49 protein-coding genes and 2 pseudogenes (2 of these 51 only partly in view) are annotated in these 57,671 nt (G+C 66.3%); 23 read left to right on the top strand and 28 right to left on the bottom strand.

Going from position 1 to position 57,671, the window contains the following annotated elements; genetic code table 11:
* The 3 genes from mqo to dbpA all read left to right on the top strand — a co-directional run.
* Positions 1 to 716: the end of a malate dehydrogenase (quinone) gene (gene mqo, locus HWX03_RS20990; RefSeq protein WP_175872538.1), read on the top strand. Its footprint begins 946 nt before the window's first position; the window shows 716 of its 1,662 coding nt (coding positions 947-1,662); its start codon lies beyond the left edge, outside the window; its stop codon occupies positions 714 to 716.
* A gap of 285 nt (positions 717 to 1,001) precedes the next feature.
* Positions 1,002 to 1,199 (top strand): hypothetical protein, encoded by a 198-nt coding sequence (locus HWX03_RS20985; protein WP_006483193.1) that lies wholly within the window; start codon positions 1,002 to 1,004, stop codon positions 1,197 to 1,199.
* Positions 1,196 to 2,596 carry an ATP-dependent RNA helicase DbpA gene (gene dbpA, locus HWX03_RS20980; RefSeq protein ID WP_175872537.1) on the top strand — a complete coding sequence of 467 codons (1,401 nt, stop codon included), beginning with the start codon at positions 1,196 to 1,198 and terminating at the stop codon, positions 2,594 to 2,596. The genes HWX03_RS20985 and dbpA overlap by 4 nt, the downstream gene beginning before the upstream one ends.
* Positions 2,597 to 2,646: 50 nt before the next feature.
* Here the strand turns inward: dbpA and HWX03_RS20975 are convergent, their stop codons facing one another.
* On the bottom strand, positions 2,647 to 3,471 hold the full coding sequence (locus HWX03_RS20975) for a PhnD/SsuA/transferrin family substrate-binding protein (RefSeq protein ID WP_175872536.1): 825 nt from the start codon (positions 3,469 to 3,471) through the stop codon (positions 2,647 to 2,649).
* Positions 3,472 to 3,714: 243 nt separating this feature from the next.
* Between HWX03_RS20975 and HWX03_RS20970 the strand changes: the two genes are divergently transcribed.
* Positions 3,715 to 4,740, top strand: coding sequence for a fatty acid desaturase (locus HWX03_RS20970; protein ID WP_175872535.1), 1,026 nt, complete (start codon positions 3,715 to 3,717; stop codon positions 4,738 to 4,740).
* A gap of 172 nt (positions 4,741 to 4,912) precedes the next feature.
* Entirely contained in the window at positions 4,913 to 6,118 is a 1,206-nt protein-coding gene (locus tag HWX03_RS20965; protein WP_175872534.1) for a benzoate/H(+) symporter BenE family transporter, read from the top strand.
* 154 nt (positions 6,119 to 6,272) lie between these two features.
* On the opposite strand, the gene tssJ is transcribed toward HWX03_RS20965, so the two are convergent.
* From tssJ to tssB, 7 genes and pseudogenes are all read right to left on the bottom strand, one after another.
* Positions 6,273 to 6,800, bottom strand: a complete 528-nt coding sequence (tssJ, locus tag HWX03_RS20960) for a type VI secretion system lipoprotein TssJ (protein ID WP_175872533.1) — start codon at positions 6,798 to 6,800, stop codon at positions 6,273 to 6,275.
* A 143-nt stretch (positions 6,801 to 6,943) separates the two neighbouring features.
* Positions 6,944 to 8,054: pseudogene (gene tssG, locus HWX03_RS20955) on the bottom strand (type VI secretion system baseplate subunit TssG).
* Positions 8,051 to 9,865, bottom strand: a complete 1,815-nt coding sequence (gene tssF, locus HWX03_RS20950; RefSeq protein ID WP_175872532.1) for a type VI secretion system baseplate subunit TssF — start codon at positions 9,863 to 9,865, stop codon at positions 8,051 to 8,053. The pseudogene tssG and the gene tssF overlap by 4 nt, the downstream one beginning before the upstream one ends.
* A gap of 9 nt (positions 9,866 to 9,874) precedes the next feature.
* The gene (gene tssA / locus HWX03_RS20945; RefSeq protein WP_175872531.1) at positions 9,875 to 11,455 is read right to left on the bottom strand and encodes a type VI secretion system protein TssA; all 1,581 of its coding nucleotides are present in this window, start codon (positions 11,453 to 11,455) and stop codon (positions 9,875 to 9,877) included.
* A gap of 8 nt (positions 11,456 to 11,463) precedes the next feature.
* Complete coding sequence (locus tag HWX03_RS20940) at positions 11,464 to 13,068, bottom strand: type VI secretion IcmF C-terminal domain-containing protein (RefSeq protein WP_244132710.1); 1,605 nt, start codon at positions 13,066 to 13,068, stop codon at positions 11,464 to 11,466.
* A pseudogene (locus HWX03_RS36980) lies at positions 13,067 to 13,294 on the bottom strand (type VI secretion system contractile sheath large subunit); the annotation flags it as partial. The gene HWX03_RS20940 and the pseudogene HWX03_RS36980, both read right to left, overlap by 2 nt.
* Before the next feature lie 73 nt (positions 13,295 to 13,367).
* A complete protein-coding gene (gene tssB / locus HWX03_RS20935; RefSeq protein WP_175872530.1) occupies positions 13,368 to 13,880 on the bottom strand; it encodes a type VI secretion system contractile sheath small subunit in 513 nt (170 codons plus the stop codon).
* A 599-nt stretch (positions 13,881 to 14,479) separates the two neighbouring features.
* Here tssB and tssK point away from each other — a divergent pair.
* The 6 genes from tssK to tssE all read left to right on the top strand — a co-directional run bounded on the left by tssK (position 14,480) and on the right by tssE (position 22,173).
* Positions 14,480 to 15,832, top strand: a complete 1,353-nt coding sequence (gene tssK / locus HWX03_RS20930) for a type VI secretion system baseplate subunit TssK (protein ID WP_175872529.1) — start codon at positions 14,480 to 14,482, stop codon at positions 15,830 to 15,832.
* A complete protein-coding gene (locus tag HWX03_RS20925; RefSeq protein ID WP_175872528.1) occupies positions 15,829 to 16,560 on the top strand; it encodes a DotU family type IV/VI secretion system protein in 732 nt (243 codons plus the stop codon). The genes tssK and HWX03_RS20925 overlap by 4 nt, the downstream gene beginning before the upstream one ends.
* On the top strand, positions 16,557 to 18,278 hold the full coding sequence (locus HWX03_RS20920; protein ID WP_244132709.1) for an OmpA family protein: 1,722 nt from the start codon (positions 16,557 to 16,559) through the stop codon (positions 18,276 to 18,278). Before HWX03_RS20925 ends, HWX03_RS20920 begins: the two co-directional genes overlap by 4 nt.
* A 108-nt stretch (positions 18,279 to 18,386) precedes the next feature.
* Complete coding sequence (locus HWX03_RS20915) at positions 18,387 to 18,872, top strand: Hcp family type VI secretion system effector (RefSeq protein ID WP_006494514.1); 486 nt, start codon at positions 18,387 to 18,389, stop codon at positions 18,870 to 18,872.
* Between the two features lie 136 nt (positions 18,873 to 19,008).
* A complete protein-coding gene (gene tssH / locus HWX03_RS20910) occupies positions 19,009 to 21,732 on the top strand; it encodes a type VI secretion system ATPase TssH (RefSeq protein WP_175872526.1) in 2,724 nt (907 codons plus the stop codon).
* A gap of 15 nt (positions 21,733 to 21,747) precedes the next feature.
* On the top strand, positions 21,748 to 22,173 hold the full coding sequence (gene tssE / locus HWX03_RS20905) for a type VI secretion system baseplate subunit TssE (protein ID WP_175872525.1): 426 nt from the start codon (positions 21,748 to 21,750) through the stop codon (positions 22,171 to 22,173).
* 92 nt (positions 22,174 to 22,265) lie between these two features.
* Here the strand turns inward: tssE and HWX03_RS20900 are convergent, their stop codons facing one another.
* Both HWX03_RS20900 and HWX03_RS20895 read right to left on the bottom strand, forming a co-directional pair.
* Positions 22,266 to 23,159: an NAD(P)H-binding protein gene (locus HWX03_RS20900; RefSeq protein ID WP_175872524.1), complete on the bottom strand. Its 894-nt coding sequence runs from the start codon at positions 23,157 to 23,159 to the stop codon at positions 22,266 to 22,268.
* A gap of 134 nt (positions 23,160 to 23,293) precedes the next feature.
* On the bottom strand, positions 23,294 to 24,217 hold the full coding sequence (locus HWX03_RS20895) for an AraC family transcriptional regulator (RefSeq protein WP_175822811.1): 924 nt from the start codon (positions 24,215 to 24,217) through the stop codon (positions 23,294 to 23,296).
* A gap of 192 nt (positions 24,218 to 24,409) precedes the next feature.
* Here HWX03_RS20895 and HWX03_RS20890 point away from each other — a divergent pair, with 192 nt between their 5' ends.
* A complete protein-coding gene (locus HWX03_RS20890) occupies positions 24,410 to 24,604 on the top strand; it encodes a hypothetical protein (RefSeq protein ID WP_175872523.1) in 195 nt (64 codons plus the stop codon).
* Between the two features lie 20 nt (positions 24,605 to 24,624).
* On the opposite strand, the gene HWX03_RS20885 is transcribed toward HWX03_RS20890, so the two are convergent.
* Entirely contained in the window at positions 24,625 to 25,578 is a 954-nt protein-coding gene (locus tag HWX03_RS20885) for a LysR family transcriptional regulator (RefSeq protein WP_174385523.1), read from the bottom strand.
* Between the two features lie 101 nt (positions 25,579 to 25,679).
* On the opposite strand from HWX03_RS20885, the gene HWX03_RS20880 reads away from it, so the two are divergent.
* From HWX03_RS20880 to HWX03_RS20870, 3 genes are all read left to right on the top strand, one after another.
* Positions 25,680 to 27,038, top strand: coding sequence for an NAD(P)/FAD-dependent oxidoreductase (locus HWX03_RS20880; RefSeq protein ID WP_175872522.1), 1,359 nt, complete (start codon positions 25,680 to 25,682; stop codon positions 27,036 to 27,038).
* A gap of 326 nt (positions 27,039 to 27,364) precedes the next feature.
* Positions 27,365 to 27,799, top strand: a complete 435-nt coding sequence (locus HWX03_RS20875; protein WP_175872521.1) for a phosphatase — start codon at positions 27,365 to 27,367, stop codon at positions 27,797 to 27,799.
* A 182-nt stretch (positions 27,800 to 27,981) separates the two neighbouring features.
* Complete coding sequence (locus tag HWX03_RS20870; RefSeq protein WP_175872520.1) at positions 27,982 to 29,607, top strand: histidine-type phosphatase; 1,626 nt, start codon at positions 27,982 to 27,984, stop codon at positions 29,605 to 29,607.
* A 90-nt stretch (positions 29,608 to 29,697) separates the two neighbouring features.
* Here the strand turns inward: HWX03_RS20870 and HWX03_RS20865 are convergent, their stop codons facing one another.
* Complete coding sequence (locus tag HWX03_RS20865) at positions 29,698 to 30,228, bottom strand: YcxB family protein (protein WP_175872519.1); 531 nt, start codon at positions 30,226 to 30,228, stop codon at positions 29,698 to 29,700.
* 330 nt (positions 30,229 to 30,558) lie between these two features.
* Between HWX03_RS20865 and HWX03_RS20860 the strand changes: the two genes are divergently transcribed.
* Positions 30,559 to 30,870: a hypothetical protein gene (locus HWX03_RS20860; protein ID WP_175872518.1), complete on the top strand. Its 312-nt coding sequence runs from the start codon at positions 30,559 to 30,561 to the stop codon at positions 30,868 to 30,870.
* 25 nt (positions 30,871 to 30,895) lie between these two features.
* On the opposite strand, the gene HWX03_RS20855 is transcribed toward HWX03_RS20860, so the two are convergent.
* On the bottom strand, positions 30,896 to 31,189 hold the full coding sequence (locus HWX03_RS20855; protein ID WP_175822819.1) for a hypothetical protein: 294 nt from the start codon (positions 31,187 to 31,189) through the stop codon (positions 30,896 to 30,898).
* A gap of 424 nt (positions 31,190 to 31,613) precedes the next feature.
* On the opposite strand from HWX03_RS20855, the gene HWX03_RS20850 reads away from it, so the two are divergent.
* Positions 31,614 to 33,218, top strand: a complete 1,605-nt coding sequence (locus HWX03_RS20850) for an EAL domain-containing protein (protein WP_175872517.1) — start codon at positions 31,614 to 31,616, stop codon at positions 33,216 to 33,218.
* A gap of 18 nt (positions 33,219 to 33,236) precedes the next feature.
* On the opposite strand, the gene HWX03_RS20845 is transcribed toward HWX03_RS20850, so the two are convergent.
* A complete protein-coding gene (locus HWX03_RS20845; RefSeq protein WP_244132733.1) occupies positions 33,237 to 33,596 on the bottom strand; it encodes a hypothetical protein in 360 nt (119 codons plus the stop codon).
* Positions 33,597 to 33,858: 262 nt separating this feature from the next.
* Here HWX03_RS20845 and kdgT point away from each other — a divergent pair, with 262 nt between their 5' ends.
* The 5 genes from kdgT to HWX03_RS20820 all read left to right on the top strand — a co-directional run bounded on the left by kdgT (position 33,859) and on the right by HWX03_RS20820 (position 39,483).
* Positions 33,859 to 34,878, top strand: coding sequence for a 2-keto-3-deoxygluconate transporter (kdgT, locus tag HWX03_RS20840; RefSeq protein ID WP_175872515.1), 1,020 nt, complete (start codon positions 33,859 to 33,861; stop codon positions 34,876 to 34,878).
* Between the two features lie 196 nt (positions 34,879 to 35,074).
* Entirely contained in the window at positions 35,075 to 35,314 is a 240-nt protein-coding gene (locus tag HWX03_RS20835; protein ID WP_244132707.1) for a hypothetical protein, read from the top strand.
* A gap of 79 nt (positions 35,315 to 35,393) precedes the next feature.
* Positions 35,394 to 37,778 carry a DNA polymerase II gene (locus HWX03_RS20830; RefSeq protein WP_175872513.1) on the top strand — a complete coding sequence of 795 codons (2,385 nt, stop codon included), beginning with the start codon at positions 35,394 to 35,396 and terminating at the stop codon, positions 37,776 to 37,778.
* Positions 37,779 to 37,929: 151 nt separating this feature from the next.
* Positions 37,930 to 38,253 (top strand): DUF4148 domain-containing protein, encoded by a 324-nt coding sequence (locus HWX03_RS20825; RefSeq protein WP_175872512.1) that lies wholly within the window; start codon positions 37,930 to 37,932, stop codon positions 38,251 to 38,253.
* 108 nt (positions 38,254 to 38,361) lie between these two features.
* Positions 38,362 to 39,483 (top strand): J domain-containing protein, encoded by a 1,122-nt coding sequence (locus HWX03_RS20820; RefSeq protein WP_175872511.1) that lies wholly within the window; start codon positions 38,362 to 38,364, stop codon positions 39,481 to 39,483.
* A gap of 55 nt (positions 39,484 to 39,538) precedes the next feature.
* On the opposite strand, the gene HWX03_RS37250 is transcribed toward HWX03_RS20820, so the two are convergent.
* From HWX03_RS37250 to HWX03_RS20780, 9 genes are all read right to left on the bottom strand, one after another.
* Complete coding sequence (locus HWX03_RS37250) at positions 39,539 to 39,661, bottom strand: hypothetical protein (RefSeq protein ID WP_279612237.1); 123 nt, start codon at positions 39,659 to 39,661, stop codon at positions 39,539 to 39,541.
* A gap of 21 nt (positions 39,662 to 39,682) precedes the next feature.
* Positions 39,683 to 45,172 carry an AAA domain-containing protein gene (locus HWX03_RS20815; RefSeq protein ID WP_175872510.1) on the bottom strand — a complete coding sequence of 1,830 codons (5,490 nt, stop codon included), beginning with the start codon at positions 45,170 to 45,172 and terminating at the stop codon, positions 39,683 to 39,685.
* Entirely contained in the window at positions 45,169 to 46,365 is a 1,197-nt protein-coding gene (locus tag HWX03_RS20810) for a M48 family metalloprotease (RefSeq protein WP_175872509.1), read from the bottom strand. The genes HWX03_RS20815 and HWX03_RS20810 overlap by 4 nt, the downstream gene beginning before the upstream one ends.
* A gap of 146 nt (positions 46,366 to 46,511) precedes the next feature.
* Positions 46,512 to 47,417 carry a LysR family transcriptional regulator gene (locus HWX03_RS20805; protein ID WP_175872508.1) on the bottom strand — a complete coding sequence of 302 codons (906 nt, stop codon included), beginning with the start codon at positions 47,415 to 47,417 and terminating at the stop codon, positions 46,512 to 46,514.
* Positions 47,418 to 47,496: 79 nt separating this feature from the next.
* Positions 47,497 to 48,741 (bottom strand): acyl-CoA dehydrogenase family protein, encoded by a 1,245-nt coding sequence (locus HWX03_RS20800; RefSeq protein ID WP_175872507.1) that lies wholly within the window; start codon positions 48,739 to 48,741, stop codon positions 47,497 to 47,499.
* A gap of 39 nt (positions 48,742 to 48,780) precedes the next feature.
* Complete coding sequence (locus HWX03_RS20795; protein WP_174385537.1) at positions 48,781 to 49,539, bottom strand: glucose 1-dehydrogenase; 759 nt, start codon at positions 49,537 to 49,539, stop codon at positions 48,781 to 48,783.
* Between the two features lie 7 nt (positions 49,540 to 49,546).
* On the bottom strand, positions 49,547 to 50,311 hold the full coding sequence (locus tag HWX03_RS20790; RefSeq protein ID WP_175872506.1) for an SDR family oxidoreductase: 765 nt from the start codon (positions 50,309 to 50,311) through the stop codon (positions 49,547 to 49,549).
* 69 nt (positions 50,312 to 50,380) lie between these two features.
* Positions 50,381 to 51,412, bottom strand: coding sequence for a phosphotransferase (locus HWX03_RS20785; RefSeq protein ID WP_175872505.1), 1,032 nt, complete (start codon positions 51,410 to 51,412; stop codon positions 50,381 to 50,383).
* Between the two features lie 19 nt (positions 51,413 to 51,431).
* Positions 51,432 to 52,106, bottom strand: a complete 675-nt coding sequence (locus tag HWX03_RS20780; RefSeq protein WP_175872504.1) for a histidine phosphatase family protein — start codon at positions 52,104 to 52,106, stop codon at positions 51,432 to 51,434.
* 195 nt (positions 52,107 to 52,301) lie between these two features.
* Here HWX03_RS20780 and HWX03_RS20775 point away from each other — a divergent pair, with 195 nt between their 5' ends.
* The gene (locus HWX03_RS20775) at positions 52,302 to 52,457 is read left to right on the top strand and encodes a DUF3309 family protein (protein WP_011881216.1); all 156 of its coding nucleotides are present in this window, start codon (positions 52,302 to 52,304) and stop codon (positions 52,455 to 52,457) included.
* A gap of 134 nt (positions 52,458 to 52,591) precedes the next feature.
* Here HWX03_RS20775 and HWX03_RS20770 read toward each other — a convergent pair whose 3' ends face one another.
* From HWX03_RS20770 to HWX03_RS20750, 5 genes are all read right to left on the bottom strand, one after another.
* Positions 52,592 to 53,881 (bottom strand): acyl-CoA dehydrogenase family protein, encoded by a 1,290-nt coding sequence (locus HWX03_RS20770; protein WP_175822834.1) that lies wholly within the window; start codon positions 53,879 to 53,881, stop codon positions 52,592 to 52,594.
* A 173-nt stretch (positions 53,882 to 54,054) separates the two neighbouring features.
* Positions 54,055 to 54,729, bottom strand: coding sequence for a TetR/AcrR family transcriptional regulator (locus HWX03_RS20765; RefSeq protein ID WP_244132706.1), 675 nt, complete (start codon positions 54,727 to 54,729; stop codon positions 54,055 to 54,057).
* Between the two features lie 166 nt (positions 54,730 to 54,895).
* Entirely contained in the window at positions 54,896 to 56,380 is a 1,485-nt protein-coding gene (locus tag HWX03_RS20760) for an FAD-dependent oxidoreductase (protein WP_175872502.1), read from the bottom strand.
* Between the two features lie 11 nt (positions 56,381 to 56,391).
* Positions 56,392 to 57,633, bottom strand: a complete 1,242-nt coding sequence (locus tag HWX03_RS20755) for a thiolase family protein (RefSeq protein ID WP_175872501.1) — start codon at positions 57,631 to 57,633, stop codon at positions 56,392 to 56,394.
* 25 nt (positions 57,634 to 57,658) lie between these two features.
* Positions 57,659 to 57,671, bottom strand: partial view of an AMP-binding protein gene (locus tag HWX03_RS20750; protein WP_175872500.1) — the 3' portion only. It continues 1,541 nt past the right edge of the window; only the last 13 of its 1,554 coding nucleotides appear in the window; the start codon falls outside the window, past its right edge; it ends in the stop codon at positions 57,659 to 57,661.

Below are 57,671 nucleotides of genomic sequence, written 5' to 3'. Positions count from 1 at the left end.
CGTACGGCAAGGCGTCGGTCGGCTCGCCGCCGATGTCGGTGCCGCACCTCGACACGCGGATCATCGACGGCAAGAAGATCATCCTGTTCGGGCCGTTCGCGACGTTCTCGACCAAGTTCCTGAAGAACGGCTCGTACTTCGACCTCGCGAAGAGCACCAACCTGCACAACGTCGCACCGATGATGCGCGTGGGCGTCGACGAATTCCCGCTGGTGCAGTACCTCGCCGGCCAGCTGATGCTGTCCGACGACGACCGCTTCAACGCGCTGAAGGAATATTTCCCGAACGCGAAGAAGGAAGACTGGCGCCTGTGGCAGGCCGGCCAGCGCGTGCAGATCATCAAGCGCGACCCGAAGAAGGGCGGCGTGCTGAAGCTCGGCACCGAGATCGTCGCATCGCAGGACGGCAGCATCGCGGGCCTGCTCGGCGCGTCGCCGGGCGCATCGACCGCCGCGCCGATCATGCTGAACCTGATGCAGAAGGTGTTCAAGGACAAGGTCGCGACGCCCGCGTGGCAGCAGAAGATCCGCCAGATCGTGCCAAGCTACGGCACCAAGCTGAACGACAGCCCGGCGAAGGTCGTCGAGGAATGGACCTACACGAGCGACGTGCTGCAACTGTCGCCGCCGCCGAAGATCGACCTCGGCGTGCCGTCGCAGGCCACCGGCACCGCGCCGGCCCGCCCGGCGAAGGCGTCGGCCGACATGGCGCTGTAACGCGCCCGACGCTGCGCAACACCCGCGCGGCACCCGCGGCACCGTTACGCCGCCCGACACGGCCGCCCTCCGGGGCGGCCGTTTTTCGTGGTGTGCGCCGGGCGGAAGCACCGGCTTCCGCTAGAATTGCGGCACGCGCGACCCCGTCGCCGCCCGATCCATCACCCGCATCGACACAACCCGAGCCACCGCCGGTGCGGCCCGCGCCTGAGCCGCGCGAGCGCCGCCCGTCATGGCCGCGCCCGCCCGGGCGCGCCATCAACCGAATTCAGCTGGAGAAAGACCGTGTTTACCTGCCGAAACCAGAGCTGCGGCACGCAGTGGGAGCAATCCGACGTCGTCATCAAGGACGAAGGCCAGGGGCTGCTGTTCCGCTGCCCGCTGTGCGGCGCCCGCAACTATCTCGAACGCTTCGAGGACGACGAAGGCAACGTCGTCTACGAGCAGATGGAAGGCCGCCCCTACCTCGGAGACCTGTCTTGACCCAACCGACCGCCACGCCGTTCAGCGCGCTGCCGCTAACGCCCGCCACGCTCGCGAACCTCGCGCAGCTCGGCTATGTCGACATGACGCCGATCCAGGCCGCCAGCCTGCCGGTCGCGCTGGCCGGCCAGGACCTGATCGCGCAGGCGAAGACGGGCAGCGGCAAGACCGCCGCGTTCTCGCTCGCGCTGCTCGCGCGCCTCGACGTGCGCAGTTTCGACGTACAGGCGATGATCCTCTGCCCGACGCGCGAGCTCGCCGACCAGGTCGCGCAGGAAGTGCGCCGCCTCGCGCGCGCCGAGGAGAACGTGAAGGTGCTGACGCTGTGCGGCGGCACGCCGATGCGTCCGCAGGCGCAGAGCCTCGAGCACGGCGCGCACATCGTCGTCGGCACGCCGGGCCGCATCATGGATCACCTCGATCGCGGCAACCTGAAGCTCGACGCGCTGAATACGCTGGTGCTCGACGAAGCCGACCGGATGCTCGACATGGGCTTCTTCGACGACATCGCGAAGGTCGCGCGGATGTGCCCGACGACGCGCCAGACGCTGCTGTTCTCCGCGACCTATCCGGACGGCATCGCGAAGCTGAGCCAGCAGTTCCTGCGCAATCCGAAGGAAATCAAGCTCGCGGAACGCCACGACGACAGCAAGATCCGCCAGCGCTTCTATGAAGTGACCGAGGACGAGCGGCTGCATGCGGTCGGCCAGTTGCTGAACCACTACCGGCCGGTGAGCACGATCGCGTTCTGCAACACCAAGCAGCAGTGCCGCGACCTGCTCGACGTGCTGCACGCGCAGGGCTTCCACGCGCTCGCGCTGCACGGCGAGCTCGACCAGCGCGAGCGCGACCAGGTGCTGATCCAGTTCGCGAACCGCAGCTGCTCGGTACTGGTGGCGACCGACGTCGCCGCGCGCGGGCTCGACATCGCGCAGCTCGAGGCGGTGATCAACGTCGACGTGACGCCCGACCCCGAAGTGCACGTGCACCGCATCGGCCGCACGGGCCGCGCGGATCAGGACGGCTGGGCACTGAGCCTCGCGAGCATGGACGAGATGGGCCGCGTCGGCGCGATCGAACAGGCGCAGAAGCGTGAGGTCGAATGGCATCCGCTCGCCGAGTTGAAGCCGGCGGACGACAGCGTGCTGCTGCCACCGATGGAAACGCTGCAGATCCTCGGCGGGCGCAAGGACAAGATCCGTCCGGGCGACGTGCTCGGCGCGCTGACCGGCGACGCCGGGTTCGACGGCAAGCAGATCGGCAAGATCAACGTGACCGAGTTCTCGACCTATGTGGCGATCGAGCGCGGCGTCGCGCGCGACGCGCTGCGCAAGCTCAATGCCGGGAAGATCAAGGGCAAGCGGGTCAAGGTCCGGTTGATGGACGACGAGGAGTAAGCGGGCCACGGCGCGGGCGGTCGCAGCACCGCCGTGCGCCGCCCCGTGCGTCACCTCAGTTCGGGATAGCCGTGCGCGGCGGCCCCCTGCGCGAACCGCGCAATCGTGTCGTAGTCGGCCGGCGACAGCCGTTCGAACCCCTTCAGCCTCAGCACGCGCGCCCGTTCCGCATCGACGGCAGCCGCGCGATCGAGCGCATCCTGCAACGCGACGACCTGCATGTCCGCCAGCGCCCGCGATGCCACGAACGGCAAGCCCGGCGCGGAGGCCGTCGCGCCGATGATCCGGATGTCCTTCAGCAGATCAGGCAGCGCGTCGCGCACATACGCAAACGTCACGCAGTCGATCGCCGCGCAATCGGCTTCTCCCGACGCCAGCGCACGCAGCACGTTCAGGTGCGAACCGAACGGCGTGACCGAGCCGAAGAACCGCCCGTCGTGCGCATGCGGCGCGACCGCGTGCCGGAATGCGTTCATCCCGCTGTGTGAATCCTCGCCGTTGAAGGCGGCCCGCAACCCGCGGCATGCGGCGAGCGTCGTCGCACCGCCCGCATGCACGCGCGCCGACACGACCAGCACGCTGCTGTAGCGTGCGCCGTCGCAGCCGTCCGCATCGAAAATCGGGGTCGCAATCAATCGCACGACGTCGCGCAAGCCGAGCATCCGGTACGGGTAGCCGCAGGTTTGCGACAGCAGCAGATCGTCGCGCCGCCACAGTGCCTGCAGGTCGTCGAACGGTGCGTCGGGCAACGCGACGTCGGCCGGCCCGCCCGCGTTCGCGAACGCATCGAGCGCGTCACGCAGCAGCGCGCGCCACAGGGCGGCGTGGCGCGGCGTCACGTTGTACATCGGCAGCACTGCGATCCAGGGGCTCATGCAGGCATTCTACGCATCGGCGGCGGCCCGGATGCTTATCGGCCGCAACACGATAAGCAAATGCGAATCGATTGGTTGGCGCAGCCGCGCCGCCCCGGTACCGTTCGAATGCCTGCCGGCGCCGCCACCGTGCGCGATGCCGGGCAGGCCGACCGTGATCCGCGAGACACCAGCGCACCCGGGCCGAGCGCCCCGGTTCCATCGCTCGTTCCCCGCACTGCCCGATCCATCCGCCTCAACGCCATGGCCGAATACTTCGACGTCGACCACGCGCGCGCGATCGCCGCGCTCGACGCCCGCTTCACCGCCCGCACCGAGTGGCCGACCTGGCTGCTGGTCGTCGTCATCTACGGCGGCTGGCTCGCCGTGCTGCTGCTCGTGCGCGAAGGGCGCCTGTCGCTCGCCGCCGCGACGCCGCCGCTGATCCTGCTCGGCGCGTGGCACCTGTCGCTGCAGCACGAGCTGCTGCACGGCCATCCGACCCGTTCCGCCTTCGTGAACAAGCTGCTCGGCTATCCGCCGCTGACGATCTGGTATCCGTACACGCTGTATCGCGACACGCATCTCGACCATCACCGCGACGAAGACCTGACCGTGCCGGGCGTCGATCCCGAAACCAACTACGTGACGCGCGAACGCTGGGCGCGGCTGCCGCGCTGGCGCCGGGCGCTGACAGTCGCGCGCAAGACTTTCATCGGACGCATCGTCGTCGGGCCGCCGCTCGCCATCGCCGTGACCTTCCGCGATGCGTTCGCCGCGTTCCGGCGCGGCGACTTCCGCTATCTGCCGATGTGGGCGACGCATGCCGCGTGCGTGGCCGCGCTGCTCGCGTGGCTGCAATGGGCGATCGGCGTGCCGTGGTGGTACTACCTGCTGGCCGTCACGTGGCCCGCGCTGTCGCTCGCGATGATCCGCTCGCTATACGAGCATCGCGCCGCGCCGCATCCGAAGGCGCGCATCACGATCAACGAAGCCGGCTTCGCGATGCGGCTGCTGTATCTGAACAACAACTATCACCTCGTCCATCACGACCTGCCGAAGCTACCGTGGTACGACCTGCCGCGGGCGTATCGGATGCGGCGCGACGCGTATGCGCAGAAATGCGGCGGCTTCGTGATCCGCGGCGGGTATCGCGCACTGCTCGCGCGCCATGCGTGGACGCCGACCGATCCGCCCGTGCATCCGTTCGACGAGGGCACGGCATCGCTGTCGACGGGCAGCGGCGTGAAAGTGGCGGTGGTCGACACGGTGTTGCAGATCAGCACCTGACGTCGCGCTCCGCGTTTCGGCACCCATCCTTACGAAAAGCCGACAACACCGATCGTCGCCGGCGAATTGCCAATTGCGCCGGCCATGCCCAGAATGGCGGCTCATCCGAGGCTTCCAACAATCATTCGCCCCGGCTCCGCCGCACGGCCGCGCGCCGCATTCCCCGACGACGATGCAACCGAACACCCCGCCCGGCGCGATCCGCACGATCGGCAACGACTGGTCCGTTTCCGCGATCACCGCAGGTTTTCTCGCGGTCCTGATTTCCTACGCGGGCCCGCTCGCGATCTTCTTCCAGGCTGCGCAGGCCGCGCACGCGTCCAATGAAATGGTGTCGTCGTGGGTCTGGGCGATCTCGATCGGCGCGGGCATGTCGGGCCTGTTCGCCAGTTGGAAGCTGAAGGTGCCCGTCGTCACCGCGTGGTCGGCGCCCGGCACCGCGCTGCTCGTCGGCCTGTTCCCGCAACTGACGCTCAACCAGGCCGTCGGCGCGTACATCACGGCCGCGCTGATCATCCTGGCGATCGGCGTCTCCGGCTATTTCGACCGGCTCGTGCGCCATATTCCGCGCGGCATCGCCTGTGGAATGATGGCCGGCATCCTGCTGCCGTTCGGCATGCATGCGTTCTCCGCCGCGACCGCGCAGCCGGTGCTCGGTTTCGGGATGATCGCGGCGTACGTGATCTTCAAGCGCCTGCTGCCGCGCTACGGCATCGTGCTCGTGCTGCTGACGGGCGCCGCGCTCGCGACGCTGCTCGGGATGACGCATCTCGGCAACGTGTCGCCGAGCCTCGCGCGGCCGATCTTCATCGCCCCCGAATGGACGCTCGGCACGACGCTCAGCCTGGCGCTGCCGCTCGTCGTCAGCCTCACAGGCCAGTTCCTGCCGGGGATGACGATTTTGCGCGTGTCCGGTTATCACACGCCGGCGCGGCCGATCATCACCGCGACCAGCGTGATGTCGCTGGTGGTCGCGTGCTTCGGCGGAATCACGATCGTCGTCGCGGCGATCACCGCGGCGCTGTGTACCGGCAAGGACGCGCATGAGGATCCGGACCGGCGTTATATCGCGGGCATCGCGAACGGCGTGATCTATCTGATCGGCGGGCTCTTCGCGGGCACGATCGTCACGGTGTTCTTCGCGCTGCCGAAGGCGTTCGTCGCGATTCTCGCGGGGCTCGCACTGATCGGCGCGATCAGCGCGAACGTGCACGGCATCTTCGAGGACGAGCACCATCGCGAAGCATCGGTGATCACGTTCCTCGCGACCGCGTCGGGGATGACGTGGCTCGGGCTCGGGTCGGCGTTCTGGGGGATCGTGATCGGGTCGGTGGCGTATGCGGTGCTGAGCAAGGTGCGGGGGCGTCAGGGGGATTGAGCACGCGCATGACGCCGTCCTCAAACACTCGATGCAATGCCTTCCCGGGCACGGGTTCGTCGGCTCTCGCGATTCAGTTCATCGAATGCGCGGGTCGGTTCAGGTAATGTCCTTTGCATTTCAAGGATCGTCATGACGCCCGGCCAGTCAGGCACTACCTCGATGTGTTGCGAATAGCGCCGCTGGCCAACAGAAGCTGATCGACAAGCTCGAGTTTCAACGGCTTGTCCGCATCGAGCCTCTTCTTTTCGATCACGTACTTCCACCCGTCGCCGTTGCCCGGGTTGCGATAGAACGCCACGACCGCCACGTATTTCGTATCGGCCTGCATCGGCTGCGAAAGACTCGCGGCCGCCCCCGGATTCAACACCGCGGCAAGGTCAGCCTGCAGGTCCTGTGCAAGCACCGTCCGGTCATTCTTCAGCAGATCCTCGTAGGAAGCACCATCGAACGTCTTGCGGTCCTTCAACTGATACACGCGCACCGCGACCGATGTCGCGCGGCCGGCGTCATCGGGGTTCAATGCCTCCCGAGCGGACAGATCGACGTTGAGCACCTTGACCTGCTTGACGAACACCGCGTGATACGCGCTCGACGAGGCGTCCGAGACGGACTGCCAGGCACCGCACGCAGACAGCAGCAGAACCGACAAGACAGTTGAAACAGCGAAACGAATGGACATTGATGCTCCTCAGCAATGCATGGTGCAGGTCATGAGCGTATTGGGGTCAAGCGTTGTCGGCCAGACACAAATCGCAAGCCGATAGCATCAAAACGGATGCAACGGCTGAAGCGGAAAATCTGAAGATCATGCGTCGTTCCTGGTCAAGCATGCGATGCGGTAAGGTATGGATTCGGAGCCGTCGCGGGGAAAAGCCTCGTAGACGCCGAGCGCGATATTGACGATCCGTTCCTCGTCGGCGGGCAGCACGGTAGTCCAGCCGAGCCGGGGCGCCGGCCCGGTGATTCCCTGACCGATCGCCGGTTCCGGCGTGTATCGCGACGACACCTCCATACGCAGATGTACGTCCGCCTTGACACCGACATATAACTGCACAAAGGCCATCAGGTCGCGATGCAGCCCTGCACCCGGCAATAGGTCCTGCGCCTGCCGAGCATCGGCCGGCCGCAACGTCACCCGTACCGCCCGGCTTCGATACGACATCCGCTTTCCCAATACGTAACCTCCGCCCAACCCGCTACGTTGACTGGTTCCCGATTTCCCGGCAGCACGTCCGGCACCGGTAAGCGGCCGCGGCCGCCCCGTCGACGTCACGACCGGCCAGAATTCGTCGACCCGAACCTCGACTCGCGGGATGGCCAGCGCAACGACGCCCGCCAGCCCCTCCGGCGTGCGAGTGCGCTGAATCAGGAGCCCCAGCAGTGCCAGCATCCGCGAATCGGGCAGGCCGGCGCGCTTCGGCTTGTCGCCCCAGCCGAACCCGGCCAGACACAATAGGTTGCGCGAATGCGCATCGATGCCGCCAGGCCTGAAGTGCTCGGGATAGCGATACTTCCGCCACGCGCGATACAGCAACGTGACATACCGGTGATTGAACTGGTCGAGAAACGCCTCGACCGCCTCGTGCCCTTCCTCGCGCAGTACGATCTCGTCGATCATGTGCGACGGCATCGCCGCATCGACACCGTACAGCCCCATGAAAGTCGTGCGCACGGTCGGCGGTGAACCAGGCCCGAATGCGTCCGATCCGTCATCGAACTCGACCGACGCGACCTCACTCGCCGGAAAACCCATTCGCGGTCGCGGCCGGAAGCGAACCGGTTCATGCTCGAGCGCGTCCCGTGTACCGAACCCGGGCTGATCGGGAAAACGCACTTCGAGCAACCGGCAAAGCTGCATGAAGTTCATTCGCGGTGCGCGCTCCAGGAGCGAGGCGACCAGCGGATCCAGGTTCGGGAAGTCGTGCAGTTTCATAGCGGCGCCCGCTCGGCCTTGCTGCGTGGCCATTCGATCCGGGCCTGCGACGGCAGGCTGACGATCGCGAGCTTCGTGAACAGGTTGATGTCCGCGTAGAGCGCGAAGAACCGATGCAGCAGTTCGCCGAACAGCATCACGTCACCGTCCCCGGCGAACGCATGGCTGTCGAGTGTGACCTCGATCAGCACGCCCCGCTCGACCGAGCCACGCGACACCTCCTCGATCAGTGCCTGTGACACCCACAAGATGCCCGCGAGCCGTCGACGGTTCAGTTCGTCGTCCGTCCAGTCGTAGAGCGCGAGCGCCCCGCGCAGCACTTCCGCGTTCATCATCGACAAGAAGTTCGGCGCCAGGTGCGACAGCACACGCCACTGGAACCGGTCTTCCGTCGGCGGATACAGCGGTAGCGTCGGCGAGACGAGATTGCGCACCCCGGTGACGTTCTGTGAACTGGTCGCGAGTTCGTCGAGACTGGCTTCCCGCAGCCCCTTGCGCGGCAGCAACCCGTTCGTGCCCGTCACCCGCAACGACACGCTTTCCTCGGGTAGCGCCTCCATGGTTTCCCATGCATGACCACCGAGCACCACCCAGGTTTCGTGCAACCCCGCCACTCCCGAGCGCATGCGCGAATGGAAATACCGCTCCGGCGCCTCGTGGCGCAGCATACCGCCGCGATGGCGGAACGTCGCGAACGGCACATATTCATATCGCTCGGCCGTTTCGTGGTCGAATGCCTCGATCGCGTCGACGGAATACGTTTCGACATGCTCGCCTTGATGCCCCGCCGGCACCACGCGATATTCGGTTTCGTGATGGTCGATCTCGATCGGCTCGGCATCCAGCTCGAACAGGTTGATCACGGGCGAGCAGAATAGCCGCACGTTTTCTGCGCTGAAGCGCTGGTCCGACGGATAGGTCTGCGTCAGCACGATCTCCAGCTCGAACCGAGTGGTACGTTCGGGCAGCTTCGTGACGTCCAGTCCGCAAAGATCCACAAACAGGAATTTCTCGCGGAACGTGAAGTATTCGAGCGGCAACTGATAGCCGGAGAAAGCCGCATCGGCCTTCGGCCACAGTCGTTCCTCGGCCGAGAAGCCGGCCGGTTCGATCGTGACGCCGGCGAGCGGCATCGCCTCGCCGTCGCGGATCTCCGGAATGCGCAAGTGGATCGTGTCGATCTGGCGTGTGAGCGCAAGGTGCATCGCGAACGCTGTCGGCAGATCCGCATTCAGGTACAGGCGCAACCGGGACAGATCCGTTTCCATCCGGCGTGCCGACCCGCCGAGCGAGAAGCCGAGCCGGATCACCGAGCGGCCGTCGTGACGCACGGTCGGCCCGGCATGCGTCACCGTGACCGGTTGCAGCGTGACCGCTTGCGTGGTCCTGTAAATGCATTGCACGGTCTTCGGCGACAAACCTTCCGCGCCAGCGGGCGGCGGTACGGCGATCGGCGCGGAGCGTATCGATACGCCTGCCGGCACGACTTCGGTCTTCTGAAGCTTTTCCGACAGCGGGATGAGTTCGACGATCGACAACGAGGGGATCATGCGCAAGTAGTGCGGCCATAGCAGGCTGACCAGCCCTTCCGTCAGCTCCGGCAACTCGTCGTCGAGCTTCTGCCGAAGGCGCCCGGTCAGGAATGCGAAACCCTCGAACAGCCGCTCGACGTACGGATCGCGATCGCCGACACGGTCGAGGTTGAGCAGCCGCGCGCGATCAGGATGCGCCTTCGCGAATTCCTTGCCGGACTCGCGCAAGTAGCGCATTTCCGCTTCGTAGTAGCGCAGGATGGGATCGTCGTTTGCCATGGATTCTCGTTACGAAAGAGTCAGCGCTCGAGCCGGGTCGAGCACGGTAAGTTCCGCCTGCAGTTCGCCGATGCGGCGCGCGAGCGTCGATTTGTCGGCATCCTTGCGGTTGCTCGTCGCTTTCAACGCGCGCACGAGTTGCTGCTTGACCTCGAACGCCAGCGCAGGCTCCCAGCGCATCACCGGCAGCGAGCGCGACGACGTGTCGAGTTCGACCAGCAACGCGAGGGCCGTATCGGGTCGCCCCGCATGATCGGCCAGGCGCGCCATCACCAGCCGCTGCAGGAAGCGGTGACGCTCGGTCTTCATGCCGGGCAGCGCATCGAGCCATGCGAACGCGGCCTCGACACCATCGCGCGCGACCAGCTCGCGAGCCTGCGCCTCGATCTCCGGCCAGTCGCCCGCATCGCCGTCGCTATCCGCGGACACCGGCAGCGGCGCAACGGTCTCACCCGCTTCGAGGTCGCGCACGACGGCGTGCCGGGCGATCCACTCGAGCGTCGTGTCGTCGGAGAATGGCGTGCCGTCGCTGAACGAAAGCCGTTCGATACCCGGCAATCGCTCGAGAAACAACGCAAAGTCCGCGCGCAGCACTTCGCTCCACGTGTGGTACGGCGCGCCGACGTGATCGAGCGCGATGTGCTGGAAGTACTGCAGGTCGAACCACAGGTGATTCACGCCCTCCATGAACGCCCCTTCGACACGCTCGAGCAGTTCGTGCCACTGCTTCTGCAGCACGAGCCGCTTCAGTTGCTGGCGCAACTCGGCGCGTGGCGGTGCCAGACGCGTGTGCGACGCGGTATCCGACGGCGGCACGTCGTGCAAGGTGTCCCACCGAACGCTGCGCGCGATACGCACCGACGGCAAATAGCCGTTTTCCTGATCGCGCAGCCATGCCGACATCGCGCGGGCATGATCGAGCAGGTCGCGCGCCGATGCGATCGATCCGCTCGAAACGCTTGCTGAGGCGGGCGTCTGCGGCATCGCCATGTCCGGGCTCACGTTGCGAACCGGTTCATCCTTGTTCCCGAAGCGGGCAACAAGCGGATGCAGGTTCGGACGGGCGGCGTCGGACCATGTACCTGTACGAGTGACGAGCACGTCGAGCGCCGCAATCGCGCGCTCGAGATCCGCGGGCGCGAAGTCTCCGCGGCTGTCCAGCGTTTCGATCATTCGCGCGGTCGACAGCATTTCCAGCGCCGCCCGCTTTGCCTCGGCCCGCGCAGGCAGCAAGGTCTCGCCGAACCGATCGACTAGCGAAGCGGCCAGCTCGAGTCCGTCGGCGAACCCGGCGGGACCATCCTGACGCAGCCGCGCAAACGCGTAATAACCGACCAGACGCAGATCCTTTCCGGTTTCCTTGAGCAACTGTTCGCATGCGCGAGTAATCAGTCCGTCGTCGATTCCGGACAGCTTGGTCGCTTCGTCCTTCAGTTCGAAGAATGCATCCTCGTAACCGGGATCGCGGCCATGCGCGTGTTCCCCCGGTATCGGGGCAAGCCATGCCGCCCAGGTATTCCGGCGCGCTTCGTGCAGCGAATCGATGCGTGGACCGCCGACGAGTGTCTTTACGAAATTGGCTAGGGTCATGGCAGGTCTCAAAACGCAAATGCGTCGCCCAACAACTGGAGGGCATGTCCGAACGGTTTGGAGGAAGCGTCGGCTGACATCGAAGTCGTCGCCAGCGACGACACCGTCATCCCCGGATTGGCCCTCGGCGTCGCCATGCCGGACGAAGCCGGGTGCGGGTGCGGGTCCGCTCGAGCCGATTCCGTCGCGGAAGTTCGACGAGGCGCCGGTGCCAACGTCGCCGGCATCGGTTCGTCCCGCAACGAAATCGCACCCGGAAGTCCCGGCGGCAACGGTACGGCAGCATGCTTTGCCGCGGCGATTGCCGCAGCCGGCAACGGCGGCGGACTGGTTGTCGACACCTTCGGCCCGGTACTCGCCGCCCCGGTCACGAAAATCCGCGCCGGCAGCGCAAAGTTGCGCAACTGGAGTACGTCGAGCGGCCCGGCGCCCGCCTCGCTGCGCAATTGCACCTTCAGCGGAATGCCCTGGCTCGTGTCCGGCATCCAGGTCAGCACGTAACGCGCGTTGTCCTGCTGTGCGACCTTCGCACGCTCCAGCAGCCGGATCAGGCCGAAGCGCCCCTGCGAGTCGAGCGCCGTGCGCAATCCGCCCTGCTCGGTCTGCCATTCGATATGCGACAGGTTCTCGAGCGACTGGCCCGGCCACTCGAACGGCACCCACTCCTGCTTCTGGTTGAAGTAGCGCAGTTCGCGCCCGGACAGCACGAACTTCATGCCGGTGACGCCCGGCGTCGGTACTGCCTGCAGTTCGTACCGCACGCGCGCGTCTCCGGACGGGAACAGCACGATCGAGATCCGCGTGAGCTTGTTCAGGCTGCTCAGGAAGACCGGATCGATCGTGAGCGCCCCCTGGTCGGCACCTTGCGCGACGACCCACCGATCGCCCTGCCGCTCGATCACGCCGGCAAGCTGCGTTGCAACGAACTGCGCGATCACGCCATTGTCGGGCCGCATGAAGCGCGCCATCTCGGGCAGCGACGCGTCGTTGTCGGCGTCCGAGAACGGATATCGGCCGCCGAACGACTTGTTCCAGTCGGCCAGAATCGCCGTCCGCCAGATTTCGTTCAAGCTCGACGCGGCCGGCTGCACGACGACCTGCCACGCCTGATCGAACGGTGCCCGAAACAGCGCACCGAAGCCCGCCCACTGTTCGCCCAGGCTCGCGGCTACACGGCTCGCGTAGTCGCGGCTATCCGAGATATCGGACGTCTTGCCCTGCAGGACCGACTGAGCGGCCAGCCGTGCGATCGCGTCCGGATCGGCACCGGAGACGATCTGCGATGCCTTCAGACGCATCGCCGTGACCCGCTCGAGGTAGCGTGCGAGACTGAGGTCGCCAGTCGCGGCCAGTTGAGTGGCGGCCTTGTCGTTGACCGGTGCACCGGACGCCAGATCGCCGCCCGTCAGGCGCAGGATCGGGCCGAAGGCTGAGGCAAGCGGCGCAAGCTGGGACTGAACCTGCTTCGACGGATCCTTTTCGTCGACGCCGACCAGTTGCTGCGCCTTGTTGATCAGGCTCTCGGAAAGCGACTGCGCACTCGCGCCGGCGCCCGCCTGGTAGACGATAGCGTTCATCAGCGCGACGAGCGGCGAGCGTTGCGAGTCGCCCAACCGGCTTGCTTTCCTTCGCGATCAGGTTGAGCAGCGCGTCCATGCCGCGTGCGACCCGTTCGTCGGCCGATGCCTCCGACAGTGCATCGTTGTCGCGGAACGCTTCCAGCGGCCGCGCCTCGGCGACCGGCTTCAGGTTGATCTTGTTGCACAGCGCGGCATAGACACTGTCGTTTTCGAGCGCGATGGTTTCCGTGGCGCCCTGGCGCGATTCATTCTGGTTCATGTTTCTCTCAGTCACGTTTGGTATGGCTGCGTGGTTGCGGGATGCGGTGACGGCCGTCTTGGGCCGGCCGCGCTCACGCATGGCCTTCCTGTTGCAGGGTGGCCGTGGCGATCTGCCCCAGTTCGCCGCGCAGCTTGTCGGACAGGCGCTTGTCCTTCAGGATCTTCTCGAACTCGCGGCGGAACATGCCGTTGTCGAGCAGATTCGACTTGAGATCACGCAACAGATTGCGCATCGCCAGCATCGCTTGCAGTTCGGGAATCTGGCGAGCAACCTGCTCGGGCTCGAAATCCTTCATCGAGCGGAACGAGAGATTCACCGGCAGTTCGGAGCCGTCCCCGGCCAGGGTGTTCTCCGCGGCAATCTTGAGATCCGGTGCATGGTCGGCCAGGACCGCATCGAAGTTGTTCTTGTCGATATTGACCTTCTTGCGCTCGGCCAGCGGCGGCTGTTCGCGGCCCGCGCTGAAGTCGCCCGCGACAAGCAGCTTCAACGGTAGCTCGACCTTCTTCTGGGCCCCGCCCGTATGCAAATCCAGCGTAATCGAGACACGGCTCTTCGGAATTTCTCTCTGGAAGCTATCCATTTGCAATCCTTATTTAGTGATGGTCAAGCATTGGGCGGGCGCACGGCGTGTTCGGCACGATGGTCTCTTCGATATGTCACGCGTGGATGCAATGTGCAGTGTGTCCCGGTCGATATTTCATCGCATGGTCTCCGTTCGCGCGACGAAATCGAATGGGACTTATACACGGCAAACTCCGAGTGAGTCAAAGCGCGTCGCTCAAAAAACCACAACGATCAAATGCAAAAAATTGCAAACATTCTGAAACAATTTACAAATTCAAAAGGCGCCCAATATTTTCGAGACAAATCACATTCGAGCCGAATGACGTTACCCAAAGCGACCGGCAATTCTGCTGCACTCCCTTGTTACACGATGATCCGTGCGTTTCTCATTGATCGCACGTCATCCTTTTCGGCGCCTCTCAAATTCGCCTACAAAATCAAATATCCCAAAAATAATCACCCGACAGATTGTGAAATTTGTTCACATTTCACACATTTCCATTAGTAAACAAAATCATATGGGCATTCGAAAAATAGGTTGCATATCCAAAAAGATGTCGTGTATAGGTTACGCCCTTGACCTGAATAACGAACAAACAAATCACACGAGAGACCATGCGAATCGCGAAGCCGCTATGGCACGAGGGCCTCATCCTGACCCAGCAGCATTTTCAGCAACAGGATAGATGGGCTGAATTTGCGCTACGTCAGTACGCCTGCGCGGCTGTCGCACAGCCGTGGGGAACACTTGCTGTCGAGATCGACGAAGAAGCGCTGTCGACAGGGCGCCTGAAACTTGCCCGCCTGCGGCTGTGTTTTCCGGATGGCACGCCGATCGATACGACCATCGCCGATACGCTGCCGCCTGCGCGCGATCTGACGCAAGGCGTGCCAGCGGACATGCAGAGCGTCGTAGTGTTCGCAGCGCTCGCGTTGCCGGACGCGAATGGCAGCAACTGCCGTTTCGACGAGGCGTCGCTCGCCCGCCCGCGGCGCGCTTACCGTGAATTCGTCAAGGTCGCGGACCTGAACGGGACCGGCGAGACCGAAATCGCAGTCGAACGGCATGCAGTCCGACTCGTGTTCGACTTCGAGTCGCACGCCGACGACACGGTTTGTGCGATCGCGCGACTGACACGCGGATCTGGCGGCCAGTTCCAGGTCGATCAACAGTTCGTGCCGCCGTGCCTCACGCTCGGCAGCCATCCGCTGCACATCGAGCGAATCATTCGCCTGGCAGACATCCTGCACGCCAGGACCCTCGCACTCGGCACGCGTCGTAGCGAGCGCATCGCCGAGGTTGCGGAATACGGCGTGGCCGACGTGCAACTCTTCTGGCTGCTTCATTGCATCCACGCGGCATGGCCGCAATTGCGACTGTTCGCCACGCATCCTGGTCGCCCTCCGGAGCATCTGTACACGACACTCGCCCAGTTGGTGAGCGCGCTGATGACGTTCTCGACCGAAGCGCAGCTCACCGACATTCCGGTGTACGACCATGTGCGAGCCGACGAGGTGTTCGCGAAACTGGAATCGCTGATCCGCAATCTGCTCGACGCCATCATTCCGTCGCGAGTCGTGTCGATCGGTCTCACCCGCAAGGGGCCGACCACGTGGACCGGCCAGTTCCTCGACGAACGGATCATCGCGGATGCCGCCGACTGGTATCTGTCGGTCAACGCGCCGATGCCCGCGTTCGAGCTGGTCGAACAGTTTCCACGGCTTTGCAAGATCGGCGCTCCCGACGACGTCGAACACATCATCAATTCGGCTTTGCTAGGCGTCCCGCTCAAAGCCGTCCAGCGCGTGCCGGGCGCGATCCCTGTGCGTCTGGACAATCACTATTTCGCGCTGGACGCGTCCAGTGCCGTGCACGCGAAGATGCTCGCCGCGCGAGCCTGCCAGATCTATCTGCCAGCGTCAGTACCGGACGCCTCGCTCGAACTTTACGCCGTGTTGCGCTCATGAATGCCCTGACTCCCAATCGAAGCGACACCGCCCTGATGCCGAACGTGACGGGCGCCAGCAACCTCCCCAGCGACGGGATGCGCGATTTGCTACGCGACACCGCATTGCTTGTGACGACGCTCGCCTCGGGCGGACAGACTCAGGACGCGGTCGCGTTGCGGGCCCGGTGCAAGCAGCTTGTCGAGCAATTCGCGAGCGCGCTGCAGCAGCGGGGCTTTCCGGACGACGTGCGCAACGAGGCACTGATTGCACAGTGCGGGCTGCTCGACGAGGTGGCGCTGCGACACCTGCCCGGCGAATCCCGGTCCGCATGGGAGCGCGAGCCGCTGCAGGTGGAACAGTTCAATCTGCACGAAGCCGGTGAGCGTGTATTCGACCGCCTGGACATGCGCATGCGCGAGCCCGCGCCGCCCGTCGCGTTGCTCGAGTGCTACTCGGCCATCCTCGGGATGGGATTCGTCGGCCGGTACGCCCGTGACGGTGAAGCCAAGCGGACTGCGCTGATCGAGTCGTTGAATGCCAGGCTGGAAACGCTGCGTCCTGCCCTGGATCGGCCATTCGTCGCGGATCGCGCCGAACGCCGCGTGTCCGACTGGTTCTACCGGCTATCTCCATGGGCAATCGCCGGACTTACATGTGTCGCTGCCGCGATCGTATGGGGCGTCTGGTCGGCCACGCTCGACGGGCAGCTCGCGCATCTCGTAGCGGCAAAGGCCGTTCGCCCGTGAGATCCGACCTGCCTGTTCTCTCCACGGAATCGAAGCGGCCGCCCGATCGCGGGCACGAAGGCCTCGGGTATCCGTCGCGGCTCATGGTCGCGTTCGCAACCGTGTTGGTGCTCGCAGTGATCTGGCTGGTACTTCCGCTCGGTTCCGGCGTCGCCTGGGCACTTTCGGCCATCGCCGGGCTTGCCGCGCTCGCGTTAATGGTGTGGTGTACATGCAAGCTTGTCCGCGCGCGTAGCCAGAGCGCGCATGTGTTGACCGCGCTGGGCGCAGCGACGGGTGACATTCCGGTGAAGCTGCGCACGCGCATGCCGCTCGTGCTGGTGACCGGCGACGGACTGCCCGCGCTGTTCGACCGTACGGGAGAAGCCAGGCACGTACACGTCGGCGACGGCGGCATCTGGCTGCGCGTCGATCGCCCTCGGGATCTGCCGCGGCTGGCCGTTGCGGTCAGGCAGTGGCGTGACGGGCGCGCCCCGGACGGCGTCGTGCTGTCGGTCACGCCTGCGCTGCACGCGGAAACCGACACACTGACCCAGAACTTGCGCGCCGTACGGCAGGCCGTCGCCGATGCCGCCCGCATGCTGGGTACGCGACTGCCGGGCTACGTAGCGGTCTACCAGCGGCTCACCACCAGCCCCGTCGACCTCTCGACGCCGGTGTGGTACGGCGTGTCGTCGGCCGCCCGCCTGGCGGTCGGCGAACGTTTCGAATCCGTGGTCCGCGCAGCGGAAAACGAGGTCCAGCGCGCGGCCGGCGATTGCGTCGCGGCGGCGCGCGCCGCCGCGCTGGCCTCCATCGTCGGCTGGGCGCAGCGCGTGGTTTTCGGCGCACTGACGGACCGACAACAGCCGGCGGCGCCATGGGCGCTGTTCGGCGCCGGCTGGATCGACTGCGGACCGGCGAGTGCGTCCCGAAACCTGTGGGAACGCGATGTCGAAATGCAGACGCATGTGGCGCGTGTCACCGCCACCGCCTCGCCGACGCCGTGGCCGCTCCCGCAGTCGCTGATCGAAGCGATGCCGCGACGATACTGGATGTCTCCCCGTCAGGCCGCCGTTGGCCACGCACTCGCCCTGCTCGCCTGCGCCGCTGCCGCCGCATTCTGGGGTGCAGCCAGGAACAACGAAGCGCTGCTGGATCGTATCGCCGCCGATCTCGGCCGCTATTCGACGATCCCGGCAAAGCGCGACGCCGCGAAGCGGGACGCCCTGCAGGCGCTCGTGGCCGATCGCGATCAACTCGATCGCTACGCGCGCACCGGTATTCCGCTGCGCTTGTCGTTCGGCATGTATCGGGGCGCGCAGCTGATGCCGGTGCTGAACAACGCGATCGCATCTTACGAGCCGCCGCCGCCACCGCCTGCGGTCGTCTCGCTCGACAGCATGTCGCTGTTCGACAGTGGCAAGGCACTGCTGAAGCCGGGGTCGAACCGTGCGATGGTCGGCGCGCTCGACATGATCAACGCACATCCCGACAAACGCATCCTCGTCGCCGGCTACACCGACAACGTAGGCAATCCGGACAGCAACCTGAAGCTTTCGACCGCGCGCGCCGAAGCTGTGCGCGACTGGCTGGTCGACGCATCCGGCATGTCCGCGACCCGGTTTGCGATTCAAGGCTATGGCATGACGCGCCCGCTCTCGAGCAACGACACACCCGACGGACGCGCGCGAAACCGTCGCGTGGAAATTACCCTGGTACCGGACACGGGAAAGTAGCAATCCAGGTTTAGTCCCCGAAGCAACCCGCTTCGGGATTCTCAAGCTCAGGGGCTGGCTCCTGGCAAGTTTAGTAATGCGTACAGTGCAAAAAAAAGGAGTATGACAATGGCAATTCCGGCCTATATGTGGCTCAAGGACGATGGCGGCGCCGACATCAAGGGTTCGGTGACGGTTCAGGACCGCGAGGGCAGCGTCGAACTCGTCGCATTCGACCACGGCGTGCATATCCCGACCGACGGCAACACCGGCAAGCTGACGGGTACGCGCGTCCACAAGCCGATCACGCTGACGAAGGAAACCGACGCGTCGACGCCGTACCTGTACAAGGCCGTGACGAGCGGCCAGACGCTCAAGTCGGTCGAAATCAAGTGGTACAAGATCGACGACGCCGGCAAGGAGAAGGAGTACTTCAACACGAAGCTCGACAACGTGAAGATCGTCGCCGTGAATCCGGTCATGCACGACATCAAGAATCCGGACTACGAGAAGCACAACCACCTCGAAAACGTGGAGCTTCGCTACGAAACGATCACCTGGTCGTACAAGGACGGCAACATTATCCACAAGGACACCTGGAACGAGCGGTCCTGATCCCTATCGACGACCGAACCGCCGGCTCCTCGCGCGGTTCTTTTGCCAGCCTGGCCGGTTCAGGCTGGCCCTCCTGTCCTCGAGACCCAGTCCGGCCAACGACTGCGCGTCGCCCCTTCCCTCTTCAGATATCGACATGACTCCGCGCGACACGACCCACCTGCTCCGCCGACTCAACCCGCACTGCGCGAAGGCGCTCGAAGCGGCCGTGAGCTTATGCCAGACGCGTCTCGCAGACGAGATCACCGTTGAGCACTGGCTGCTGAAACTGATCGAGGCCGGTGACGGAGACATCCCGGCGATTCTGCGGCACTACAGTATCGACCTCGACACCGTCTGGGATGCGCTGCTCGCGTCGATCGAGCATCTTCCACGCAATCTTCGGGGCAAGCCGGCACTGTCTCCGCAACTGGCGACCCTGCTGCAGGACGCATGGGTGCGCGCAGCGTCCGAGACAGACGACGCGACCGTCCGGTCCGGCGACCTGCTGCAGGCGATCGTCGATCGGCCCCATGTATTGCGTGCGCAAAACGCGTGGCCTCTGCTGTCCGTCAGCAGCACGCAAATCCAGCGCGTCCTGCCGCGTCTGGCCCATCGTTCGTGCGAGAGCACGCGACCGGAGGATATCGAAGCCGGCGCGGACGACCATCCGATCGGCCGTGCAGCCGGTCAAGCGCCGGAATCGGCCGCACCCGTCGCGGCAGCAACGCTCGCGCCCCAGCGAACCACGGACGGTGATGCCCTTTCCCGCTTCACGATCGATCTGACAGACAAGGCTCGACGCGGCGCGATCGATCCGGTATTCGGCCGTGATCGCGAAATCCAGCAGATGGTCGACGTGCTCGCGCGTCGGCGCAAGAACAATCCGATCCTCGTCGGCGAGCCGGGCGTCGGCAAGACCGCGCTCGTCGAAGGCCTCGCGCTGCGCGTCGCCGAGGAAAGCGTCCCGAACGTGATTCGTGACGTGCGCATCCTGACACTCGATTTGGGCCTGCTGCAGGCCGGCGCCGGGGTGAAAGGGGAATTCGAGCAACGCTTGAAAAACGTCATCGATGAGGTTCAGTCTTCACCGGAGCCGATCCTGCTCTTCATCGACGAGGCACACACATTGATAGGCGCGGGCAACGCCGCCGGCGGCGCCGACGCCGCGAACCTGCTCAAACCGGCGCTCGCGCGCGGCGAACTGCGTACGATCGCGGCAACTACATGGTCGGAGTACAAGGAATTCTTCGAGCGCGACGCCGCGCTCGAGCGCCGCTTCCAGATCATCAAGGTCGACGAACCCGACGACGATGCGGCGTGCCTGATGTTGCGGGGCCTGAAGAGCCGCTATGCGGACTATCACAACGTGCACATTCGGGATGATGCGCTCATCGCGGCAGTGAAACTCTCTCGACGCTATATCCCCGCACGGCAACTGCCGGACAAGGCAGTCAACCTGATCGATACCGCTGCCGCGCAGGTGCGAATGGGACTCGAGTCGCCGCCCGCGGAACTGCAGCGCGCGCGCGCCGCAGTCGCCGCCCTCGAACTCGAACTGGCGACGCTCGACGCGGACGCGCAGGCTGGTATCGATGACGTTGGGCCCCGGCGCGCGACGCTGGAGCACGCGCTTGCCGACGCGCGGAACATCCTGACCGGCTTGCAGGCGCGCTATGTCGGCGAACTCGAGCTGGTCCGCCTCGTTCACCGGCATCGAGCCGAGATCGCCGAAGGCGGCTCGGCGTCCAGCCACGGCCAGCTCGACGACATCAAACGCCTACTGGCCGACCGGCAAGGCAAGGCACCGCTGATCTCTGTCGATGTCGATGCGGCGGCCATCGCGCGTGTCGTTGCGGAATGGACAGGTGTGCCGGTCGGCAACCTCGTCGAAGACGAACTGCTGAGCCTGCTGAGGCTCGAACAGCAACTGGCCAGGCGCGTGGTCGCACAAGACGATGCGCTGGCTGCCCTCGCGGAGAGCCTGCGCACCGCGAAGGCGGGCCTCAAGAATGAACATGCGCCACTCGGCGTCTTTCTGCTCGCAGGACCATCGGGCGTCGGCAAGACCGAAACGGCGCTGGCCCTGGCCGACCTGCTGTTCGGCGGCGAGGCCGCGCTCACGACGATCAACATGTCGGAATATCAGGAAGCACACACGGTGTCGCAACTGAAAGGTTCGCCACCAGGCTATGTCGGCTACGGCCGCGGAGGCATCCTGACCGAAGCCGTGCGGCAGCGGCCGTACGGCGTCGTGCTGCTCGATGAAGTCGAAAAAGCCCACCGCGACGTGCTCGACATGTTCTATCAGGTGTTCGACCGCGGCATGATGCGCGACGGAGAAGGACGCGAGATCGACTTCCGCAATTGCGTGATTCTGATGACGTCCAATCTCGGCAGCGCACGGATTGACGAGATGACCGCCGACGATCCGCAGATTTCCCAGGCGGCGTTGCTCGAGTCGATCCACCCGCAGCTTGTGGCACACTTCCAGCCCGCGCTGCTCGCGCGCTTCCAGTCGCTCGTCTATCGGCCGCTCGATGCCGCCGCACTCGCGTCGATCGTGCGGCTCAAGCTGTCGAAGGTCGCCGACCGCCTGCGCCGGCAACACGACGTCGAGTTGGCGTGCGACGAATCATTGATCGACACGATGGCCGAGCTTTGCCTCGCACGCGAGTCCGGTGCGCGCAACGTCGATGCGTTCCTCAACCAGCGGATTCTGCCGAACGTGTCGCGTGAACTGCTTGCGCGGATGGCTACCGGGGCCGCGCCCGAAAGGATCGTGCTGTCGAGCTCGTCGGAAGCTAACCTGACGATCGATTTCATCGATCGGAGCAACGTCGCAGCGGGCGCGACGGAGCCGACACGCGCGACCGCGTAACCAGAGGCCAGGATCATGCAGGCGCGTCCCTCTCTCCATGACATCCTGCTCGGCCAGATCGGCGGTGAGCCGCTCGATGCTTACGACGACCGGACACTCGAATGCATGAGCGTCCAGCAAAATGTGCAGCGCATCCTGAACTCGCGTGCCGGAGCGCTGAAGCATCTGCCGGACTATGGTCTGCCGGATCTGACGAACATCTACAAGGCGCTGCCCGCGTCAGCCCACATGCTCAAGCAGCAGATGGAGGCGACGCTTCTGAAATATGAGCCTCGCATCCGCTCCATCGACGTCGCCATCCTTGAAAACGACGATCCTGGCGTGCTGGTGAGCTTTGAAATGACGTGCCATCTGAAGAAGGCCGGACTCGTGCGGTTCGGTACGTATTTCGAGCCTCCCGGGCGCTTGTGGTTGAAACGCCGGAGTAGCGGGCACGGTTAAAGTGCGCCCCGAAGTCCGGACCGGGTTTCGCAACTTGCGAATCCCGGTCCATCGATATCAACGCCAGATTCCGGCTATTCCGGCTACCTGCGTCACGCCGGCGCCGCATGCGCGCGCACCAGCACGGCAAGCGCCTCCTCCGGTGTCGTCGTCCCGTAGGCCCGCTCCGACACGCCGGCTTCGACATCGATCCGCCCCGCATTGTGCACGTCGTACAGATCGACGATCAGCTCGGCATGACGTTCGCTGAGCCCCGCGCGCAACAGCGTCGCGTTCCACGTGTCGCGCGGCAACTCGTGCGCGACGATCGCACGACCTGCCGCCGTGCCCAACGTATCCGCGATCGCCGTCACGCTCACCCGCCGCGGCCCTTCGACGCTGACGATGCGCGGCCCGCTGCCGCCTTCCGGCGCATCGAGCAGCAGCCGCGCCGCGACGACGCCCACATCGGGCGCCCAGACCGTCGGAAACACCTTGCCGACCGGATGGTGGAAGCTCGGCAGCACGCCGGTGCCGAGCGCGACCGGCAGCACGCGCGCCCAGTTCTGCAGATGCTCGGCCGAGCGCAGCAGCGTCAGCTGCGTCGGGATCGTCTTCAGCCGTTCCTCGAAGTCATGGAACAGACGCGTGATACCCGTATTGCCTTCAAGCTCGGCGCCGTAGTCCGACAGCGCGAGCAGCGCCGGTGGCGGGTTCGCGGCGAGCGCGGCGGTCGCCACGTCGATCGTCCGCGTCATCGTCGCGGCCGGATCGGGGTCGGCAGCCGGCACCGGGCACAGCATCTGCACGGCCTGCGCGCCGTCGATCGCCGCGGCGATCGCGTTCGCGTCCGTCAGGTCCGCGATCGCGACATCGCAGCCAAGCTGCGCGAAACGTTCACGATGGCGTGCGTCGCGCAGCACCGCGCGCACGGAATGGCCTGCGTTGCGCAAGGTCGTCACGGTCGACAGGCCGACGTTGCCGGATGCTCCGAAGATCACGAACACGATCCGCTCCTGAGGGATGAAAGTGCTGTGATTGTCGGGATTCGCGGCCCGAGTGGCGCGCACGGAGGGATGAATCGAGCAGGAAAGGATGACGGGATGCGAGCGCGGGCACGGCCCGCGCATCCGTCGACAGGCTAGCGACGCGGAGGCTTCGCGCCATCCTCGCCGTCATAAGCCAGCCGCAACCCGCCCCGCGCACCCGACCGCGCGATCTCCGTCGGCGTCGCGCCGAGCACGCGGTTCATCCAGTTCGCCATGTGGCTCTGATGCGCAAACCCGGCCTCCAGCGCGATCTGGCTGATGCTGAGCCGGCCTTCGAGCAGCAGCGCCTTCGCGCGCTCCACCCGGCGCCGCACGACGTACTGGTGCACGGGCATCCCGAGCGTTTCGCGGAACAGCACCTTGAAATGCGGCACGCTGATCGACACGAGCGCCGCGAGCTCGGCCAGCGTCATCCGCCGGTCGAGATTCGCCTCGACATAATCGATCACGCGCGCCGCGGCCTTCGGCGCCAGCGTGCGCCGGCGTTCGCGAAACGCCGGCTGGCCGTCGACCAGCCGCGCGACGAGCGCCGTGCACAGGCTTTCCGCGTAAAGCGGATCCGATGCGTCTTCCGCTTCGAGTTCGGCGGCCATCGCCCACGCGATGTGCTGCAGCCGCGGGTCGCGCACCTGCAGCCGTCGGCGGATCTGCGCATGCGACGGCTTCAGTTCGAGTTGCTCGACCGTGCGCCGCACGAAGGTGTCGCTGAGCGCGATGTGCAGGATCCGGCAGTCGGCGCTGTCGGTCCACTGGCCGGGCAGGCCGGCCGGAATCACGTCGACGTCGCCGTGCGCCTGGATGCGCGACACACGCTCGCCGTCGCACACGCAATCCGCGCGCACCGGCGCGCCGATATGCACGCCGATCCGGTGATGCTCGGCCGCCGGAATCCGGTACGTGCCCGCGCGAATCTCCAGCAGCGACGCGCCGAAGCCGTGCCAGCCGAGCCCGCGGCTGGAGCGCAGGCTGACCGGGACGCCGTTGTCCGTCGGCGCGGCAAGAATCGGATCGCTCATTGAGGGTCTCCACCAGATCAGGGGCCGAACGCGCATTGTGACGCGTTTCGGGCCGGCGTGCCGGCCCTGCGCGGCCGCCGCCGAATCAAGCAGAAAAAGATCATCCGTTTCTGCTCGGGACGATCCTTGCGTGCGCGCCTAAAGGCGCCGCGCCGCTTACGATCGACTCATCCGACACCTACGGAGCCCGTCATGCCCCATTACTGCCCGCAACGCGCGGCGTTCATCGCGCGCTCGCCGTCCGCCGCCCGCCCTTCATCCGGCCCCGACGCCCGCAACGGTCGCACCACCATCGCCGCGTGGTGCCTGCGCATCATCGGCTGGTACCGGCTCGAACGGCTGCTCGCGTCGATTCCCGACAGCAACGACGACTTCGGGCTCGTCTGACCGGCCGGCCGACACCCCGCCTACTTGCGCCGCCGCTCGTGCAGCGCCACCGTCGCGCCGTCGATCACCGGCGCGCCCTGCTTGATCAGGAAGTCGCGGAACAGCCCCGTCACCTGCGAGATTCGCCGGTCGGCAAGCGTCACCACATACCATTCGCGTTCGATCGGGTTGCCGGGGAACGGCAGTTGCCCGAGCAGCCCCGTGCGCAGTTCCAGTGCACACGCGTGCAGCGACAGGAACGCGATGCCGAGCCCCGCTTCGGCCATCTGCTTGATCGCCTCGTTGCTCGACAGTTCGGAGCCCACATGAAAGCGGTAGCCCGCGTTCTTGAACAGGCTTTCGACGGTCGAGCGCGTGCCCGCGCCGCGTTCGCGCACGAGCAGGTGCGCGGATTCGAGATCCTTCAGCGCGACGCGCTTGCGCTGCATCAGCGGATGGCCGGGCGCCGCGACGAACACCATCGGATGCTTCGCGAACTCGACCGCGTGCGTGCGCAGCTCCTTTGGCGCACTGCCCATCACCGCGAGATCGATTTCATGCGTCGCGAGCATGCGGATGATGTCGTCGCGGTTGCCAACCTTGAAATACGTCTTCACGTGCGGGCGCGTCGCGGTGAATTTGACGAGCAGCGGCGGGATCAGGTATTCGGCCGTCGTGATCGCGCCGATCCGCAGCGTGCCGCCGAGATCACCCGTCAGCGCGGCCACTTCGTCGCCGGCCTCGCTCCACAGATGCAGGATCTCGCGCGCGTAACGCGCCACGATCTCGCCGGCCGCGGTCAACTGCACGCCACGCCCCACCCGCTGCAACAACGCGGCGCCCACGGCCTCCTCGAGCAGCCGGACCTGCAGCGACACGGCCGGCTGCGTCAGGTTCAGTTCCTCGGCCGCGCGCGACACGCTGCCGAGCCGCGCAATCATGTCCAGCGCCTTCAACTGCCGGAACGTCGCGGTCTTTCCTATAAGTGAATACATATGAGTCGCTTATAAACATTAAATTGTTCGAGTGGGTTCCAAACTATATCGTCGGTTCTTGAGCAATGTCATCCGAATCGTCATTCAGCGGGAGCCCCAACATGGACAACATCACGCCTACCCTTGCAACGGATCGCGCACCGCGCGTACCGCGCATCGTGATCGTCGGCGGTGGCGCCGGCGGCCTGCAGCTCGCGACGCGTCTCGGCGATACGGTCGGACGCCGCGGGCAGACCGAAGTCGTGCTCGTCGACCGCTATCCGACGCACTTCTGGAAGCCGCTGCTGCACGAAGCCGCATCGGGCCATCGCGATCCCGCTTCCCACACGATCGAATACGCGGCGCAGGCGAAGCGCCACGGCTTCCGCTTCGTACAGGGCGCGCTGCAGCGGGTCGATCGCGCGGCACGCACGGCGACGATCGCGGCCGTGCAGGATGCGGACGGCACGGAAATCCTGCCGCAACGAGAACTCGACTATGACGATCTCGTGCTGGCGGTCGGCAGCGTGACGAACTTCTTCAACGTGCCGGGCGCCGAGCGTCATGCGCTGCCGCTCGAAAACCTCGACCAGGCCGAGGATTTCCGCCGCAAGTTCCTGGCTGCCTGCACGAAGGCGAATCACCTGGCCGAGCAGCAGCCCGCGCGGCGTGCGGCGCCGATCTGCATCAACGTGATCGGTGCGGGCGCGACGGGCGTCGAGCTGGCCGCCGCGCTGCGGCACGCGGTCCAGCAACTGACGACGTACCGCTTCAAGGCGCTGGTGTCCGCGCGCGACGTGCACATCCGGCTGATCGAAGGCGGCCCGCGCATCTTGCCGGCGCTCGACGAACGGCTGTCCGGCAAGATGCACGCGCAGCTTCGCGCGCTGAACGTCGACGTGCTGACCGATACGCGCGTGGCGGAAGTCGGTGCGGATGCCGTGACGACCGCGACCGGCGAACGCCTCGCGAGCGACATCACGATCTGGGCGGCCGGCGTCGCGGGCCCCGCGATGCTGCGGGACATCGGCGACATCGCGCTCAACCGCTCGAACCAGGTGATCGTGACCGACACGCTGCAGACGCCCGACGATCCGCACGTGTATGCATTCGGCGACTGCGCCGCGTGCCCGTCCGCCGGTGCAAGCGGGTTTCTGCCGCCGCGTGCGCAGGTCGCGCACCAGCAGGCCGTGTATCTGGTCAACGCATTCGCGCGCCGCGTCGCCGGCAAGCCGGTGGCCGGCTTCACGTTCCGCGATGCCGGCACCGTCGTGTCGCTCGGGCATGCGGGCGCCGTGTACCAGGCGGATATCGGCATGCGCTCACGCTCGCTGATCGTCGACGGGCTGGCGGCGATCGGGCTGTACAAGTTCCTGTATCGCAAGCACCTGTTCAGCGTGGTCGGCATGAAGCGCGCGCTGTTCCAGTCGCTGAGCCACTGGCTGCAAAGCCGAAACCAGCCGTCGATCAAGCTGCATTGATCGCACCTGTTCGCACGCAGCATCGCAACGCGGCATATCGGGCGGGCATCGCCCGATATGCCGTTTTTTTATATGCATAGGCGTGATGCAGCCGGAATCTGCGCCACGCTGGTGCACCACATTGACGGCCGTCGATACGATGCAATTCATGCGGGAAATGTCGTGCGACACGCATCCCGCGCCCGCTCTGGCTGGCCGCCCCATTCATTAGTCGAATCGTATGAGTCGGCTATAAATATTAATTGGTCGAGTTTTCCGGATCGACGCTAAGGTGTGTGGCATTCCCGTCGGCGAACGGATCATCACGTTTCTGAAAAGGAATCACCGTGGTCATCGAAGCCATCGTCACCCGTCTCGACGTAGCATTCGCGCAGATCGAAGCCACCCCGGATTCGCGCGAATCGCGCCATCAGCGCGACGCGATCATCCAGTGGCTGGACCGGGCATCGGAAGAAGGCTATCGGCTCGGTCTCGTCACGACGCTGCCGGCCGCGCGGCTCAGCGACATGTTCGAAGGCCAGTTCGGCCGCGCGAACCTCGACCGCTTCTCGGTCGTCGTCACGGATGCCGATCAACAGGACTCCCGATCGAATCAGCATCCGTTCGATGTCGCGCTGCAAGCGCTCGGTGTGCCGCGGGAGCGCGCGGTCGGGATCGCGAGCAGCGAACCGGAACGTCGCGAAGCCGAGCATTTCGGGCTGTCGCGCTGCGTGAACATCACCGATACGGTGCGCTCGATCGCATCGGCCGGGCTGCACTGAACGCCGGCACACGGGCCGGCCGCAGCCGGCCATCATCGTCGATCCGGCGGCAATCCGACGATTGCCCGACCGCATCCTGACATTCTGCTGTCAAAGTCGCTTGCAACACTTCGGGGCTCGACCACCTTCCCCCGGAGACGGGACGACGCACATCCGCATCGCCCCGTCCGTTGCCCGCCACGATGACACGCCCGACCCGCACCGCCGCCGCCCTCGCGATTGCCTGCCTGTTGCTCGCCGCTTGCGGCGGGGATGACTCGACGCCGCCCGCCACGTCGGCCGACAACAACGGCACGGCGCCCACGCCGCAGCCGCAACCTCAGCCGGCGCCGCCCCCGGCGCCCGCGACCTACTATCAGACGAAGACGCCGTACCGCCCGCAGCAGGACGCCGCGACGTACGAAGCGCCGCCGGTCGGCTACGCGCCGGTCTATACCGAACTCGTCGCACGTCACGGCTCGCGCGGGCTGTCGGGTTTCAAGTACGACGGTGCGATCTACGCGATGCTGGTCAAGGCCGAGGCCGACGGCGCGCTGACCGCGCTCGGCGCGCAGCTCAAGGCCGACACGTACGCGATGATGAAGGCCAATGCACTGCTCGGCTACGGCGTGCAGGGCATCTCGACACCCGGATACGGCAACCTCACGCAAACCGGCATCCGCGAACATCAGCAACTCGCCGCGCGTCTCGCGCAGCGGCTGCCCGCGCTGTTCGCCGCGAGCAACCGGCAAGTAGTCGTCGTCAACTCAGGCCAGGATCGCGCAGTCGACAGTTCGACGTATTTCTCGGCGGCGCTCGTCGCCGCGCAGCCGGCACTGGCGCCGGCCATCACACTGCCGGCCGCGCCGGCCGGCTATCCGGCGAGCGCACCGGTCGCGCAGCCGGCCGGCACCAATCGTTTCCTGCTGTATTTCCACTCGCTGAAGCCGGCCACCGATCTCGTGACCGACACGAGCGATCCGCACTACGCGACCTATCAGGCGAGCCAGGCCTACCAGGCCTATGCAAACGACACGACGGTGGCCACGAAGCTGAAGGCGATCAAGGCCGCGCCGCAGGCGGCCGACGTCGCGCAAACGGTGCTGTCCGCGCTCGTGTCGCCGGCCTTCATCGCGAAGCTCGGCTCCGACGGCTACGCGTTCGCGAACACCGGCACCTATGCGTTCACGTCGACGGACGGCAAGTTCACCAACACGCTGAAGGGCGACGGCAAGACCAGGATCGCGACCGCCGTCGATGCGGTGAACGTGCTGTACAACCTGCTGCAGGTCGCGCCCGCAATGACCGCGGAAACCGGCGGCGTCACGATGGAGAAGTACATCGGTGCGGAGCAGGCGCAGTATCTCGCGTACCTGCAGGATGCCGAGGACTACTACCAGAAGGGGCCCGGCATCCAGGAAGCGAACCCGGTGACGTACCGGATGGCGAAGGTGCTGCAGGACGATTTCTTCGGCGAAGTCGACGCGATCTCGCGGGGCGACCTGACGCACGCCGCGAAGCTGCGCTTCACGCACGCGGAGATCGTGATTCCGTTCGCGTCGATCATGAACCTGAAGAACGTGTTCGTGCCGACGCCGCAGGCACAGACGTACACGTATGCGAACAGCCCGTGGCGCGGCGACCAGGTATCGCCGATGGCCGCGAACATGCAGTGGGATGTCTACCGCAACGGGTCGCGGCTCATCGTGAAGATGCTGTACAACGAGCGCGAGACGGATTTCCAGGCCGCGTGCGACGGCGCGAAGATTGCGCCGGGCAGCCACTTCTACGACTACGCGGGGCTGAAGCAGTGTTACGGGTATCAGTGATGTGATGCGGCGACGCCTTCAGGCCGGAAGCGCGCTTCGAAGCCAGGACGACGCAAGCCGTCCGGACTGCTTCGTGCGCCCCGCGGCCCGCTAGACTTTGCGCACGCCGTTCTGAAGCAACAGTCGATGCAGGAACGCCGCTTGTCCGTCGTCCAGCACGCACTTCGGTACCACCCGGAACATCGCCAATGACTGATACAGCAGGATCATTTGATGATCCTCGCTCCAGTGGATGAGATCCGCGTAGTGAATTTCGTCGCGCGAAGTCGGCGTTTCGACGACGAAGCGATCGTCGTGAAAAATGACCGTGTGAAACTGATGAAGCGTCCTTTGCTGGTCGTAAATCTTGCGGCCTACGCGTGGCAATACCAGATGATTCAGGAGCGGCACACCGATAGAAACGACAGCCGCGATTCCCGCGGCCATCCAGACATATCGCCATTCCGGAAAATGTCCGCTTGCTACCCGGACGCCGCCGACCAGCAGGACGACGTACACGATCCCGACGATCGCAAATGACTTGAGCAGGTATTTTCCGTTGTACTTGCGCCAAAGATGCAGGCGGTATGCGTGGACGAGATCATCCGCGGTGATTTGAAAAACAACTTTGGTATCGCTCATAGGCGGGCTCGGAATGTTTGCTGGTTCTTGTACTTGCTCTGGACACTTCACCGCGGGCACCGCGCGCCGGACGGCCGGCAGTACGCGCGCACGGTGACGTGCAAACGAAGCCGCGCGATATCGCCGGCCGGTCGATGCACGGCGACAATATACATGCGGGGAACGACACCTGTTTGAGGAATCGCCACAGCAGTGGCGCAGCCGGCAGCCCGGGGCGGGCGGCCAGCGTCGCAGGCGGCTGGGCGGTCCATTCGTACAGGTGACACGCATCTCGCGCCGACGAACTCGCGGCGGCTCGCCCGGTCGAACGAACATCGCCGGAGAATCCTCATGAAACGCGTCGCTCTTGCCGCTGCCCTGACCCTGTTTTCCGCCATCAGCGTGCCCGCGCCGGCTATCGCCGGTGCACCCTCCGGCGCCGTCGCGCCGGTTCCGACTCAGGCATACGCAAAGAATTGCGTGCCGTCGCGGGATGCCGCGCAAGGCGCCCGTTCACCCTCCGGCGCACCGCCGATCCGCGTATGCGTCGGCGATTCCGACACGCAACTGAACCTGCCGTGGTTCCTGACCGATGTCCTCACCGCCGTCGACACGCACCAGTCGCCCAGCGGCCTGCTCCATAAGATGCGCAACGATTTCTGAAGCGCCGCCAGCACCGCGTCGTTCATCACGCATCGGGGCGCTTCAGCACCTGGATGAACGTGCCGACGATGCCGGCCCACATCGCCGGGTCGGCAATGCGCTCCAGCAGCACCCGCAACTCCCGTCGATCTCCATCCGACAGCACGCCGTGCGCGCCGCGGATGCTGTCGTAGCGCGGCGTCCCGCGCGACGCGAGCGCGCGATCGAGCGAATAGTCGCGGGCCTCTCCGTCCACCGAAATCCGGATCCACAGCGAACCGCCGTCCGCCACGGCGGCGCCATCGGTCACGACGACCGTGGGTGCGGCATTGTCTTCCATCGCAACGCTCCGGTTTGACGCCCGGGCAACAGACTGCCGACAACGGCGCCGCATGAAAATGTTTCTTTTTGAGACACAATCACGAAACCTCATCAATATTTAAACAACAATATTTCGCAATCGCGTGCCGCATCTTATACTTGCCGCGCACCATCCTCGTGCCAAGAGACGGTGTCTTTTGTCCCGGCTGCACACACTGTGCGGCCGGGGCTTTTTTCGGTACGCTGCGTCGATATACATGCTTGATGCCCGCATGTTATTGAGGAATGCTGCCAGATGATGGCCGATCGCGACAGGCTGAGCCGACGCCGTCGCGACGGCCGACTCGATCGGCGTCCCGAAACCGGCGCGCGAGCCGCATGGCCCGAATCAGGCATGCGGCATGCGCACCGTTGGCGCATCGACCGGTTCGACTTGCCACGCCATGCGTACAACACCAAAGGCAATCGCGGGACTATGGGCGCTCACGCCCGGCTCGAAGCCCCTTTTCCACCGCAGCGGCGCGTGGCCGCGCGTCGTCTTTTTCGCCGCCGTGATCATTTGCGTGCTCGTGCCCGCGTTCGCGATCATGCTGGCCGACCGCTACGCGCGCGATGCCGTCACCGCGCATGAACGCGTCGTGGCAAACGACATCGTAACCTCCGTGGACCGCATCCTGGACGGCGTTCGCCTCCGGCACGCGGACGAGCTGACCGCACTCGTCGGGCGGCCCTGCGCGACGGTATTCCGGACGCTGGCCGAAGTGGGCACTCGCCTGCGCTATCTGCGCGCGGTCGGGCTGGTGAACGACGGCCGCCTGATGTGCTCGTCGGCGCTCGGTTCGATCGACCTGCCGCTCGCCGCGTATGCGCGCGAGCCCGAACCGGGCTCGATGACCGTCACGCTGCTGCGCCAGACGCCGTTCCAGCGTGGCATTCCGGTGCTGTCCGTATTCCGCGCCACCGCGCGCGGCGCGGGCGTCCTGTATGTGATCGAAGGCGACTACGTGGCCGACGCGCTCGCCCACGGCACCGGCAACGGAGCGGAAACGGCCACGCTGTCGATCGCGGGTTCGGGCCGTCTCGACCAGCACGGGAAGTTCGCGCCGGAAACGGACGCAGGCCCCGCGGGCGGCAGCACGATTGCTTCGCAGCGCTGGCCGTTCACGGTGTCGGTCATCGCATCGGCGCGCTACGCGTCACAGGTCCAGCGCCACTACCGGCTGATCTGCGTGACGATCGTACTGCTGGCCGATAGCCTCGTGATGGCCGCCTACCTGCTCGCGATGGCGCCGCGGCGGCTGTTGCTGAAGGCCGTACGCCACGCGCTCAGGCGCAACGAGTTCCATGTCGTGTACCAGCCGATCGTCGACGTGCAGACGCGCGGGACGGTCGGCGTCGAAGCGCTGCTGCGCTGGCACCATCCGAAGTGGGGGGCCATCAGCCCGGCCGTGTTCATCCCGGAGGTGGAATCGAGCACGGTGCTGCCGAAGGTCACCGAATTCGTGCTGCGCACGGCGGTGTCCGAACTGACCGCGCTGACGCCGTCCGCGCCGCTGCGCATCGCCGTGAACATTGCGCCGCAGGACCTCGAGCGTGCGCGGTTCGTGGCCGTCGTCGAGGAAGTGATCCGCGCGCTGCCGCCCGGCTTCACGCTGGTGCTCGAAGTCACCGAGCGCATCCTGCTCGAGAAGAACGCCCGAACCACCGAGATCTTCCAGGCGCTGCGATCGAAAGGCGCGAAGTTCGCGATCGACGATTTCGGCACGCATCACAGCAATCTCGACATGCTGTCGCGCTTTCCGTTCGACTACGTGAAGATCGATCGACAGTTCGTCGCGCAACTGGACAGCGGCAGCGCGAGGCTGATCGAGGGGATCGCGGCCGTCGCGCATCACTACGGCCTGAAGATCATCGCGGAAGGCGTGGAGACCGAGGCGCAGCATCGTGCGCTGCATACGGTCGGGATCCAGTACGCGCAGGGCTACCTGTACCAGCGGCCGCTGCGCGCGGAGAACCTGCAGCACGATTTCGCATCGGCGACGGTGTAGCGGCGCCGCCGACGGCGACTACTGCGCGCCGTATTGACCGCCGAGGCGCACGCGGCCCTGCTCGATCCATCCTTCGAAGTCGTCGCCGGTCTTGCCGTTCACGTACATGATGTTGTACCAGCGCCCGTGCGACTTGTAGACGGTCACCGAATCGCCGGGAACGATGAAGGTCCGCTTCGTCATGCACTGCGCGTCGGGCGCGGAATAGAAATACGCGCGCCCCGTGCCGATGACCGTGCCGGACGCCGGCGGCCGGAAGTTGTCGTCCGGGCCGCTCGTGGCCGCGTCGAGCTTTCCGCAATCGACCGCGCTTTTTGCGTGCGCGCCGTTCGCGCCCAGGCTTGCGCCGAGCACCAGCATCGCGATGCCCATGCGCATCGTCATTTTGATCTGCCTCATTCGTTCTCTACGCCGTATCGTTTTTTCGGTTTGCCGGTTCTCGGCCGGCACACGCTCAATCCTGCGCGACCGTCGTCACTTCGACTCGTCGCTTCGGCTCGTCGCTACGACGCCGGCCGCTTCCGGATGATAAGACTACCGTCGAAATTCACAAAAACGGACCGCCGTTCCGAATCGTGTCCTATAGTCAGTCAGCAGACATCATTCGACAACGGGACGCATCGACGTCCACGGAGGAGACGTGAAGCTGAAACAGGCCATCGACCGCATTCCGGGCGGGCTCATGCTGGTCCCGATGCTGCTGGGTGCATGCGTGCATACGTTCGCCCCGAACGCCGGGAAGTACTTCGGCTCGTTCACCAACGGCCTGATCGCCGGCACGGTGCCGATCCTCGCCGTCTGGTTCTTCTGCATGGGCGCGACGATCGACCTGCGCGCGACAGGTGTCGTGCTGCGCAAATCGGGCACGCTGCTCGCGACGAAGATCGTGGTCGCGTGGCTCGCGACGGTGATCGCCGCGCAGTTCATCCCCGACGACGGCATCCGCACGGGCCTCTTCGCGGGCCTATCGCTGCTCGCGATCACGACGTCGATGGACATGACCAACGGCGGCCTCTATGCGGCCGTGATGCAGCAATACGGCAGCAAGGAAGAGGCTGGCGCGTTCGTGTTGATGTCGATCGAATCGGGGCCGCTCGTCAGCATGCTGATTCTCGGCGCGGCCGGCGTCGCGGTGTTCGAGACGCGGCTCTTCGTCGGCGCGGTGCTGCCGTTCCTGATCGGCTTCACGCTCGGCAATCTCGATGTGGAGCTGCGCGAACTATTCGGGCGCTGCGTGCATCCGCTGATTCCGTTCTTCGGTTTCGCGCTCGGCAACGGCATCGATCTCAACGTGATCGCGACGAGCGGGCTGCCGGGCATCGCGCTCGGGCTCGCGGTGATCGTCATGACGGGCGTGCCGTTGATTCTCGCCGACAAGTTTCTGGGCGGCGGCAACGGGACGGCCGGACTTGCCGCGTCGTCGACGGCCGGCGCCGCGGTCGCGAACCCGGCGATCATCGGCGAGATGATTCCGAAGTTCAAACCGATGGTGCCGGCGGCGACGGCGATCGTCGCGACCGCATGCCTCGTGACGGCGATTCTCGTGCCGATATTGACGGCGATGTGGGCGAAGCGGGCAGCCAGGGCGTCAGGGGTGCCGGTGAGGGTCGCGGCGCGAGCGGCGCATGGTGGGGCGATCGAGCATGAGGGGCATGTTTGAGGGGTGCCGGTTCGAGTCAGGCCTCAGGCATTGAACATCTCTGGCGTCTGCTAGACGGGGTACTGCAAGCGCCTCCCTTTATGTAGGCTCCGGAATCCGGCTCACGTCGCCCGAGCCAGCGTTTTCCGGAGCGCGTTCCATGCCCACTGCCGTCCTGCTGTGCGCAAGCCATTCGCACCTCTACCCGGGCAGCATCGTGACGCTCGACAACGACGCGCCGCGCACCGCAAAGCCGCACCCCGCCGTGATCGAATTCGCCGACGGCTCCGGCGCCACCGCGACACTTTCCCGCGTCGGTGACGATACCCTTGAACTCGCGGTAGACGAATACGTCACGCAGAAGCGCCACGCGATCGGCGCGCGCCGCTGGTTGCTGCGGTCGATCGATGCGGCCCGCACGGGATGGCGCATCGCACAACGGCTTCCTGCCACCTGATGCCATAGAACCGCCACCGGCGCGAACCGCTTCCAGGCGCTAAAATCCGCCGCCTGGGCATCCACGACGAGCAAGCGTTTTGACGGCGTTCGAGCAGGGCTTCATCCTTACCCGCCACTGGCGGGACACCGCATCCGGCATCGAGATCGAGTTCTGGCTGGCAACCGAACACGGTCCGCGCCGCGTGCGGTTGCGCCCGCAGGAAGCCGTCGCCTTCATCCCGGCCGAACAGCAGGCGCTTGCCGAACGCACGCTGGCCGGCGAGCGCGACGCCGAGCTGCGCCCGCTCGCGCTGCGCGACTTCCGGCAGCGCCCGGTCGTCGGCCTCTATTGCAAGCGCTATCGCCATCTGTCCGGTCTCCAGAAGCGGCTCTCCGCCGCCGGCGTCGACGTCTACGAAGCCGACGTGCAGCCGCCCGACCGCTACGCGATGGAGCGCTTCATCACCGCATGCGTCGAGTTTCGCGGCCAGCCCGGCCGCGACGGCACGCTCACCGGCGGCGAGCTGAAGCCCGCGACCGGTTACCGCCCCGCGCTGCGCTGCGTGTCGCTCGACATCGAAACCAGCGTCCACGGCGAGCTGTACTCGATCGCGCTCGAAGGCTGCGGGCAGCGCCAGGTCTACATGCTCGGCCCGCCGAACGGTGACGAAAGCGGCAGCGCAGGCACCCCGGACTTCGACCTCGACTACTGCGACAGCCGGCCCGCGATGCTCGCCCGGCTCAACGACTGGTTCGACGAACACGATCCCGACGCGGTGATCGGCTGGAACCTCGTGCAGTTCGACCTGCGCATCCTGCATGCGCACGCGGAGCAATACGGCGTGCCGCTGAAGCTCGGGCGCGGCGGCAGCGTGCTCGACTGGCGCGCGCACGGCCAGCAGCCCGACCACTTCTTCGCGGGCGCGGCGGGCCGGCTGATCCTCGACGGCATCGACATGCTGAAATCCGCGACGTGGACCTTCCCGTCGTTCAGCCTCGAATATGTGTCGCAGTCGCTGCTCGGCGAAGGCAAGTCGATCGACAACCCGTACCAGCGGATGGACGAGATCCAGCGCCGCTTCGATCACGACAAGCCCGCGCTCGCGCGCTACAACCTGAAGGACTGCGAGCTCGTCACGCGCATCTTCGACAAGGCCGACCTGCTGTCCTTCGCGCTGGAACGCGCGAGCGTCACGGGCCTCGCGGCCGATCGCACCGGCGGCTCGGTCGCGGCGTTCACGCACCTGTACCTGCCGCGCATGCACCGGCTCGGCTATGTCGCGCCGAACCTCGGCGACGTGACGGGGCAGAACAGCCCCGGCGGCTTCGTGATGGATTCGCGCCCCGGGCTGTACGACTCGGTGCTCGTGTTCGACTACAAGAGCCTCTATCCGTCGATCATCCGCACGTTCCTGATCGACCCGGTCGGCCTGATCGAAGGGCTCGCGCACCCCGCCGACGACGCATCGGTGCCCGGTTTTCTCGGTGCGCGCTTCTCGCGCACCGCGCACTGCCTGCCCGATATCGTGCGCCGCGTGGGGGAAGGCCGCGACGACGCGAAGCGGCAGCGCAACGCACCGCTGTCGCAGGCGCTGAAGATCATCATGAATTCGTTCTACGGCGTGCTCGGCTCGACGGGCTGCCGCTTCTTCGACCCGCGCCTCGCGTCGTCGATCACGATGCGTGGCCACGAGATCATGCATCGCACGCGCAAACTGATCGAAGCTCAGGGATACGAAGTGATTTACGGCGATACCGACTCGACGTTCGTGTGGCTCGGCCGCGCGCATGACGACGACGAAGCCGGCGCCAAGGGCCGCGCGCTCGTCGAGCACGTGAATCGCTGGTGGCACGCCCACCTGCGCGAACAGTTCGGGCTCGACAGCGCGTTGGAGCTGCAATACGAGCGGCATTATCGCCGCTTCCTGATGCCGACCGTGCGCGGCGCGGAAGAAGGCAGCAAGAAGCGCTATGCGGGGCTCGCGGCGACGGCCGACGGCGGCGAGGATCTCGTGTTCAAGGGGCTCGAAACGGTACGCACCGACTGGACGCCGCTCGCGCAGCAGTTTCAGCGCGAGTTGTACCGGCGCGTGTTCAGCCGCGAACCGTATCAGGATTTCATTCGCGACTACGTGCGGCGCACGCTGGCCGGTGAATTCGACGACCAGCTCGTCTACCGCAAGCGCGTGCGCCGGCCGCTGCGCGAATACGAGCGCAACGTACCGCCGCACGTGCGCGCGGCGCGCATCGCCGATGAGTTCAACCACGCGCAGGGCCGGCCGCTGCAGTACCAGCGCGGCGGCTGGATCAGCTACGTGATGACGACGGCCGGCCCCGAGCCGCTCGAGACGATGCGTTCGCCGATCGACTATGCGTTCTACCTGAGCCGCCAGCTTCAGCCTGTCGCCGATGCGATCCTGCCGTTCCTGCGCGACGATTTCGAACGCGTGATCTCCGGACAGGGGCAGTTGTTCGGCGACTGACGGAAGGGCGGCATCTTTCACTCTCGCTCATTCCGGAACACAGCTCGCCAGGAATCGCCGTTTATCCGGCCGGTCCGGGTTCCTAAACTTGTCTCGTCGGTTCAGCCACGCGAATTCGCGCCGAACCGCAACGAAATCGTCCGAGGAAACCGTGAAATCCGTCGTCGTCACCATCGCCATTGCCGCCGCTACCGCCACCGTTCTTCTTGCCGCCCCGACCGTTTCCTACGCGCAGTCGTCGCACTCGACGCTCACCCGCGCGCAAGTGCGCCAGGAGCTGCTCGATCTCGAATCGGTCGGCTACAACCCGTCGATCGGCGACGGCGACAACTATCCGGACGACATCGTCGCCGCGCAGGAACGCCTGACCGCGAAGCGCGTCGCCGAACACAGGAACGCCGCAGCGGCCTACGGATCGAACGGCGCACCGGGCTCGGATTCCGGCGCGCCGGCCGTGCCCGCCGTGAAGCGCTGACGCGCCGCCTGTCGCTGCGGGCGGCGAATGTCCTCCAGGCTTCTCGCGGGACATCCGGCTAAAATACCGGCCTGCCGCGCGTCCCGCCGCGGCCGGAGGACATCCATCATGACCGCACGTCGCGGTGCCGCGGTCGCCATCGCGCCCGGCCACGAGACAGCCAGCCTGTCGAAAGCCCAGCAAACGTTCAATACGCTCGTCAAGCAGATCGAGACGCGGCGCGAGCGGCTCGGCGCGTGGGACGCCGTGATGCCGGCGTTCCAGAAGAAGTTCGTCGACGGGCTGTTGCCGCTCGAACAGGAAGCGACGGCGCTGCGCATCCAGCTGATCCATCTGCTCGACGACGCGTTCCTGCAGAAGGGCCTGAGCAAGGCCGAGCAGCGCACGCTGTCCGAGTTGATCGCCGATATGGCGGGTGATTTGCTGAACGTGAGCGACGACGTGACGCTGAAGGTCATCTACAACCGGCATGCCGCGTCCGGCGACGGCGGCCACGCAGCGGCCGATCTCGAACCGACGAAGCTGGAACAGGAACCCGAGCCCGAACCGCCAGAAGATCTCGACTCGCTGTCGCCCGACGAACTCGCAGAACGCATGCAGGCCGAACTCGACGCCCAGTTCGAGCGCGACATGGCCGCCCACGCGGCCCGCGAGGCTCAGCGCGCGAAGCGCAAGAAAGCACCGAAGCAATCGGCCGCACAGGCCCGGATCGAAGCCGAGCAGGCCGAATCGAGCAAGTCGATCCGCGAGATCTATCGCAAGCTCGCCAGCGCCTTGCATCCCGACCGCGAAACCGATCCGCAGGAGCAGCAACGCAAAACCGTGCTGATGCAGCGGGTCAACCGCGCCTACGAGAAGGGCAACCTGCTGCAGCTGCTGGAACTCCAACTGGAAATCGAACAGATCGACCGGCGTGCGATCGACGGCCTCGGCGAAGCGCGGCTCACGCGCTACAACGGCATCCTGGAGGAACAGCTGCGCGAACTCAATCAGGAGATCGTGCACGTCGAGAACGACTTCAGGCGCACGTACGGCATCGCGTCGTCCACCAAGGTCGCGCCCGATACCGTGCTGCGCATGCTTGCGCGCGATATCGCCGGCATGCAGCGCAGCAACCAGGACCTGACCGTCGCGCTGCGCGAGTTCGAGGATCCGGATCAGGTCAGGAGCTGGCTGAAGGACCTGAAGCGCCGGCCGGCGTCGTCACGCTTCGACGACGATTCGTTCTGACGGAACGGCGGCAAGCACCTGCGCGCCGCCGCCGTCCCCGTTCACCCGACCCGCGTCACGTCTCGTGCCCCGAGATCGGCCCCGCTTTGCGGGTCGAGTTGAACACGCGGTCGATCCACGCAAGAAACGTCGAGTGCGCGAAATCCGACCACTGCTGCGTGCGGAGCCCCTTCATCACCGGCGTATCGGCTGCCGGCCGTCACCCGGCCGGGTCTTCGACATAGCCCTTGCGCAGTTTCTCCGCCACCAGCTTGTCCATCTCGCGCTGCGCACGTTCGACGGTTTCGAATTGCTTGAGGTTGGCTTGCCCGGCCGATCCGATCCGACCGTACGTCACGCTCAGCTCCGTACCCCGCAGGCTGGCGCGCCAGAACTTGCTGGAGGCGCCCTGCTCGAATCGCAGCGAGCGCACGCGTTCCGTCGGCACGCCGGCGGCCGCCACGGCCTCCGTCTGCGCAGGTGCCGCTCTCGGCGCCGACGCCTGAACAGCCGGCATCGGTAATTCGATTTCCTGATCGAGTGCTCGATCTTCGCCATCAGCGAGCATGGCCTCGATGCGTGCCAGCACCGCGGCCGCGTCGTCCAGCCAGTCCTTCCCGGGGATGTCCAGCACGCGCCAGCCGAAGCCGCGCAGGATGCCGGGCCGGAATACGTAGCGCTCCGCCGTATCGGCCACGGCATGGTCCGGGTTGTCGAGCAGGATGGCGAGCGCGTAATCCCGCTTCGACGAATCGACGATCGCCAGATCGCAGCGGAATTGCGAACGCCCAATGTCGATATCGACTTGGTGACCGCGCGCGCGCAGCGCTTCGGCCAGTGCATCGCGAATGGCGTCAGGCGATGTCCGCCGCGTGAACGCCTCGCGCGCGCCCTGATTCAGCGCACCGAGCACCGCCTGCGCACGGTCGAACTGACCCGTGGCGCTGGCCTGCGCAAATTGCAGGAATGCCCGCAGCGCGGCCGCGCCGTCGTTGTGCACGTTGGTGATCGCATCGGCTTGAATCGTCGAGACCACGGCCATCCGGTGCCTGGCGCGGCTGAAGATGACGTTCAGACGCTTCTCGCCGCCACGCTGGTTGATCGGCCCGAAATTCATCAGCATCCGGCCGTCCGGGCCCGGTGCGTAGCAGATGCTGAGGATGATCACATCGCGCTCGTCACCCTGGACGTTTTCCAGGTTCTTGACGAACAGGCCGTTGAACTGGTCATCGTCCTCGCGCACGTACTCGCGCTCGAGCCGCGCGGCGAAATCGGCGTCTTCGGCCGCCAGCGCCTCCAGCGCGGCTTCGATCGCGCTCTGCTGCGCCTCGGAGAACGCGACGATGCCCAGGCTCAGGCCCGTTTCCCGGCGCAGCATCTCGCGTACGAGCGACGCGATATAGCGCGCTTCAGGCACGTTGCTCCGCTCGACGTACACGCCGTCGTCGAGCCGGTGGAAACTGATCGGCCGAGCGAGCAGCGCATCGGCGCCCACGATGCCGGCATCGTCCTGACTCGATCGTACCGACCACCCGTCCTCGTCGGCGCGCTCCAGCATGCGATCGGGAATCGTCACCAGACGACCGTCGTAGAACGCCGCATTGGAGAAGCTGATCAACGCTTCGTGCCGGCTGCGGTAATGCCACGCCAGCAGCGTCGCGGGCAGATTGCGCGCCGCCTGATTCAACAGGCTGTCGGAATCGAGATTGATGGCGATACGCTCGCCCTCTTCCTCGATCACGATCTCGTCCTCGCCTTCCGTGCCCGCTGCCGTGAAAAAGCTCGTGGGCGGCAGCTGCATCTCGTCGCCGACCACCACGACCTGGCGGGCGCGGCTGAGCGCCGGCACGGATTCCTCGGTGGGAATCTGGCTGGCCTCGTCGAAGATCACCACGTCGAACAGGTCGGGCGACAGCGGCAGCGTGTCGGATACGGACAGCGGACTCATCAGCCAGATCGGCTTCAGGTCGTTGACGACCATGCCCGTTTCGTCATCGGCGAGATCGCGGATCGAACGGTGGCGCATGCTCTTGCCGAATTCGTGTTCGAGCTCGCGCCGCCCGGTTGCGTAGCGCTTCTTGAAGGTCTTGCCATCGGCATCGAGTTGCGTGGCCGATAGCGACGACTGGCGCACGTGGTCGGCAAACTGCCGATGCAACGTCGCGCTCACGACCTGGGCATTCACGGTCAGCAATTCGCGCTGGATCCGGGCCGCAGCACGCGCAGCCTGCGCGAGCGCCACGCCGCCGAATCGCGCGAGCACCGGATTCTCGCGCTCCAGGCGGCGCAACGCCTCGTCGGCAATCAGCGCCTCCAGCTCCGCGGGCGCGAGGTCGACGGACTGCAGCGTCGCCGCATAGGCGGGGTCGGCCGCGTGGACCGCACGCAACAGCGGCAGCAAGTCAGGCAGGTCGTCCAGCCCCTCCCGAAGATCGCGCAGCGCTTCGGCGATTTCGGCCAGCGACACGTCATCGTCCATGACCAGGTTGTCGCGGATACGGCGCTCGAGCTTGTCGAGCGCCTCGCGCGCGCCGGCATCGATACGCGCGGCAGCAAGCGGATCGACTGCCTGACGCAGATGCGCGATCCGCGCGCGCAGATCGCCGTCCGACGCAAGACGTGCCTCCAGCTCGGCCAGCGCGCGCAGGAACGCGCCCATTTCGCTCACGCCGTAGCGCTTGCGGCAATCGACATCGGCTGCGTCGAGTGCGGCGGCCGCCGCCTGCTCGGCGGCAAGCTGCTCCAGCACCTTGACGTAGCCGGGATGCACCGCATGCTGCGCGAAGTCGTAGCGACGCCGGAGCTCGCCGCGCAACCGCCACCATGCCGGCTGCAGCCATCGCATCGCGGACGCCTCGAACCGGCGCGCGAGTGCGAGCGCGGACGTGGTGTCGCCCGGCGACAGCTTGTCCCGCCAGTGCACGGTGGCAGCCTGCGCGGCCGTCAGCGCGTCCGCGTGCGCGGACAACGCGTCGCGGACTTCCCGCAATGCCGTCTGCGCGGACGACGCCGGATCGAGCACGTCGAGATGCGCAGCGAGCCCGGTGTCGATCAGCCACTGGCAGTCGGCGGCGATCGCGCATGCACGCGACAGCGCCGTATCGTGTCCGATCGACGCCACCGTGCTGTCGAGCACCGGATCGAGTGCATTGAACAGCGCGTCGGCGTCCTGGCACAGCTGCTCGGCCCGCCCGAATGCCCGCTCGTCGGCCAGCAGCGCCGCAGACAGCCGTGCGAAGGGTTGCGAAGCCAGGCTGTTCGCGCCGAACCGTTCGCGCATCGCACGATGCACGCGCTGGGTCAGTTCGCCATGCCGGTCCCATACGGCCAGCGCCGGCAAGCGCTCGCGCAACGCGAAGCCGACGTCCGGCACGACCGGCAGCGCGGCCAGCCGGCGCAGCAAGGTGCGCACGCTGGCACCCAGCGCGTCGGGCGCCGCCGCCATCGCCGCTTCGAATGCATCGATGCGTCGCTGCTGTACGTCGAGCGCATCGATCAGCGCCGCCCGCCGTGCGTGCAGCGCTTCGCTGTCGTGCGGTTGGGCGATCCATCGCTCGTAACAGATCTTCAGATCGGCGATGAACGCCTTCTTGTCCGACTGCGAATCGTGGATGAGGCAACACAGCGCGTCCAGCCCGCTCTGCTTGAGCCGGTGGAACACCACGTCCAGCGCCGCGCGCTTTTCGCACACGAACAGCACACGCTTGCCGCGCCCCGCGTAATCCGCGATGAGGTTGGTGATGGTCTGCGACTTGCCGGTGCCGGGCGGCCCCTGAATGATGAAGCTGCGCTGGCCGCGCGCCAGGCTCACCGACGCATTCTGGGTCGCGTCGGAAGCCACCACGTTCCACTGCTCGCCTGCCGGCAGCGGCGCCGCCGCGGACGTTTCCACCTCGCGCGGCTCGATCGAGAACACCCGGTCGAACGCGGGATTCACACTGGTCTCGTCGAGCAGTTGCGCGTAGTCGCGCACCAGCGACATCTTCCTGTAGTTGAAATTGGCCAGCGTGACCTGCGTCAGGTCGAGATCCCACGCGTAGCGATGCCCGTCGGATTCCTGCAGCACGTAACCCTGCCGCTCGTCGACGGCCTCCGCCGCGGCGTCGGCCATCTGCGGCCGACGCAGGCTGGCGTCAGGCGCGGCACCGGCCTCGAAACGTTGCGGCAGCTCGCTCGGCCGCACCCACTCCTCGAACAACGCGCGGCCGAGCGGCCGGTAATCGTCCTGCGCATAGCGGAACGAAGGCAGCCGGCTGCCGTGCGAACCGCCTGCACCCGCGGCGGGCTTGCGCCGTCGGTATTGCTGCATGCGCTGCTGTGCCTTCTGGCGCACCAGTCGAACGGACGCCTTGTCGACGAGCCGAAGCTCGACCGACGGTTCCGAACGCCGGATCTGCGCCAGGATATCCGCATGAATCTCGGCCAGCGTGATCTTGCCCAGGTCGACCGTCTCGGGCAACCGGATATCGTAGAGCTGGCTCAGGTGGTGCCGCAGCACCGGATTGAATTCGGCGTCGCCGCCGGTGCACTGGATCATGTACTGATCGCGCACGCCCTTGCGCTTGACGAGTTCGACCGGCAACCAGAGCAGCGGCGACACGACGCGCTCGTCGGGTGCCTCCTTCAGGTTGTGCCAGCGCAGGAACGCGACCACGAGACGCAGGTTGCTGAAGCCGAATTCGGCCCGTTCGCGGCGCGTATCGGCGATCAGCCGGTCCAGCGATGCGGGCAGGTACGGTTGATCGTCGAATCGCAACCATTGCTGCAGCGGCACGGCCTTGCCGGCCACGAGGTCGGCCGCGAACGGTCCGCCCCACGTGCAGATGTGCTCCGGGCGCACGCTTTCGATCTGCAGCATCAGCGGCACGCTGGCCACGGTGAGGTTGACGGTCGCCGCGGTGGGGCGGAAATGCAGCAGCCGGTTGCGACGCGACAAATCGAACAGCCGGTCGCGAAGGTGCGTCAGCACTGCACCGCGGCGCGACGCCGCGCCTGTCGCGCCGGCCAGCGCACGCTCGACGTCCACGCCGAGCGGCTGCTCGCGCCAGGTGCGCAGGCGCATCGCGAGTGCAGCCACGTCGGTCGCGCGGTCATGACGGTTCACTTCCGTCATTTCGACGATCGCCGCCGCAACGATCGGATGCAGCCGGTCGTGAAGCACGAACAGATTGCGTCGATGCTCGACGAACGCGCGCAGGTCGCCTTCGGTGTCGAAATTCAGCCCGCATGCGAGGCTGGCCAGCACCATCCCCAGCATGAACACGTCGGTGATCTCGTCGTGATGGCCGATGAATCGCTCCCAGCTCGCGTAACCGGGCAAATAGACCGGGCGCTCGACCGGCGCCGCCGCGTCAAGCTGCAATGCCAGATCGGTCTGACTATGATGGCCGTCGGGCGTGTGGTCCAGCTGCAGCGCGCCGACGATGTTCAGGCCCGACGCAGGGTGCGGCTGCACGCGGTGCACCGCGCCGACATCCATCTGCGGCGTTTCGCCGTCCGGGCGTCGCAGCGCCAGCCCACCCCCTTCGTCGATCACGATGCTGTCCGTGTCGAGCGCCGCCACCTTGCCCTGCGCATGCAGTTCCGCAACCTGCCCGAATAGCGGCAGCACCAGCACGAGCACGTCGTCAGTCGACAATGCCGCGCCGGCCTGCGCGGCAATCAGCGTACGCAGCGTGCGCGGCGCACCGTCGGCGATCCTGTCGTTCATGCGTCCTTCTCCTCGGCCAGTTGCCGCTTGTAGCGTTCGAGTTCGCGCTTGCCGAGGCCCGCGTCGCGCCGGAGGTTGAGCTGCAATGCATCGAGACTGCCGAGCGCCCGCGCAACCTGCCCGGCGCGCAGCAACGCCACGTCGCGCTGATCGGGGTCCGCCAAGGCAAGATCCATCATCAGTGCGTTCAGGTAGCTGCGCACGCTGTCGTCGATACCTGCAGCGTCGAATGCGTCCGGGCCGGCGACGGGTTCGTCCTCACGCCAGTCCGGAAACAGCATGCGTACCTGCGCCAGCACGGCATCGCTGGCCAGCGACGCGCCATCGAGGTAATGCGCAAGAAACCCGCGCGTCAGTGCCTGCAGACGCGCCTGGCTCGGCAGGTCGAGCCGCTCCAGCGAAAGCGGGCCGTGCAGGCGCGTGTCGATCCAGCTGTCGAGGCTTGCCTCGCCGTCCCACCACAACGCAAGGGCACGGGCACGGATGAAAGTCTCGGGGTGGCTCAATGCCGCGCTGGCACCCGATTCGTTCGATTCGATCTCGGCGGCCTGGCGCAGATAAGCCGCGGCATCCACCGTGCTGATGCCCGTCTGCACCTTCACGAGGGTCGAAACGGCGGGCGCCACCGCACCGGCCGCCAACGCGCCGCCCCGATCGGCAAAGAGTTCGGTGTGCAACGCATAACGCCGAAACGTCTCGCGATGGCTGTCGGCTCCGCCGGGAGCGGCCACCGCATCGCTAAGGATCCGGTCCGCCGTCAGGAACCGGCCGTCGTCGAGCGACCACAGCAGATAGTGGGCGAGCTCGTGCCCGAGGATCGCCAGCAGTTCCGGCGGCGCCAGCCGCTCCAGGACGGGACCCTGCAACAGGATGTGAATCTCGCCCGGTACGAATACGAGCGACGCATTCATCTGGGTGCCCGGTGACTGATAGAGCGTGGCCGGCACGTCGACGATCCCGAGCCGCTCCATCGCCAGCGCCAGGGCGGCATGGACATCGCCATGCGCATCGGCGTCGATCCGGTAGGTTTCGCGCAGCAACGAAGCGCGCAGCGATTCGAGCTGTTCGGCATGCGTCGTGCGCTCGCCGGTCCAGCGCCAGACCTCTGGCTCGTGCCGGCGCAAATAGTCGGCCACGGCTTGGTGGTACGCGAGCGGCGCCAGCGCGCCGCGATTCGGGGCGTGAAAGTCCATGCGAGGCCCTCCGGTAGGGAAGTACCGATTCTACCGACGGAATACGTCGCCGCAACTGTCGAAATGCGCCCCATCGAGGGCGGCCGCTCAGGACGGCGCGCGCGGCTGATCGAGACGACGGCGACGATCACCTGCGCGGCATTCCCTCACCGCACCTCGCCCATCCCGCCCATCAGCGTCATCAACTGCTCGCGCAGCCACTGGCTGCCCTGATCCTGATCGGCGCTGCGATGCCAGTAGCAGAAGTAGTCGAGCCCCGGCATCTCGAACGGCAGTTCGAGGATGCGCGCCGGATAGCGTTGCAGCAGCCGCAGCGGCGCCGTCAACGCGAGATCGCCGCGCATCGCGATCAGCGGCGCGACCATGTAGTGCTGCACGCGCATCTGGATGTTGCGGCGCAGCCCGAGCCGCGTCAGTTCCGCGTCGACGTGCCCGCTGCCCTTGCGGCGGCTCGATACGTGGATGTGGCCCATCGACAGGTAGTCGTCCATGGTCAGCGTGTCGCCCCTGAACGGGTGATCGTCGCGGATCATGCACGCGTAGCGGTCTTGCACGAGCAGCGCCTGGTGCAGGTGCGGATCGCCGATCAGCGGCGCGTCGATCGCGATGTCGACCGAGCCGTTCGCGAGCGCGGTCGCGACTTCGCGGCGATCCATCGTGTAGCTGCGCACGTGCATGCCGGGCGCATGCGTCTGCAGCAGTTCGCCGAGCGCCGGCAGCAGCAGCGCTTCGGTCAGGTCGCTCATGCTGAGCCGGAATACGCGCGCCGACGAAGCCGGATCGAACACGTCGCCTTCGTGCGCGCTCGAATCGAGCAGTTGCAGCGCCTCGCGCACACGGCCGACGATGTTCTCGGCCATCGGCGTCGGCATCATCCCGGCCGGCGTGCTGACGAACAGCGGATCGTTCAGCGTCTTGCGCAGCCGCGCCAGCGCGTTGCTGACGGCCGGCTGCGTGAGGTTCAGCACCTCGGCCGCGCGCGTCAGGTTGCGCTTGTTGTAGATCGCCTCGAATACGACGAACAGGTTCAGATCAATCTTCGAAAGGCGCATCGCCGGATCTCCTTGCCGGCATCTTAATACGGCGTGCGTCTCTCGTTCGCCCACGTCGCGCTCCCGCGTGGCGCCCCGCTCAGCCGCGCGGCGGCGGCGTCAGGTACGGCGCGGTCGCACCGGGCTCGCCGTCCTTGATCTCCATCCGCGCGATCGCCTGCAGGTGCACCTCGTCCGGGCCGTCGGCGAAGCGCAGCGCGCGGCCCCAGGTCCACAGGTCGGCCAGCGGCGTATCCGGGCTCAAGCCCGCTGCGCCGAATACCTGCATCGCGCGGTCGCACACGTCCGTATAGACCGTCGGCACGAGCGCCTTGATCATCGAGATTTCCTTGCGCGCGGCCTTCGCGCCGACCTTGTCGATCATCCACGCGGCCTTCAGCACCAGCAGGCGCGCCTGGTCGATCTCGATGCGCGAGCGCGCGATCCATTCGCCGACGGTGCCGTGCCGGTTCAGCGGCTTGCCGAACGCGACGCGCGACTGCGCGCGGTCGACCATCAGCTCCAGCGCCAGCTCGGCCGCGCCGATCGAACGCATGCAGTGGTGGATACGGCCCGGCCCGAGGCGCGCCTGCGCAAGCGCAAAGCCGCTGCCTTCCTCGCCGAGCAGGTTGCGCGCCGGCACGCGCACGTTGTCGAACGTGATCTCGCAGTGCCCTTCGGGCGCGTAGTGATTGACCACCGTGATGTTGCGCACGATCGTCACGCCCGGCGTGTCGCGCGGCACGAGGATCATGCTCTGCTGCTGGTGCGATTCGGCATCGGGATCGGTCTTGCCCATCACGATGAAGATCTGGCAGTTCGGATGCGCGGCGTTCGTGATGAACCACTTGCGGCCGTTGATCACGTACTCGTCGCCCGCGCGCTCGATACGCGTCGTGATGTTGGTCGCATCCGACGACGCGACGTCGGGCTCCGTCATCGCGAACGCCGAGCGGATCTCGCCGCGCAGCAGCGGCAGCAGCCACTGCTCGCGCTGCTCGGGCGTCGCGAACAGGTGCAGCAGCTCCATGTTGCCGGTGTCCGGCGCGTTGCAGTTGAATACTTCCGACGCCCAGTTCACACGCCCCATGATCTCGGCGAGCGGCGCGTATTCGAGGTTCGTCAGGCCCGTGCCGGGCTCGTCGTCCTTCAGGTGCGGCAGGAACAGGTTCCACAGTCCTTCCGCTTTCGCGCGCTCCTTCAGTTCCTCCATGAACGACACCGGATACCGGCCCGCGTGCACTTCGTCGTTCCACTGGCGGATGCGCGGCACGATGTGCGCATCCATGAAGGCGCGCACGCGTTCGCGCAATGCTTCCACTTTCGGGGTGTAGCCAAAGTCCATGATCGACTCCTCGAGATTCCGTGTTTCCGTTCGTTCGGTTCAGAAGGCCGAGACGCCGCCGTCGACGGCGACGGCCTGCCCGGTCAGATAGGTGTTGTCCTTCGCGCACAGCATCAGCATCGTCGCGACGATTTCGTCGGGGCGGCCGAGCCGCTTCATCGGCGAGCCCTGCGCCAGAAAATCCTGGCGGTCGCCGATCTCGCTGTCGGTGACCATCGGCGTCGTGCTGTAGAACGGGCACACCGCGTTCACGCGAATGCCGTGGCGCGCGTATTCGAGCGCGGCCGTCTTCGTGAGCCCGACCACCGCATGCTTCGACGCCGCATACGCGGCCAGCTTCGGCGCGCCGCCGAGCCCGGCCATCGACGCGACGTTCAGGATCACGCCTTCGCGCTGCGCGAGCATCTGGCGGATCTGGTGTTTCATCCCGAAGAACACGCCTTTCGCGTTCACCGCGAAGCTCAGGTCGAGATCGGCTTCGTCGGTGTCGATCAGCGCCTTCATCGGCGGGGCGATGCCCGCATTGTTGATGCCGACGTCGAGCCGCCCGAAGCGCGCGACGGCTTCATGCACCAGCGCAGCGACGTCCGTTTCGACGCGCACGTCGCAGCGCTGCGCGATCACGTCGGCGCCGGCCGCGCGCAGCGGCGCGGCCACGCGTTCGAGCGCGTCGCCGTTCAGGTCGCCGAGCGCGAGCCGCGCGCCCATCGCGGCGAGTTCGCTCGCGAGCAGCGCGCCGAAGCCGCTCGCGGCGCCGGTGATCATCACGGCCTGGCCGGCGTAGCTGTCGAGTTTCATCGCGCGCTCAGATCGTCAGGCCGCCGTCGACGACGATGCATTCGCCGTTCGTGTAGCTCGCCGCGTCCGACACGAGATACAGCACGGTGCCGGCCATTTCGCGCGGCTCCGCGTGGCGGCGCAGCGGGATCTTCGCCTTCCACGTCTCGTAGATGTCCTTGTCAGCGAACAGCGCGCCCGCGAACTTCGTCTTCGTGAGCCCCGGCAGCAGCGCATTCACACGGATGCCGAGCGGCCCGCACTCCTTCGCGAACGCCTTCGTCATGTTGACGACGGCCGCCTTCGTGATCGAGTAGATGCCTTGCCGGTCGCCCGGTTGCAACGCATTCACCGACGCCGTGTTGACGATCGCACCGCCGCCGTGCGTCCTCATCAGCTTGCCGGCCTCGACCGACATGAAGAAGTAGCCGCGGATGTTCACGTCGACGGTCTTCTCGTACGCGGCGAGATCGGTATCGAGGATGTGCCCGAAATACGGGTTCGCGGCGGCGTTGTTCACGAGGATGTCTAGTCGGCCGTGCTTGCCGCGGATATGCTCGAACGTCGCGGCGATGTCCTCCAGGCGCCCGACGTGGCACGCCAGCGCCTCGGCGCGGCCGCCCGCCGCGACGATCGCGTCGGCCACGGCCTGGCAGTCGTCGAGCTTGCGGCTCGACACGATCACGTGCGCGCCCTGCTCCGCGAGCAGCTTCGCGATTTCCTCGCCGATGCCGCGGCTCGCGCCCGTCACCAGTGCGATCTTGCCCGTCAGGTCGAACAGATTCGTTGCCATGTTGCTGTGCTCCTCCATTGATTGAGTTGTCGTGTCGCCGCGCGGCGATCGTGGCGCTTCGCGGCGATGTCAGCGATGCGCGTCGATCACGCCGACGGCCAGCTCGGCCAGCCGGCCGGCCATTTCGCCGACGCGCAGCGCCTGCTCGCTCGATGCGTTGCCCTGCAGCGCGCGCGCCTTCACGCCCTGCGCGATCGCCGCGAGCCGGAAGAAACTGAATGCGAGGTAGAAATGCCAGTCGCGGATCGGCTCGATCCCGCGCAGTTCGCAGTAGCGCGCGACGATCGCCGCTTCGTCGGGAATACCGAGTTCGGCACGATCCTGGCCCGCGAGCCCGCGCACCTGCCCGCCGGACGGCAGCCGCAGGCACATGCAGAAATACGCGAGATCGGCGAGCGGGTTGCCGAGCGTCGACAGTTCCCAGTCGAGCACGGCCTGCACGCGAAAACCGTCGCGCGCGAACATCAGGTTGTCGATCCGGAAATCGCCGTGCACCAGCGCCGGCCGGCCCGTGTCCTCGGGGCATGCTTTCGGCAACCAGTCGATCAGCGTCTCCATCGCGTCGAGACGCCCGGTTTCGGCCGCGCGATACTGCTTCGTCCACACACCGATCTGGCGTTCGAAGTAGTTGCCGGGGCGACCGTAGCCGGCGAGGCCCACCGCGTCGACATCGACGTCGTGCAGCGCGGCCATCGTCTGCAGCAGCGCGTCGTAGCACGTCGCGCGCTCGGCCTTCGGCAGCTCCGGCAGCGCGGGATCCCAGAAGATCCGGCCATCCTCGAAACTCATCACGTAGAACAGGCTGCCGATCACGTCGCGGTCTTCGCAGAGGTGATACGGATGCGCGACCGGCACCGCGGTGCCCGACAGCGCGCTCAGCACGCGGAATTCGCGGTCGACCGCGTGCGCGGATTTCAGCAGTTCGCCCGGCGGCTGGCGGCGCAGCACGTAGCGGCCGCTCTTCGCATTCAGCAGGAAAGTCGGATTCGACTGGCCGCCGGCAAACTTCTCCATGTCGACCGGGCCTTCGAAGCCCGGCACGTGCGTTTCCAGATAGCGCGTGAGGCGGGCTACGTCGAGTGGCTGGGAAGGGTTCGTCATCGTCGCGATCGTTCGTGGGTCAGCCGTAGGTTCGCAGCGCGTGTCGTTCGGGATCCTCCAGATGCGGGATGCCGTTGAACGACGCGAGGTGGAACGCGTCGGCGTTGAAGAAAAACTGCGAAAGACTGCTGTTGCGGATCTGCAGGTTCAGCGCGATCGCGCTCGACGGCGGCGCCGCGAGCACCTGCTGCACGGTGACCGCGATCGGGCCGCCGGAGCTCACCGCCAGCACGCGCTGGCCGCCACCATGGCGGATCGCGGCGCGGGCGTCGGCCACGCGCTGCTGGAAATTGGCCCAGGTTTCGGGGGCCGCATCGCCGAGCTTGTCCTCGGTCCACAGCTGCAGCACCTGCCGGAGCGCGCGGAAATGTTCCTTCATCGAGCCGGCCGCGAGCCGCGCGATCTCCGGGTAATCGCTGGCGGCTGCCGCGAACAGCCCATGGAAATCGTATTCGTTCAGGCCCGGATGGCGGTCGACCGCGACGCCTTCGCGCCCCATTCCGCGCAGGATCGCGGCGACCGTCTGCGCATGGCGGTTCATCGTGCCGCAGATCACGCGGTCGAACGTCAGGCCCTGCCGCGCGAAGTATTCGCCGAGCCAGACGCCCTGCTGGTCGCCGGCCGCGGAAAGCCGGTCGTAGTCGTCCGTGCCGAACGACGCCTGCCCGTGCCGTACCAGAAAGAGTTCAGCCATTGCCTGCCCGCCTGAGGGAAACCGAAGGTCCAGCATAGCGACCGGGCCTGCATTTTTGAAATTTATTTTCTGAATCAGTCAGTATTCATCGCATGAATTACACGAATTCAAACAATGCGCTTTCACCGGCACCCGCGTCGCGGCACGCGAATTGCGCCAGCGCAGACCGTGTCGAATAAATCCAGGAGGGATGCGATGCTCGGTACGATCCTTATCATCGTTCTGATTCTGCTGCTCATCGGGGCATTTCCGGCGTGGCCGCACAGCCGAAGCTGGGGCTACTGGCCATCGGGCTCGGTCGGGCTGATCGTCGTCATTGTCGTGATACTGGTGCTGCTGGGTCGCATTTGAACGTAACGGCGCGTGCCCGGTGAAGGGGCACGCGCCGTTCGATCGCGCCGTCGTAGCTTCTTTACAAAAGGAAGCAACGGCGGCTCACCCGGCAACGACGCGCGTCTCGAGTCTCGCGGCGCGGCCGCGTTCGCTTACTCCCGCGTCCACCCATTCCGATAAAGCTCGCCGGCCAGCACGCCGAGGCGCGACGCGAGGACGTAATTCTCGCCGTCCTCGATCAGCGCCGAGCGCACGTCGCGGAACAGCTTCTCGATCGGGAATTCGCGCGTGGTGCCGTTGCCGCCGAACAGCTGGAACGCCTCGTGCGTGATCTTCATCGCTTCCTCGGTCACGCTCACCTTCGCCTGCGCGGTCGCATACGGATGGCTCTGCGGCGACATCCGCGAAAACGCGAGGCTGCGGCGTGCGATCGCACGCGCCATCTCGAGCCGGCGCAGCATTTCGCCGATGCGCAGGTGCGTCATCTGGTGATCCATCAGCAGCGCGCCGCCCTGCTTGCGCTCGTGGCAATACGCGAGCGCCAGTTCGAACGCGGCCCGCGCCACGCCGACGAACACCTGGCACATGTGCGTGCCCGCATACGACCACGTCGACGCGAGGTTGCCGAGATAGTCGTCCTTCAGCGCGACCGCGAAGCGCTTCGGCACCTTCACGTTGTCGAAATAGATCTCGCCCTGCGGCAGCGAACGCTGGCCGATCTTGTCGAGCGGCTTGCCGCGCGACACGCCGGGCAGATCGAGCGGCAGGATCATCGCGATGCCGTTCGTGAACGCGCTGCGCTCGCCTTCGCCGTAGAAGCCGTCGCCGTAGTCGGCCGCCATGTACGCGAGCGCGACCTGCGCGACCGAGCCGTTCGAGATCCATGCGGAGCTTTGCCCGTTGATCACGATCTCGTCCGCGCCGACCTTCGCGGTCACGTTGCCGACCGGCTGCTTGCCGTTCGCGGCGAGTTCCGGCCGATACAGGATCGCCGCGTCCGACCCGCGATCGGGCTGCGTGTTCATCCAGCAGCCGACCTTGCCTGCACACATCTCGACCAGTTCCGGGTTGCCGACCGAATGCGCCATCATCAGCGGCATCGTGGCCGCGCCGATCGACACGGCGAGGCCCGAATCGCCCCAGCCGAGCTCCTCGCCGATCAGCGACTCGATGCGCACGGCCGTGTCCGGCGGAAACTGCGCGATCAGTTGCGGATCGAGCCCGAGCTTCGCGCTCTCGACGATCGCGGCCCAGTACGGCGAGCCGGGGGCGATCACGTCCTCCGGCGTCATCCGGTCGAGCTCGCGGCCGATCGGCCGCAGCACGTCGCGCGCGAAGCGGTGAACCGTGTGCTGGATTGCGTTTTCCTCTTCACTCAGCGGCGTCTCGAAGCCGGTCATGCCGACCACGGGCAGCGCCGCGGACTTGTTCAGACGAATCATCTCCGTTCTCCTCCTGGACTCGAATCATGTCGGCCCGGCAGCGGACGCGCCCGGCCATCCCACATCTAGTAATACATACCAAACATAGGTCATCATGACAAACACAGGAAGCAAAAAAAAGACAGGGTATTCCCCTGTCTCTGTTCGCGTGGCCGCCGCGGCGGATCGCGCCGCTATTTACCCGCGGGCGCCATCAGCGTGCCGTAGGCGATCGCGCGCGACGTCGCGATGAAATACGCATCGAGCGCCTGCGTCTGCCGCCCGGTGCCGTACTGCATCGCGAGGCCGTCGGCCAGCGCGATCAGCATCGTCGCCGCATGCCGGCTGTCGGCCGCGCTGAACGCCGGATTGACCGCGCGCAGCAGTTGCGCGAGGTCGCGCGTCAGTGCCGTGTACCACTCGTCGTAAAGCTTGAAGCATTCGGAATCGGCGGCCGCGAACGACAGAAAATGCCGGAACAATGCGTTGTACTTGGCATTCTTCGCATCCGAGATCGAGCGCTGCATGATCTCTTCGAACACGTCGCGCGGCGACGCATCGCTGAGCGCGCGCTTCAAGTCGTCGAGATAGGTGACGATGACGACCGGCTCGATGACGGCCCGCAACACGGCGATGCGGGTCGGAAAGTAGTACTGCAGATTGCTGACGCTGATCCCGGCGGCCGCGGCGACCGCGCGCTGCGAGAATTCCAGCGGGCCGCCGTCGAGCAGCAGCTTGCGTGCGACGCGAATGATCGTGTTGCGCGTACGCAGGCCCTGCGCCCGCAAACCGTCGGTGTTGCTCGCCGTTGCGGCGGGAGTCGAAGTGCGCCGCTTTCGGCTGCTGCGTTGCTCGTTGGACACTGTCATCGTGTTCGTCGTGAAGATGGCGTTTCGGCTTCGTCGAATGGGCGCTCCGCACCTTACGGAGCGCCAACGACTATACCCGATGCGCGCCTCATTTTCCATCGAGCCGCCCCTTCTGCCGGGCGGTTCGGCCGAATGCACGTTCCCGCGTCGCGACGATCGCCCGCGGCTACATGTGCCGCACCTTGCGGTTCACGCGTTCGTCGAGCAGGTTCGCGACGCCGAGCATCCCGTTGACCGTACACCATCGCAGCGGCTCCGGCGGCACCGACGGCGTCTTGTGCGTCAGCGCGTCGAGCAGCGGCGATCGTCCGTCGTGAATCCGCTCGGCCAGCACGCGCCCGATCAGCGATTGCGTGCCGACGCCATGCCCCGAACACCCGGCCGTGTAGAACACGTTGCCGTGCGCACCTGCCGCGCCGACCACCGGCAACGCATCGCCCGCGAACGAGATGTAGCCGCTCCAGCATGCGCGCACCGGCACGTTGCCGAGTTGCGGAAAGCGCGCGTGCAGCGTCTTCAGGAGCGCACGATACGTGTCGCCGTCCGGCACGTTCGGCGTCTGCGAGCCGTACACGTAATGCAGCCGCTTGGTCGTCAGCAGCAGCGTGTTGCGTGCGGTCAGGCGATGGCTTTCCATCGTCAGGTGCGAGGTCACGATGCCCTCGCGGTTCGGCCAGCCCAGCGCCGCGAGCTGCGCGTCGGACAGCGGCTCGGTTTCGAGGGCCGACACGCGCAGCGGCATCACCTTGTCGCCGAGCAGGCCGAGTTGCGGCGTGTACGCATTGGTCGCGAGCACCAGCACCGGCGCGCTCGCGCTGCCGCGTGCGGTGCGCACGCGCACCGTCTCGCCCGCGTCGAAATCGAGCAGCGCGGTGTGCTCGTAAAGTTTCACGCCGGCCGCGAGCGCCGCGCGCCGCAAGCCCGTCACGTACTTGCCCGGATCGAGCGTGCCGCCGCCGGGCACGTACGCGCCGAACAGAAAGGCCGGCGGAATGCCGCGTTCGCGCATCGCCGCGCCATCGAGAAACTGCGCGGGCGAGCCGAGTTCGATCCCGGTGGCCATGCTCTCGCGCAGGCGCTTTTCCTGCGACGGATGCACGCCCGCGCGAATGATGCCCGACGCACGGTAGTCGCAATCGATCGCGTACTCGGCGAGCTTGCATTCGACGTACGCGACGCCTTCGTCGTAGAAGCCGACGATCCGCTTTGCCTGTTCGTGGCCGACCCGCTTGAGAAACAGCTCGTATTCGAGCCCCTGGCCGCCCGCGAGATAACCGGCGTTGCGCCCGCTCGCGCCGAAGCCCGCGAAGTCGCGTTCGAGCACGACGACGCTCGCGCCGCGCGCGGCCAGTTCCAGCGCGGTGGACAGGCCGGCGAAGCCCGCGCCGACGACGATCGCGTCCGCCTGCACGTCGCCTTCGAGCTCGGGCTGCGCACGCTCGGGCGGCTCGATCCAGCCGCCGACGGGACGATACTTCTGCAGCGCGGCGTCGGCACGGAGTTCCTCGCCCCAGCGCGCGAGCGGCCCGGCCGCTTCGGCGCCCACCGCCTGCATCGACGCCGCCGCGCCGACCCCGCCCGACGCCTGTCGCGTCGTCTGCCCTGCCTGCGCTCCTTGCCCGAGCGCCATTGCGCCGTGTGCGTTGCCCATATCGGCCTCCGTCAGTCCCTGCTGAGAATGTGAATCGCCAGCGCAGCCTCTTCGACGCCCTGCAAGCCGCCGCCGTTTTCCTGGATCGCATGACGCGCGCCGTCCACCTGCCGTGCGCCCGCCTCGCCGCGCAACTGCGTGACCAGCTCGTACAACTGCCCGATGCCGGTCGCGCCGAGCGGATGGCCCTTCGATTCGAGGCCGCCCGACGTGTTGATCGGGATGCGCCCGCCGAGCGTGAACTCGCCGCGCTCGGCGGCCGGACCGCCTTCGCCGAGCGGCACGAAGCCCAGGTTCTCGGCCTGGATGATTTCGCCCATCGCCGACGCGTCGTGCACTTCGGCCACGTCCATGTCCTCCGGCCCCATGCCGGCCTGCTCGTACGCCTGCAACGCGGCGAGCCGGCCGATGTGCTTGTGCGGCTCGTCGATGCGCCGCCGCGTGAAGCTGCGGATCACGCTCGCGGCGATCCGGATGCAGCGGCTGCGATCGGCGCCGATGCGCTCCAGCCCTTCCTCCGTGCAGAGGATCGCGGCCGCCGCGCCATCCGACAGCGGCGCGCACATCGGCAGCGTGATCGGGTACGTGATCGGCGCGGCCGCCAGCACCTCGTCGATCGTGAACGGCTGGCGGAACTGCGAATACGGGTTGTGCACCGAATGCCCGTGGTTCTTCGCCGACACGGCCGCGATCTGCCGCTGCGTCGTGCCGTACGTGTGCATGTGGTGCCGGCACATCGCCGCGTAGATCTTCATGAAGCGGCTGTACGGGCGCTCGGATTCCGAGCCGGGCGGCGGCTCGATCCCTTCGCCGAGCCGCGCGAGCGTCGCGAAATTCTCGTCGACGCGCGACACGTCCCAGCCGGCCTCGAACAGCGCGAACGATTTGGCCTTGTCCGCGACGTTCATCTTTTCCGCGCCGAGCGCCAGCGCGACGTCGCACGCGCCCGACTGCAACTGCCGCACGGCGAGGTGCACGGCCGTACTGCCGGACGCGCACGCATTCTCGACGTTGAACACCGGAATGCCTTCGAGGCCGATCTTGCTGAACACGACCTGGCCGGGAATCGACAACTGCCCTTGCAGCGGGCCGTTGGTGATGCCCGCGTAGAACGCGGCGCGGATCGCATCGGCATGGCAACCGGCGTCCCGCAATGCGCGCTGCAGCGCCTCCCTCGCCAGATCGTCGAGGCTGCGGTCGAGATGCCGGCCGAACACGGTCATCGCGATACCGGCGATGTAGATGTTGCTCATCGTATGGAATCCATATGAAGCAGGCTCAGATCCTGCGT

This window comes from Burkholderia sp. BCC0397 (assembly GCF_902832865.1).
In the GTDB taxonomy this organism is placed as follows: Bacteria; Pseudomonadota; Gammaproteobacteria; order Burkholderiales; family Burkholderiaceae; genus Burkholderia.
The sequence above is the reverse complement of the archived record's forward strand: the minus strand, read 5'-3'. Positions and strand labels throughout refer to the sequence as shown.

What these genes read in the sequence shown, in the direction of transcription:
- HWX03_RS20975 (WP_175872536.1), bottom strand. Translation starts at nt 3,471, where the DNA reads ATGAGCCCCTGGATCGCAGTGCTGCCGATGTACAACGTGACGCCGCGC.
- HWX03_RS20970 (WP_175872535.1), top strand. Translation starts at nt 3,715, where the DNA reads ATGGCCGAATACTTCGACGTCGACCACGCGCGCGCGATCGCCGCGCTC.
- HWX03_RS20965 (WP_175872534.1), top strand. Translation starts at nt 4,913, where the DNA reads ATGCAACCGAACACCCCGCCCGGCGCGATCCGCACGATCGGCAACGAC.
- tssJ (WP_175872533.1), bottom strand. Translation starts at nt 6,800, where the DNA reads ATGTCCATTCGTTTCGCTGTTTCAACTGTCTTGTCGGTTCTGCTGCTG.
- tssF (WP_175872532.1), bottom strand. Translation starts at nt 9,865, where the DNA reads ATGGCAAACGACGATCCCATCCTGCGCTACTACGAAGCGGAAATGCGC.
- tssA (WP_175872531.1), bottom strand. Translation starts at nt 11,455, where the DNA reads ATGACCCTAGCCAATTTCGTAAAGACACTCGTCGGCGGTCCACGCATC.
- tssB (WP_175872530.1), bottom strand. Translation starts at nt 13,880, where the DNA reads ATGGATAGCTTCCAGAGAGAAATTCCGAAGAGCCGTGTCTCGATTACG.
- tssK (WP_175872529.1), top strand. Translation starts at nt 14,480, where the DNA reads ATGCGAATCGCGAAGCCGCTATGGCACGAGGGCCTCATCCTGACCCAG.
- HWX03_RS20925 (WP_175872528.1), top strand. Translation starts at nt 15,829, where the DNA reads ATGAATGCCCTGACTCCCAATCGAAGCGACACCGCCCTGATGCCGAAC.
- HWX03_RS20915 (WP_006494514.1), top strand. Translation starts at nt 18,387, where the DNA reads ATGGCAATTCCGGCCTATATGTGGCTCAAGGACGATGGCGGCGCCGAC.
- tssH (WP_175872526.1), top strand. Translation starts at nt 19,009, where the DNA reads ATGACTCCGCGCGACACGACCCACCTGCTCCGCCGACTCAACCCGCAC.
- tssE (WP_175872525.1), top strand. Translation starts at nt 21,748, where the DNA reads ATGCAGGCGCGTCCCTCTCTCCATGACATCCTGCTCGGCCAGATCGGC.
- HWX03_RS20895 (WP_175822811.1), bottom strand. Translation starts at nt 24,217, where the DNA reads ATGAGCGATCCGATTCTTGCCGCGCCGACGGACAACGGCGTCCCGGTC.
- HWX03_RS20890 (WP_175872523.1), top strand. Translation starts at nt 24,410, where the DNA reads ATGCCCCATTACTGCCCGCAACGCGCGGCGTTCATCGCGCGCTCGCCG.
- HWX03_RS20885 (WP_174385523.1), bottom strand. Translation starts at nt 25,578, where the DNA reads ATGTATTCACTTATAGGAAAGACCGCGACGTTCCGGCAGTTGAAGGCG.
- HWX03_RS20880 (WP_175872522.1), top strand. Translation starts at nt 25,680, where the DNA reads ATGGACAACATCACGCCTACCCTTGCAACGGATCGCGCACCGCGCGTA.
- HWX03_RS20870 (WP_175872520.1), top strand. Translation starts at nt 27,982, where the DNA reads ATGACACGCCCGACCCGCACCGCCGCCGCCCTCGCGATTGCCTGCCTG.
- HWX03_RS20865 (WP_175872519.1), bottom strand. Translation starts at nt 30,228, where the DNA reads ATGAGCGATACCAAAGTTGTTTTTCAAATCACCGCGGATGATCTCGTC.
- HWX03_RS20860 (WP_175872518.1), top strand. Translation starts at nt 30,559, where the DNA reads ATGAAACGCGTCGCTCTTGCCGCTGCCCTGACCCTGTTTTCCGCCATC.
- HWX03_RS20855 (WP_175822819.1), bottom strand. Translation starts at nt 31,189, where the DNA reads ATGGAAGACAATGCCGCACCCACGGTCGTCGTGACCGATGGCGCCGCC.
- HWX03_RS20850 (WP_175872517.1), top strand. Translation starts at nt 31,614, where the DNA reads ATGCGTACAACACCAAAGGCAATCGCGGGACTATGGGCGCTCACGCCC.
- HWX03_RS20845 (WP_244132733.1), bottom strand. Translation starts at nt 33,596, where the DNA reads ATGCGCATGGGCATCGCGATGCTGGTGCTCGGCGCAAGCCTGGGCGCG.
- HWX03_RS20820 (WP_175872511.1), top strand. Translation starts at nt 38,362, where the DNA reads ATGACCGCACGTCGCGGTGCCGCGGTCGCCATCGCGCCCGGCCACGAG.
- HWX03_RS20815 (WP_175872510.1), bottom strand. Translation starts at nt 45,172, where the DNA reads ATGAACGACAGGATCGCCGACGGTGCGCCGCGCACGCTGCGTACGCTG.
- HWX03_RS20810 (WP_175872509.1), bottom strand. Translation starts at nt 46,365, where the DNA reads ATGGACTTTCACGCCCCGAATCGCGGCGCGCTGGCGCCGCTCGCGTAC.
- HWX03_RS20805 (WP_175872508.1), bottom strand. Translation starts at nt 47,417, where the DNA reads ATGCGCCTTTCGAAGATTGATCTGAACCTGTTCGTCGTATTCGAGGCG.
- HWX03_RS20800 (WP_175872507.1), bottom strand. Translation starts at nt 48,741, where the DNA reads ATGGACTTTGGCTACACCCCGAAAGTGGAAGCATTGCGCGAACGCGTG.
- HWX03_RS20795 (WP_174385537.1), bottom strand. Translation starts at nt 49,539, where the DNA reads ATGAAACTCGACAGCTACGCCGGCCAGGCCGTGATGATCACCGGCGCC.
- HWX03_RS20790 (WP_175872506.1), bottom strand. Translation starts at nt 50,311, where the DNA reads ATGGCAACGAATCTGTTCGACCTGACGGGCAAGATCGCACTGGTGACG.
- HWX03_RS20785 (WP_175872505.1), bottom strand. Translation starts at nt 51,412, where the DNA reads ATGACGAACCCTTCCCAGCCACTCGACGTAGCCCGCCTCACGCGCTAT.
- HWX03_RS20780 (WP_175872504.1), bottom strand. Translation starts at nt 52,106, where the DNA reads ATGGCTGAACTCTTTCTGGTACGGCACGGGCAGGCGTCGTTCGGCACG.
- HWX03_RS20775 (WP_011881216.1), top strand. Translation starts at nt 52,302, where the DNA reads ATGCTCGGTACGATCCTTATCATCGTTCTGATTCTGCTGCTCATCGGG.
- HWX03_RS20770 (WP_175822834.1), bottom strand. Translation starts at nt 53,881, where the DNA reads ATGATTCGTCTGAACAAGTCCGCGGCGCTGCCCGTGGTCGGCATGACC.
- HWX03_RS20765 (WP_244132706.1), bottom strand. Translation starts at nt 54,729, where the DNA reads ATGACAGTGTCCAACGAGCAACGCAGCAGCCGAAAGCGGCGCACTTCG.
- HWX03_RS20760 (WP_175872502.1), bottom strand. Translation starts at nt 56,380, where the DNA reads ATGGGCAACGCACACGGCGCAATGGCGCTCGGGCAAGGAGCGCAGGCA.
- HWX03_RS20755 (WP_175872501.1), bottom strand. Translation starts at nt 57,633, where the DNA reads ATGAGCAACATCTACATCGCCGGTATCGCGATGACCGTGTTCGGCCGG.